This is a genomic window from Prescottella equi (assembly GCF_020171745.1).
Taxonomy (GTDB): Bacteria; Actinomycetota; Actinomycetes; order Mycobacteriales; family Mycobacteriaceae; genus Prescottella; species Prescottella equi_A.
In genome coordinates this window covers 1-57107 of record NZ_JAIVAH010000025.1, presented here as the reverse complement: position 1 = coordinate 57107, position 57107 = coordinate 1, and the positions used below count along the sequence as shown (strand labels likewise).

The following is a 57107-nucleotide window of genomic DNA, read 5'->3' as shown; positions in this document are numbered from 1 at the left end:
TTCGTGCTCAAGCCGTCCGAGCGGGATCCGTCGGTGCCGCTGCGCCTGGCCGAGCTGTTCCTCGAGGCCGGTCTGCCGCCGGGTGTGTTCAACGTGGTCAACGGCGACAAGGACGCCGTCGACGTGCTGCTCACCGATCCGCGGATCCAGGCCGTCGGGTTCGTCGGCTCCACCCCGATCGCGCAGTACATCTACGAGACCGCCGCGGCGCACGGCAAGCGCGCGCAGTGCTTCGGTGGCGCGAAGAACCATGCCATCGTCATGCCGGATGCCGACCTCGACCAGGTCGCAGACGCGCTGATCGGTGCGGGCTACGGCTCGGCCGGTGAGCGGTGCATGGCCATTTCGGTCGCGGTGCCGGTCGGTGAGGAGACTGCGGACGCGCTGGTCGAGAAGCTCACCGAGCGCGTCCGCGAACTCCGGATCGGACGTTCCGACGACGAGACCGCGGATTTCGGTCCCGTGGTGAGCAAGGACGCGCTCGATCGCGTCAACGGTTACGTGCAGATCGGTGTCGACGAGGGCGCCGAACTGGTCGTCGACGGCCGCGGCTTCACCCTCGACGGCCACGAGGACGGATTCTTCGCCGGCGCAACGCTGTTCGACCGGGTGACCCCGGACATGCGGATCTACCGGGAGGAGATCTTCGGACCCGTCCTGCAGGTGGTCCGCGCGCACGACTACGAGGAGGCGTTGCGGCTGCCTTCCGAGCACGAGTACGGCAACGGCGTCGCGATCTTCACCCGCGACGGCGACACCGCCCGCGACTTCTGCTCCCGCGTCGAGGTCGGCATGGTCGGCGTCAACGTCCCGATCCCGGTGCCGATCGCCTACCACACGTTCGGTGGCTGGAAGCGGTCCGGATTCGGCGACCTCAACCAGCACGGGCCGGACTCGATCCGCTTCTACACCAAGACCAAGACGGTGACGCAGCGCTGGCCCTCCGGGTTCAAGGAGCACGCCGACCACTTCGTCATCCCGACGATGGACTGACGCGGTGAAGAAGTACGTGCCGGGCTGGCACGACGACGAGGTCCGGGCGCTCTCCGAGCTCGCGGCCGGATTCTTCGAACGCGAGGTGGTCGCCAACAACGACAAGTGGGAGGCGCAGCGCCGCATCGATCGCGACGTCTGGCTCACGGCCGGGAAGCTGGGGCTGCTCTGCTGCTCGATCCCCGAGGAATACGGCGGCGGCGGAGGCACGTTCGCGCACGATCTCGCGGTGTTCGAGGCGCAGGGCCACGCGGGTGACCTCGCGTTCGGCGTCTCGGTGCACAGCGGCATCGTCGCGCACTACGTGAACGAGTACGGCACCGAGGAGCAGAAGCGGACCTGGCTGCCCGGCATGGCATCCGGGGAGATCCTCGGCGCCATCGGGATGACCGAACCGGGCGCCGGATCGGACCTCAAGGCCATCCGGACGACGGCGATCCGGGACGGCGATCACTACATCGTCAACGGCTCGAAGACATTCATCACCAACGGGTCCTCCGCCGACATGATCGTGCTGGCGGTCAAGACCGATCCCAAGGCCGGTGCCAGGGGAGTCTCGCTGCTGATCGTCGACCTGCGGGACTGCCCCGGATTCACGGTCGGGCGGGTGCTCGACAAGGTGGGGCAGCACGCCGCCGACACCTCCGAGCTGTCGTTCGTCGATGTGAAGGTTCCCGTGTCCAACCTGCTGGGCGAGGAGGGCCAGGGTTTCAGCCAGCTCATCGCCCAGCTCGTGCAGGAACGGCTGATCATCGCGGCGCAGGCATCGGGCGCGATGAACCGGGCCGTGGAGGAGACAGTCGCCTACGTCAAGTCCCGGCAGGCGTTCGGGCACAGCCTGTTCGAGTTCCAGAACACCGCTTTCGAGCTCGCCGAGTGCCAGACCATCGCGCGCACGTGCGAGGTGTTCCTCGACCACTGCATCCAGGAGCACCTGCGCGGCGACCTCGACGCGGCTGAGGCGGCCATGGCGAAGTACTGGCTCACCGACAAGCAGTGCGAGGTCGTGGACCGCTGCGTGCAGCTCTACGGCGGCTACGGGTACATGCGTGAGTACCTCGTTGCCCGCATGTACGAGGACGCCCGGGTGCAGAAGATCTACGCCGGTGCGAACGAGGTCATGAAGGGGATCATCGCGAAATCCCTGTGACGACCGCGGCCACCACGTCATCGACGATGACGACGAACTAGGAGCGAAGGCAATGTTCAGACTTTCCGACGACGAGCGCGCGATCAGCGACACCGCGCGCGACTTCGCCGCGGAATACCTGGCGCCCAATGCGATCGAGTGGGACCAGAACAAACACTTCCCGGTCGACGTGCTGCGCAAGGCCGGCACGCTCGGTATGGGCGGCATCTACATCCGCGAGGACGTCGGCGGCTCCGGTCTCACCCGGCTCGACGGCGTCCGGATCTTCGAGCAGCTCGCCACGGGCTGCCCGTCGATCGCCGCCTACATCTCGATCCACAACATGGTCACGTGGATGATCGACGAGTTCGGTGACGACGAGCAGCGGCGTCGCTGGGTGCCCGGACTGGCATCGATGGAGCAGCTCGGCAGCTACTGTCTCACCGAGCCAGGCGCCGGCTCCGACGCGGCGGCCCTGTCCACCAAGGCCGTTCGCGACGGCGACGACTACGTGCTCACCGGCGTCAAGCAGTTCATCTCCGGTGCCGGCAGCTCCGACGTGTACGTCGTCATGGCCCGCACCGGCGATGCGGGCGCCCGCGGGATCTCGGCGTTCGTCGTGCCGAAGGACGCGCCCGGGCTGTCGTTCGGTGCCAACGAGAAGAAGATGGGCTGGAACGCCCAGCCCACCCGGCAGGTGATCCTCGACGCGGTCCGGGTGCCGGCGGCGAATCTGCTCGGCGGCGAGGGTGAGGGCTTCCGCATCGCGATGAAGGGGCTCAACGGCGGACGGCTCAACATCGCCGCCTGCTCGGTGGGTGGCGCGCAGGCCGCGCTCGGCAAGGCCGTCGCGTATCTCGGCGAGCGGAAGGCGTTCGGGGCGGCGCTCGTCGAATCGCAGGCACTGCAGTTCCGGCTTGCCGACATGCGGATCGAACTCGAGGCCGCGCGCACCCTGCTGTGGCGGGCCGCGGACGCACTCGACGCGGACACCGCGGACAAGGTGGAGCTGTGCGCGATGGCGAAACGCTTCGCCACCGACACCGGGTTCACGGTCGCCAACGAGGCCCTGCAGTTGCACGGCGGCTACGGCTATCTGGCGGAATACGGATTGGAGAAGATCGTGCGAGACCTGCGGGTGCACCAGATCCTGGAGGGCACCAACGAGATCATGCGGGTCGTCGTGGCCCGCGCGGTGGTCGGATCGGCGGGCGCGGCATGAGCGACATCGGTGAACCCGAGGTTCTGGTCGAACGGGTCGGCGCTCTCGGCCGGATCACCCTCAATCGGCCGAAGGCGATCAACGCGCTGAATCATGCGATGGTGCAGACGATGGCGTCGGCGCTGCTGGAATGGGCCGACGACGAGTCCGTCCGGGCCGTGCTGCTCAGCGGGTCCGGCGAGCGTGGCCTGTGCGCGGGCGGCGACATCGTCTCGATCTACCACGACGCGAGGGACGGCGGCAGCGGGTCGAAGGACTTCTGGCGTGACGAGTACGTCCTCAACGCCGCGATCGCCCGCTACGGCAAGCCCTACGTCGCGATCATGGACGGCATCGTCATGGGCGGCGGCGTCGGTGTCTCCGCGCACGGCAACGTCCGTGTGGTCACCGAACGTTCGACGATCGGCATGCCCGAGGTGGGCATCGGTTTCGTGCCCGACGTCGGCGGCACTTACCTGCTGTCGCGGGCGCCCGGCGAACTCGGCACCCACGTCGCGCTCACGACGGCGCGCATGACGGCCGGCGACGCGATCGCGTGCGGCTTCGCCGACCACTCGGTGCCGTCGGATCGGCTCGACGAGTTCGAGCAGGCGCTGGCCGAGGGTTCGGTCGAGGACGCTCTCGCGCAGTTCGCGCAGCCCGCCGCGGCGTCGGAGCTGGCGGCGCAGCGGGACTGGATCGACACCGCGTATGCCGCGGACACCGTCGAGGAGATCGTCGCGAACCTGCGGGCAAGTGACGTTCCCGAGGCGCAGGCCGCGGCCGAACAGATCCTCGCGAAGTCCCCGACCGCCGCGAAGGTGACGTTGCGGGCACTGCGCCGCGCCCGCACCCTCGACAGCCTCGAGGCCGTCCTCGACGAGGAGTACCGGGTGTCGTTGGCGTGCCTGGAATCCCACGATCTCGTGGAAGGCATCCGTGCGCAGGTGGTAGAGAAGGACCGTAACCCCGCATGGTCGCCGTCGACCCTCGAGGCGGTCACCGACGAACTAGTGGATCGATTCTTCGAGCCGCTCGGCGAGGCCGAACTCGGTTTGGCCGCAGCGCTCGTGAGTGGGGAGGAAGTGCGATGAGCACGAGCGACATCACCGTCGGATTCGTCGGCCTGGGCCACATGGGTGGGCCGATGGCGGCGAACCTCGCGAAGGCCGGATACGTCGTCAAGGGCTTCGATCTGGTGCCGGCGGCGCTCGAGCAGGCCCGGCGGGACGGGATCACCGTCGTCGAGTCCGCCGCGCAGGCAGCCACCGAGTCCGACGTCGTCATCACGATGCTGCCCAGCGGCAGGCACGTCCTCGACCTGTACGAGGGCGGTCTGCTCACCGCGGCACGGCAGGGCACGCTGTTCGTGGACAGCTCGACGATCGACGTCGCCGATGCCCGTGCGGCGCACGAACTGGCCGAGCAGGCCGGGCACCGCAGCGTCGACGCGCCAGTGTCCGGCGGGGTGATGGGCGCCGCCGCCGGGACGCTGGCGTTCATGGTCGGCGGCGCCGACGAGGACTTCGAGGCCGCCCGCCCGCTGCTCGAGGTGATGGGCCGCAAGGTCGTGCACTGCGGCGGCCCCGGCGTGGGCCAGGCCGCGAAGATCTGCAACAACATGATCCTCGGCGTCTCGATGATCGCGATCAGCGAGGCCTTCGTGCTGGGGGAGAAGCTGGGCCTGAGCAACCACGCGCTGTTCGACGTCGCGTCCAACGCGTCGGGTCAGTGCTGGGCGCTCACCACCAACTGCCCGGTGCCGGGGCCCGTCCCGGCGAGCCCCGCGAACAACGACTACCAGCCGGGGTTCGCGGCCGCCCTCATGGACAAGGATCTCGGGCTCGCCGCGAACGCGCTGCGCACCAACGGCGTCGACGCCGAACTCGGGCTGCGGGCCGCGGAGCTGTACCGGCGCTTCCACGAGACCGGGCACGGCGGCGAGGACTTCTCGGCAATCATCAGGGACATCAGGGACAGATCGAACGGAGAGACTCGATGACGGACTACCAGACGATCCAGGTCGGGCGCACCGGCCGCGTCGGCATGATCACGCTCAACCGGCCGGAGGCGCTCAACGCCCTCAACGCGCAGCTGATGTCGGAGATGGTCGCGGCCGTCGACGACTTCGAGAAGGACCGGAGCATCGGCTCGATCCTGATCACCGGTTCGGAGCGGGCATTCGCGGCCGGCGCCGACATCAAGGAGATGCAGTCCAAGTCGTTCATGGACATGTACCTCGACGACTGGTTCTCGGCGTGGGACCGCATCGCCGCGGCCCGCAAGCCGATCGTCGCAGCGGTCGCCGGGTACGCGCTCGGCGGCGGATGCGAGTTGGCGATGATGTGCGACGTCCTGATCGCGGCGGATTCGGCGAAGTTCGGTCAGCCCGAGATCAAGCTCGGCGTGCTGCCCGGCATCGGTGGCTCGCAGCGGCTCACCCGCGCGATCGGCAAGGCCAAGGCGATGGACCTGTGCCTCACCGGTCGCACCATCGACGCCGACGAGGCCGAGCGTGCCGGCCTCGTCTCGCGGATCGTCCCGGCGATCGACCTGCTCGACGAGGCCATCGCGACAGCGTCGAAGATTGCGGACATGTCGCTGCCGATCGCGATGATGGTCAAGGAGTCGGTCAACCGGGCCTTCGAGTCGACGCTGTCCGAGGGCGTCCGGTTCGAGCGGCGCGTGTTCCACTCCGCGTTCGCGACGCAGGACCAGAAGGAAGGCATGGCCGCGTTCGCCGAGAAGCGCGACCCGAGCTTCGGCCACCACTAGTTCTTTTCGTCCGGCACCGTCTTCGGCCCCTACCGTGTACGCGGCAGGGGCCGAAGGTGGTTGCGAGGCTATTCGCGCCAGACCTTGTCGAGCAGCATGATGTTCGTGGCGGTCGGGACCATGCCGTGGACGTTCTTCTGCCACGCCACGTAGATCATCAGTGCGCTCGTCGGGACACTGGGAACGGTGTCGTTCCAGAGTTGCTGAATACGTCCGAGCACGTCCCGGTAGGTGGCATCGTCCGCGTTCTGCAACTGTCCGAGCAGCGCGTCCATGTCGGGATTCGCGTAGCCGGAGAAGTTTGCCTTCGACGTGCTTCCGAGGCTGGACTGCAGACCCAGGTACGGGATCGACTCGTACAGGCCGATTCCCGCGTGTGCCATGTCGTAGTCGTGCTCCGCGTACACCTTCTTCACGATGTCGCCCGCGTTGTTGACCGGGACGATGGTCACGGTGAAGCCGACGGTCTGGAGCAGCGACTGCACGGCGAGACCGATCGCGTTGGAGCGCGGTTCCTGGAGGACGAGGAAGTTCAGGTGGCCGTCGTAGCCGTCGGCCTTGGCCTGGTCGAGCAGTTGACGGGCCGCGTCGGGGTCGTACGGGAGCGCCGGCACATCGGTGAACCACTGCGAACGCTCGTCGAACATCGCCTTCGTCGGAAGCCCCAGCCCCTTCTCGCCGCGCTCGTCGATCAGGTCAGGGTCGAGGGCCAGTGAGATCGCCTTACGCACCCGGACGTCGGCCCCCGGCCTACCGGCGCGGTTGTTGATCAGTTCGGCGCTGCCGCTGTTCAGGATGTTGAAATAGCCGGGATAGTCGTGGTCGATGGTGTCGTACACCGCCGACGCGTCGCCGCGGAGGAATCCGATGTCGATGCCGTCGGTCTGCAGCGTCTCGAAGTTCTGCCGCGAGTTGGTGAGCGCGATGAACCGGAGCTTGGCGGTGGCGGGCTTGCCGTTCCAGTAGTCGTCGCGGGCCGTGAACACCCGTTCCTCGTTGGGGGAGTAGTGGTCCAGGACGAACGGGCCGGCGCCGACCGGCTCGAAGGATTCACCCTCGCCGGCGCTGGGAGCGACGATCATTCCGTGGCCGAGTGCGAGCATCGACGGGAACGTCGGCCACTGGTCGTGGAGGCGGAACGTGACGGTGCGCGGATCGACCGCCGTCGTCGACTCGACCGCGGCGGTCCACACGGCCGATCCGTCGCCGCGTCCGGCGTTGTAGCGATCGATGCTGTGGACCACCGCGCTCGCGTCGAGCGGCGTGCCGTCGCTGAACCTGACATCCGGGCGGAGCTTCAGCGTCCAGGTCAGGCCGCCGGGTTCCTCGGTGAGCGACTCGGCGAGCCGCGGTTCGAACCGATTGGCCGCGCTGTCGTACCGCATCAGGACGTCGTACACCGCGGCGAGTTCGGACCCGCCGCTCTCGCCGCGCGCCGCGGTCCTCACCGGATTGAGGTACGCGGCCAGCGACTGGGTACTGAACGTCAACTGTGCTGTGGGCGTGGGGTTTCCTCCCACCGCCTGTTCCCCGACGAATCCCGCGGCCGGCGGTGTGCGACGACCGTCCTCGGTGTCTCCGTTCGCGGTGTCGGCGCAGCCGGCAACGGCCAGTGTGCTCGCCACCAGCACGGTTGCCCACGTCCTGCCCAGTTTCGATCTCACACGCATGAATCCCCCAATCCGGCAGTGACGGGCGTCACTGACGATTGCTTACGTTAGCTATGCAAAAGTTCGTGGCCGAATGCCGCTTCCCGTTCAATGGAAGACGGCCGCCGCTCAGCGGAGCAGGAATTCGAGTGTGACGCGCTCGAACGCCTCCTTGGCTTCGAGCATCACCCAGTGGCCGCAGTTGGGGAAGATGTGAAGCTCGGCATTCGGGACCAGTCGGAGCGGGACGAGCGGCATGTCGGGCGGGCACTGTCGGTCGTCGAGTCCCCACGTGAACAGTGTGGGGCACTGCACCTTTCGCATATCCATCCAGTACGGAGCGCGTTCCGGGTCGGCCATCGCCCGTTCCCGGGCGGCGGTTGCCTCCGATCCGTACATTGCCACCAGCGTCTTGTGTGATTGCGGGCTGTTGGCGCTCTCCCAGTACTCGTCGATCCTCTCCTCGGTGAGGAGCGCCGGATCGTGCACCATGCAGTCGAGCCAGCGAACGAGCTTGCTCCGGCTGGGATCGTCCGCGAATTCGCGGAGCAGACGTGACCCTTCGCTCGGGCTCTGGCTGAAGATGTTCGGGCCCACCCCGCCGATGGTGACGAGTCTGTCCACACGGTCGGGGTGCGTCATTGCGACATTCACGCCGACGACGCCGCCCATCGAATTACCTACGATCGAAGCAGATTCGATGCCGAGCGCGTCCATGAACCTGATGACCGCCGCGCCCGAGGTGCGCAGGGGGTGGCCGTCGACGGGATCGCTGATGCCGAAGCCGGGGAGTTCCAGGACGTGGCAACGGAAGTGCCGGGCGAAGGTCGCCAGGTTTCCGCGAAAGTTGCGCCAGCCGCTGACGCCGATCCCCGACCCGTGCAGCAGAAGCAGGGGAGGGCCGTCCCCCGCCTCGTGGTAGCGCAGCACGCCCTCGTCGGTGGGGATTTCTCTCTTGCTGCCCTCGTAGGTGGTGTCGGGTTCCGGGGTTCGTGTCCTCTGTCCGCTCATGTCGTTGCTCCTCCCGTGGCGGTTCCGGCGCGATGCCGGCTTTCCGAAAGGTAACAACATTCTGTCATCTATGAGAATACTTTCACATATAAAGGTCCTGTGTTGGCCGATGCTGGGCGTGGCTCGGTTGTTCCGGTTCAGGGTTTTCGCAATACTCTGGCAACGCTGAGGGTTCGTAGACGGAGGAGTGGAGTCGTTGACAGAGGATGCTGACATCGATCGCCTGTCCCAGGTGCTCGACGACCGGATCGGCACGCGCATTCGGCACATCGCGCGGATGATCATCGACGCCAAGGCGGCCGCCCTGCGTCCGCTCGGCATCACGGTGCCGCAGTACTCGACGCTCCTGGCGCTCAAGCACCTCGAGCCGAGCTCCGCTGCGCAGCTCGCGCGAACCGGATTGGGGACGCCGCAGTCGATCGCAACCATGTTGTCGAGTCTCGAGGGCAAGGGACTCGTCAGCCGTCGGCCCTCGCCCATGCATCAGAAGCTCGTCGAGGTGAGGCTGACCGCACTCGGCACGAAGACGATAGACGAGGCGGACGAACTGGCGGCCGGCATCGAGACCGAGCTGCGAGAGGCTGTCGGCGAGGACCTGTTTCAGGGTGTCGTCAGGATCGAGCAGATTGCCGGAGAGCTCCTGCAATAGCGCGGCGGTCGACGGGACTGCGCACCGGCGGCCGTTCGGTCGTCGGCGTCAGTGCCACTTGCCCGGCCGGTCGCCGGTGTCGAAATCGCCTGCCTGAACTCGCAGTTCGGTGAGGATGCGCACGAGCGAATCCAGCTTGTCGGGGGACAGTCCGGGCTCGGCGAACACCTTCTCGTTGAGCGCCTCGGTGGCCCGCCGGGAGATGTCCCGGCCGTCGTCGGTGATCTCGATCAGCGTTGCCCGGCGGTCGGTGGGGTGGGGGACGCGGCGGACCAGGCCGGCGCTCTCGAGGCGGTCGACCGCGTTGGTGACGCTGGTCGGGTGCACCTGGAGGCGGGCGCTCGCCTTCGCCATCGGCAGCGCGCCGCTGCGGGTGAAGGTGAGCAGTGTCAGCAACTCGTATCGCGAGAAGGTGAGCCCGAAGGGCTTGAGGGTCTCGTCGACCCGCGCCATCATGATCTGTTGCGCGCGTACCACCGATGTCACTGCGGCCATCCCGTCGGCGACGGCGCCCCAGCCGTGCTCGGTCCACTGACGGTGCGCTTCCTCGATCGGATCCAGGGGCAGCGGTGACGGTGACGGCATGCCCCGATCATCCCATGCAGGCCTGCCCTGCTCGCGAACCCGGCACGGCACTTCCGGTGACCGGTTCCCGATACGCGGCGCGGTCATGACCGCCGCTAACGTTTGACGTCATGGCGCATACGAGCGAGTCCGGCTCGCCCCGAACCGAGCCGGTGGTGCCCGCCCGAACCCCGTGGGCGCAGCACGCGTTGCTGCACGCGGTGTTCTTCCTCATGGGTGGCGAACTGTTCCTCATCTCGCCGCTGTTGCCGACCATCGCCGACGATCTCGGCACGAGCATTCCGGCGACCGCGCTGGTGGTGACCGCCTACGGGCTGACGTACGCGGTGGCGAGTCCCCTGCTCGGGGCGCTCACCGAGCACGTGGCGCGCCGACGGGTGATTCTCGCCGGCCTCTCGGTGATGGTGCTCGGCGAGATTCTCTGCGTGCTGGCGCCGAGCCTTCCCTTCCTGGTGGGTGCCCGCATGGTCGGCGGGTTCGGTGGTGCGCTGATGGGCCCGGCGATCTGGGCTTTCCTCGCCGAGACGGCGGTACCACGGGAGCGTGGCCGGGCCATTTCGCGCGGTGCCGCCGCATATGCGGGTGGTCAGATCATCGGTGTGCCGCTGGGCACGCTGGTTGCCGCGAGCTTCGACTGGCGCTGGGCCTTCGCGGGGGTTGCCCTCGTGCTCGTCGGTGTCGGGGTATCCATCGCCGTGCGGCTCCGGGAGCCCGCCCGCGCGGTGGTGCGGCCGGATGGCGCCCTCACCGCGCTTGCGACGTCGTTCCGGCTCTGGAGGAACCGGACCTTCCGCCTGATCATGCTCGGCAATCTCTTCGCGCAGGCGGCCCGCCTGGGCACGTACGCGTTCGCGGGTGCGCTGTTCGCGACCCGGTTCGGGCTCAGCACCGAGACGCTCGGGCTAGTCGGTGCGCTGGTCGGCATCGGCTCGTTCTCGGGCTCCCTGGTCGCGGGCCCGCTGGTCGACCGGTGGCGTGCCGCCGGCAGGCACGAGTCGGTGCTGTGCATCGGCTGGGGAAGTCTGCTCGCCACGGCGCTGGCGCTCGCGGTGTTCGCGCCGACGAGTTGGGCGAGCATCGTGGGCTTCATGATCGCGTTCGCGGCCGGCTCGGCGTTCTTCAGTACCGGTCAGGTGTTGCTGACGACGGAACTGGCGGAACGCCGAGCCGGCGCGGTGTCGTGGAACAACTCCGCGATGTACGTCGGTACTGCCGTCGGCACCGTGGTCCTCGGCGCACTCGGCTTCGGCAGCACGGGATTCGCGATCGGCGCCGTCGTGTTCGCGCTCGCCGCGACGACGTGCAGCGCGCTGCTCGCGTGGCGTCGCCGCTGACCGCTACGACGTCCGCGCCGCCGCGAACATGGTGACCAGCGCGGCGGCGAGGCAGGCCGTCATGCTCGCCACGAGCGCCGTGTTGGTGTTGCCCAGCAGTCCGACCAGCGGCGCGACGACGGCGCCGACGGCGTACTGCATCGAACCGAGGAGTGCCGCAGCGGTTCCGGCGGCCTCGCCGTGCCGGGTCAGCGCGAGAGCGGGTGCGTTGGGGAGCACGAAGCACACCGCGCCCAACATGATCCACAGTGCGGCGACGAAACCGGGCAGCCCGCCGATCTGGAAGTGGGCCACCGCGATGGCGACGACGCCGAACGTGACGGCGGCCGCGAGCGACGCCTGCACGATCTGCTGGGGCGACCAACGGCGCAGCAGACGCACATTGAGCTGAGTCGCACCGATCATCGAGAACGCGCCTGCGCTGAAGACGATCGCGAACTGCTGCTGATCGAGACCGAACTGGTCCTGGTACACGAACGGAGCACCGGACACGTAGGCGAAGAGTGCGGCCATCACGATGCTCGACGCGAAGGTGAGCGCGACGAACGTGCGATCGCGCAGCAGCATCCGGTACGTGCGCAGCACCGGCAGCAGCCCGCTCGGCCGACGCCGCTCGGGCAGAAGGGTTTCCGGTAGTGCGAAGACGGCGACCGACGCGATGGCGATCCCGATGAGCGCGAGGACCACGAAGATGCCGCGCCAGTCCATCGCGACCAGCAGCGCCCCGCCCACGCTGGGCGCGATCACCGGCGCGACGCCGAGGACCAGCATCAGCCGTGAGATGACGACAGCGACGGCCTTGTCGGAGAACAGGTCCCGCACCATCGCCATCGTCACGACGGCGGCCGCGGCGGCGCCGATGCCCTGGAAGACACGCACCGCACCGAGCATCACGATGCTCGTGGCGAATACGGCGACCAGCGAACTGACGATGTGCAGCGCGATGCCGGCGACCAGTGGACGCTTGCGGCCCAGGCTGTCCGAGAGCGGACCGATGATCAGTTGCCCGAGCGCCAGTCCGATGAGCGTCCCGGTGATCGTGAGCTGGGCACCCGAAGCGGTCGAGTCGAGTGCGGTCGCGATGTCGGGCAGCGCGGGCAGGTACATGTCGATCGTGAACGGGCCCAGCGCCGTCATGGTGCCGAGCGCCACGATCGTGCCGAGTCGCGCCTTCTCCTCGCTGGTGGAGGTGGCTGCTGTGTCGCCGTGCGCCGGCGGTGAGGGTGTCTCGTCGACAGTTATTCACCGACGATGTCGGATCGAGTCAGTGTGATGCGAGTCGCTTCCCGGCGTGCGGAAGCCTTGTCGATGCACGACGGGCCGGATTCCAGGAATCCGGCCCGTCGAAGTGCGTCGAAATCAGCTCATCGAGCTCAGCTGCTCGATGATCGGGAGGATCGTCTTGACGATGTCGATGACGGCGCTGATGGTGCTGAACGAACCCATGTTTCAGTCCTCTGGGGTGTGGTGGATGTGGCCCGACGCCACTGGCCGTAAAGCTAGCAGGAGAGTGGTCGGTTTGTGCACTTTACCGAGAAGACGTTGGACGTTCGTCCAGATCGACGTCGTTGACGGGGCTCGGGAGCAGCAATAGCGTGGCTGAGACACGTGCCGGGGGGATCTGGGGGCTCACATGGTGGAACGGATTTCTTCCTTCACTCGGGTGGGGCTGACCTTCGACGTCCGGGATGCCGGACCCGGCAACGGCACTCCGGTCGTGCTCCTTCACGGATTCCCACAGGACTCGCGCTCGTGGGAGCGGCTGGCGTCCCTGTTGCACGCGCGGGGGTTCCGCACGCTCGCCGTCGATCAGCGCGGCTACTCACCGGGCGCCCGCCCGCGTTCCCGGTGGGCGTACCGGCTCTCGGAACTGACGGCAGACGTGACCGCCCTAGTCGAGCAGCACCGCCTGGGTCCGGTGCACGTCGTGGGGCACGACTGGGGCGCGGCGGTCGCCTGGACGCTCGCCGCACACCGACCGGATCTGGTCCGGACCCTCACCGCGTTGTCGGTGCCGCATCCTGCCGCGTTCGTCCGGGCACTACTGACGAGCAGTCAGATCCGCAAGTCGTGGTACATGGCGGCCTTCCAGCTACCCGTGCTGCCCGAACGTGCCTTCGCGACCACGGGATTCGCTCGCCGAGCCCTGCTCTCGAGTGGCATGACGGCGGCTCAGGCCGACCGCGACCTCGCCGCGATGCGGGAGCGGAGCCGTATTCGGGGCGCGCTGAACTGGTATCGCGCGATGCCGTTCACCAATCCCGAGTCCGCCGCCGCGAAGGTGACGGTGCCGACCCTGTACGTGTGGAGCGACAACGACATCGCGCTCGGTCCCGTTGCCGCCCGGCTCACCGAGCGATTCGTAACCGGCCCGTACACGTTCGAGACACTGCACGGTGTCAGCCACTGGATTCCGGAGGAGGCACCCGAGCAGGTCGACGCGCTGCTGGGTGCCCACCTCCGGTAGCGACTCAGTTCCCGAGGCGCGTGCCACGCGCGGCGGCGACGAGCGCCCGGCCGTCCTCGAAGCGGAGGAACCCGGTCGCGACGGCGCGATCGGTGGCCTCCGCGACTCGCGTCACGTACGCGTCCTGGTCGGGATACAGCGACGCCAGGGCGTCCGCGTCGAGAGCGACCGTCGCGCCGTTGTTCGGGACGTGGACGGTCTCTCCGGTCAGCGACGCGACCGGGACGTCGACCTGCGGTGTGCGCACGCCACCGCGGGCATTGCCGAACTCGTCGCGGACGATGGCCGAATCCGTGGTCTCGATCGGATCGGCAACCGGGGGAGCGGTGCCGTCCGCGACCCACGTATTCAGCGAACGCAGCGCCGCGGCCACCACCGGGGCCTGCGGACCGTCGTTGACCACGGGAATCACCGCGCCGAGATCCCTGATGGCGCCGAACTGGGCGGTATACTGCGGGTACAGGATTCGCAGGGCGTGGGCGTCGGAGTGCGCCGTGCCCGCAATCTCCCAGGTCCGGATCCGGTCGCTGTCGGGCTGACGGGCGGCGACGAACGACCCTGGACCGGGGCCGCCGCCGAGTTCGAACAGTTCGGTCTCCGTGACAACCTGGAACACCGGGACGTCGAGATCCGTACGGACCCGTGCCGGGGACACCACCCGTGGCCCGTCCGGACCGTCGAGTTTCGGCAGGCCCGTGCCGGCCCCGATCGGTGCGCCGAAGCCGGCGCGGCTGTGGACGAACAAGCCGTCGAACACCCGGGCGAGCGGGTGGATCGCGTTGGCGTAGGTCAGCATCCGCATCGCCGACTGGGACTGGCCGACCGCGAGCAAACGTTCGACGACGAGCCCGGCGAGCGGGTCCGCGCCACGCGGTGCGCGGAGCGCGGCACCCGCCTGCGAGAAGATGTCGTACGAGTAGGCGTCGCCCGGGTGGTGCAGCGGTCCGTACCGCTGCGGATCCCATGCCTTGAGCCCCACCACGTTCGGGCCCAGTGGGCTGCCGCCGGTGCTGTTGACACCGGCGGCCTGCGCGGACACCCCCACCCAGGCGTAGCCCTGCAGCAGTTCGGAGTGCATGTAGCCGAAGTCGACGTCCACGTCGACGTTGCCGCTCACGTTGAGCCACTCGACGACGACGGTGCCGTTGAACCGGCTGCGATCCGCGGGCGCCCGGACCAGCAGACGCGTCCGGTACGGGGCCTGCCCCGCTTCCGCGACGGTCCAGCGGCCGTCCGAATCCCACGTACCGTCCTCGCGGTACGCCGTCGCGGTGCCGCTCAGGAAGAACTCCTGCTCGGTGTATCCCGCGGCGGCGAGGTCGACGGCGGTCGCTGTTCCGGGCGAGCTGTGCATGCCGTCCGGAAGCCGGTCCTGTTCGGTATCGAATCGTCTTGCGTGCAGGAACATTCGGATCGAGCCTCTCTGACAGGGGTCTGCGCCGTTGCAGTCCCCATGCCAGGAAAGCTAACCCGGAATGTGGCGGCCGTCACAGCAGGGTCTCGGTGGGTGAGATTCTTTCTCGGTTCAGCCGCCGGAGTAGTCGCCGAACCGCTCGTCGACCTCCTCAGCCGTCAGCCCGTACTCCTCGAGCGTGTACTTGTGCGCCGGCTTGCGGCTGCCCGAGCGGCTCTCGGCGTGCATGTCCTCCATCGCCCGGTGCGCCTGCTCGGTCATCGGGATCGAGAAGTGTGAATAGATCTTCTCGACGGTGCCGAGCGGGTCGCCGACGAAGTCGCCGTAGTCGACGTCGATGAACTGCGACGGGTCGTACTTCGCCCGCGCCGCGGTGAAGTCCTCGAGCCCGCGCGCCCACAGGTCCAACTGGCTGCGGCCGATGACCTCGCCGCGAAACTTGTTGGACCAGCCCTCGGTGGCCTGCTCGGCCAGGCTGCACACCGACGGCACGATGGTCCGCGGCGGCCGGTGCGTCTGGATGACCAGGGCGTCCGGATACGCCGCCATCAACTCGTCGAGCGCGAACAGGTGGCTCGGATTCTTGAGCACCCACCGCCGATCCTGATCCGGCAGGCCGATCAGCTGCAGGTTCTTCTTGTGCCGCGCGTACGCGTTGGTCCAGTCCTGGCCCTCGAGCCACGTCGAGTACGTCGGCAGGTTCGCCAGGCACTCGTACGACACCGACTTGAAGGTCTGCCGCAACAACTGCCAGCACTCCTCGACCTCTGCCGCGGACATGAAGTGCACGCCCATGAACTCGGGATGGTCGATGTGATGCTGACCGAACTGCTGCTCGATCGCCTGGAACACCGGGTTGGACTCCCACGTGTCCCGCGGGGGCCGCGGCTGCGGCATCTCCGTCAGCCACATCTCCAGTCCCTGATGTCCCGGGTCCACGGTGAGCAGGCGGTGCAGTGCCGTGGTGCCGGTCCGCGGCAGGCCGGTGACGAAGATGGGTCGTTCGATCGGCACATCGGTGTGCTCCGGGAACTGCTTCCAGGCGGCCTCGCTGAGCAGGCGGGCGACCAGCGCGCCGCGCAGGAAGACGCGAGAGATCTTGCTGCCGAACGGCGTCAGATCCTCGTCCCGGGCATACGAGTCGAGCAGGACCCCGAGTGCCTCGGTGTAGTCGTCGGTGCCGAAGTCGTCGAGTCCGGTCATCCTGGTCGCGGACGCGTGCAGGTCCTCGACGGTGCCGACGGTGGTGCGTTCAGTCATTGTCGTCCGAATTCTCTAGTGGTGGAACTCGCCGCAGTTGACGTCGAGGCACTGGCCGGTGATCGCGCTCGCCATCGGCGAGGCCAGGAAGATCACGGCGTTCGCGACCTCGTCGGTGGTCGGCAGGCGCTTGAGGTCGCTGTTCGCGGCGGTGTGCTCGTAGATCTGGTCGACAGTGATGCCGAACTTCTCGGCCTGGTGCTCGAAGTACTTCTTCAGCGTGTCGCCCCAGATGTAGCCGGGGGCGACGGAATTGACGCGGATTCCCTGGGGGCCGAGCTCGGTGGCGAGCGACTGCGACATCGCGAGCAGTGCCGACTTGGCCAGCTTGTAGCTGCCGTAGCGCTCCTGCGAGTGCCGCAGCACCATCGAGTTCACGTTCACGACCGCGCCCTTGGATTCGGCCAGGGCCGGCGTGAACAGCTGGGTCAGGCGCAGCGCGCCGAGCACGGTCAGCTCGATCGCATCCCGGATGTGTTGGAAGTCGGTGCGGCCGAACGGCTTCATCGACGGCACCGTGAACGCGTTGTTGATCAGGCCGTCGACCCTGCCGAACGCGTCGGTGGTGGCGGCCAGCAGGTGGGCGGCCGAGGCGTCGTCGGTGATGTCGGTCGACACCGTCACCGCGCGGCGGCCGAGGTCGGTGACTTCCTTGGCCACTTCGTCGAGGCGCTCCTGGGTGCGCGCGGCCAGCACCAGGTCGGCGCCGGCCTCGGCGCATCGCAGTGCCAGCGTCCGGCCGAGCGCCGGTCCGACGCCCGAGATGACGATCACCTTGTTTTCGAGAAGCGCGGACTGCAGCGTCTTTGTCATTGTCTACCCCAGCATCCGGTCGGCGACGGCGGCCCGGCGTCCCGCGATGCGGGTGGCGAAGTCCTCCGGCGTGATCTTGTTGTGTTCGTGGAACGGCAGTTTCGCGGCGACCTCGTCGAGCTTCACGACCTCGACGGTGGGGCCGTCCTCGGCTGTGAACTCCCGCGACGTCCGCTGCCACCGGAACTGCAGGTAGCCGCGCGGATGGCCGAGGGCCTCGAGCCAGTTGGTCACACCCGGGTTCTGCTCGCTGAGGACCATCCGGATCATCCCGTCCGGATCGACCTGCGCCTGGGTGTTGTTCAGCGAGGTCTGGTGATCGATGTAGTCCAGCGAGATGTACCAGAGGCTGCCGAGCTGGAAACCCTGGTAGGGCGCATCCGATTTCGGGACGGTGATGATCATCGCCTCGTCGTCGGCGAGTTCGTAGTGGCCCACCGAGGAGTACTGCGTGGCCAGCCCGCCCGGGGTCAGCCGTGGTGCGGTCATCGTGTTGACCGGCAGGTTGTCGTAGAACCACTGGGGGAACTGCAGCCACGTCTTGACGCGCCCGACCAGGGCCTTACCGGCGCGGGCGAAGCGCTTCTCGGTCTCTTCCCTCGTGAGCGGCGGCGCCGGGACGCCGATGCGGTCGGCGCGCTCGATCCGGATGCTGCCCCGCTTCTGGCTCCAGTCGCTGTAGACCTCGCGGACCACCAGCTGTGACGAGCCCGGAGCGAGGGTGAAGTGGTTGCGGCGTCCGTCCGCCGGCCCCGGACCGAACGTGGCGACGAACGTGCCGTCGTCCTCGATGTGGAGTTCCCGGTCGTCGAACGCGATCTCGCTGCCGGGCACGTTCGCGTTGGTGTAGTTGCCACTGAGTACCTGGAAGCTCAAGTCGGCGGTGGTGCCGCGGGTGCCGGTCACGATGTACTCGGCGTCGTCGTTGATCCGCGCGCCGAAGTAGAGCGTGTCCGGGTTGTCCAGCCCCATCTTCATGTACGGCCCGGTGCCCTGGATGAAGTTCGGATGGGTCTTCTCGGTGGCCCACGCGGCATGCACGGTCGCGAGGATGCCGCCCGCGAGGTACTGCATTCCCTCGAGCAGGTCCTGCTCCGACCGGATGTGGGGGGCACTCTCGACCAGTTTCTCGGCCTCGGCCATGGCCTCGGCGAGTGGATCCGTCAGCACACCTTGCTCCTTCGATCCGGTGGTACAAATATGTACCTGGGTGGTAGAACTTGCGATGAGTCAGACGATAGAACGTGTTTCAAGGAGTGGTCAATGACCTCAGGGATTGCCGAGTCCGGCGAGTCGAGTGGACGCCGTTCTCCGCCGACCGAGCGGGTGGTCCAGATCCTCGACTTCCTCGTTGCTCGTGAGGAGCAGCGCTTCGGACTGTCGGAACTGGCGCGGGCGCTGTCGATCAGCAAGCCCACGTGCCTCGGGATCCTCTCCGAACTAGTGTCGGCGGGATACCTCACCCGCGATCCGCACTCCAAGACGTACGGACTCGGTCCGGCCCTGATCGCCGCCGGTCGTGCGGCGCAGCGCGGCTTCGCCGTCGGGTCGATCGCACGGGCCCAGCTCGACGCGGTTGCCGCCGAGTTCGGCGCGGTGTGCACGGCGTCCGCGGTGGTCGGCGACCAGGTGATGATCCTCGAGACCGTCGCCCCTCCCGGAATGGCGCTGGGGCGCACCGCTGCCCGGGTCGGTCAGGCATACCCGTTCGCACCGCCGGTCGGCCTCATGTACGTGATCTGGGACAGCGACGACGACCTCGAGGCGTGGCTACGGCGCGATCCCGCGCTGCCGGTCGTCCTCGATCGGGAACTGCTCGGGCGGGTCGTCGACGACTGCCGCAACGTCGGGTACCTCGTCGAACGGTTGACTCCGGTCGGGCGCAAGCTGTTCTCGCTCATGGCCGGCGTCGCGGGTCGGGACCTGCCGACGGAACTGCGCGAGCTGATCGGCGAGATGGTGTCGAGTCTCGGCGAGCGCGTCTACCTGCACAGCGAGACCGAGTCCGACGTCGACTACCCGGTGAGCCTGATCGCGGCACCGGTCTACGACGCGGACGGGCATCAGGCGCTGGTGCTCACGCTCGACGTGGGTGGGCCGATCAGCGGTGCGGAGATCGCCCGTCGCGGCGAGGCGCTCGTGGCCGCGGCGGACGCGGTGACCGCGGAGGTCGGCGGTCGGCGCCCGGTGCGCACCTCCTGACCTGGCCGAATGTCACACGCGTCCAGTTGGAGTGAACCGGTGTGACATTCGGTCACCTCGGGCAAGCCATTGACCGAAAGGTGGAACCGGTTCTATTCTCGGCTCGAAGTCAGTTTTCGAACCGACCCGGTACAAATATGTACCAGCGAATCGTCGAGGAGTCGCGCGTGACACCCCTGGCATCCCCGTCCACCTACGAGCTGTCGCACCTGCAGGCGCTCGAGGCCGAGGCGGTCCACATCTTCCGAGAGGTCGCCGCGACCTTCGAACGTCCGGTCCTGCTGTTCTCCGGCGGCAAGGACTCGGTGGTGATGCTCCACGTCGCTGCCAAGGCGTTCTGGCCGGCGCCGCTGCCGTTCCCCGTGATGCACGTCGACACCGGCCACAACTTCGACGAGGTCATCGAGTTCCGGGACGCCACCGTCGAACGGCTCGGCCTGCGGCTCGTGGTGGCGAGCGTCGAGGACGACATCGCGGCGGGACGGGTCGTCGACGAGACCGGACCGCGCGCGAGCCGCAACCGGCTGCAGACCCACTCGCTGCTGCGCGGCATCCGGGAGAACAGGTTCGACGCGGTGTTCGGCGGTGCCCGACGCGACGAGGAGAAGGCCCGCGCCAAGGAGCGCGTGTTCAGCTTCCGCGACGAGTTCGGGCAGTGGGATCCCAAGGCACAGCGGCCCGAACTGTGGAACCTCTACAACGGTCGGCATCGCCGCGGCGAGCACATTCGGGTGTTCCCGCTGTCGAACTGGACCGAACTCGACATCTGGCAGTACATCCTCGAGGAGGAGATCGAGCTGCCGTCGATCTACTACGCGCACCGCCGCCCGGTCGTCGAACGGGACGGAATGCTGTTGGCGGACACGCGGTTCCTGACGCTGCTTCCCGGGGAGGAGTCGCGTGACGAGCTCGTGCGGTTCCGCACCGTCGGTGACGCGACGTGCACGGGCTGCGTCGAGTCGTCGGCCTCCACCGCCGCCGAGGTCGTCACCGAGGTCGCGGCCAGCCGCATCACCGAGCGCGGCGCCACCCGCGCCGACGACCGGATCTCCGAGGCCGGCATGGAAGATCGCAAGAAGGAGGGGTACTTCTGATGGCCCACACCCAGCAACTCCTCCGCGTCGCGACCGCGGGCAGCGTCGACGACGGCAAGTCCACCCTGATCGGACGCCTCCTGTACGACTCGAAGTCGATCTTCGAGGACCAGCTCGAGGCTGTCGAACGCAGCAGCCGCGAGCGCGGCACCGAGTACACCGATCTGGCGCTGCTCACCGACGGGCTCCGCGCCGAACGGGAACAGGGCATCACGATCGACGTCGCGCATCGTTACTTCGCTACGCCGCAGCGCAAATTCATCATCGCGGACACCCCCGGGCACGAGCAGTACACCCGCAACATGGTCACCGGGGCCTCCACCGCGGACCTCGCGCTGATCCTCGTCGACGCCCGCAAGGGCGTGCTCGAGCAGACCCGGCGGCACGCGTTCCTGTCGACGCTGCTGGGGATCCCGCACCTGGTGCTGTGCGTCAACAAGATGGATCTCGTCGACTGGTCGCAGGAGCGGTTCGAGGAGATCAAGGACGAGTTCGGTCAGTTCGCGACCAAACTCGACGTGCACGACCTCACCTTCATTCCGGTGTCGGCGCTCAAGGGCGACAACATCGTCACCCGCACCGAGAACATGCCGTGGTACGAGGGTTCGTCGCTGCTGCACCATCTCGAGGACGTGCACATCGCGTCCGACAGGAACCTCATCGACGCGCGGCTGCCGGTCCAGTACGTGATCCGGCCGCAGCGGCAGACCGACGCCGACCTGCACGACTTCCGCGGCTACGCGGGCACCGTGGCCAGCGGCGTCTTCAAACCCGGCGACGAGGTGGTCGCGCTGCCGTCGGGCTTCACGTCCACGATCTCCGCGATCTGGGGGCCGGGCGGCGAGGAGGTGAAGGAGGCGTTCGCGCCGTCCGCGGTGTGCGTGCAGCTCGCCGACGACCTCGACGTCAGCCGCGGCGACACCCTGTGTCGACCGAACAATCGACCACTCCTCGGTCAGGAACTCGACGCGATGATCTGCTGGTTCACCGAGCAGTCGTCGCTGAGCCCCGACGCGCGGTACACCGTCCTGCACACCACCCGCGCGACGAAGGCTCAGGTGGTGCGGCTCGACTACCGTCTCGACGTCAACACGCTGCACCGCGACGAGACGGCACAGTCGTTGACGCTCAACGAGATCGGACGCGTCCAGCTGCGCACCCAGCAGCCGCTGCTGTTCGACCCGTACCGACGCAACCGGGTCACCGGTAGCTTCATCCTCGTCGACGACACGACCGGCAACACCGTCGCCGCCGGCATGATCACCGGGCCCACCCTCAAGGAATCGAAGGTGGTGTGGCACTCGGCCGCGGTGTCCCGCGACGAGCGGGCGACCCGAGGATCGACGGTGTGGCTCACGGGCCTGTCGGCGTCCGGCAAGTCCACGGTCGCGGTCGAGCTCGAACGACGCCTCGTCGCCGCGGGTGTCCCCGCGTACCGGCTCGACGGCGACAACCTGCGGCACGGACTCAACGCCGACCTCGGGTTCAGCGCCGACGACCGGGCCGAGAACGTCCGACGGGTCGGGGCCGTCGCGCAGTTGCTCGCCGACGCCGGCATGGTCGCGGTGGCCTCGCTCATCAGTCCCTACCGCGAGGACCGCGATCGGGTACGCCGGTTGCACGAGGAGGCCGGACTGCCCTTCGTCGAGGTGTTCGTCGACACCCCGATCGAACAGTGCGAGGCGCGCGACCCGAAGGGGATGTACGCCAAGGCGCGGGCGGGGGAGATCACCGGGTTCACCGGCGTCGACGACCCGTACGAGGCTCCGGAGCGCGCCGAGATGGTGCTGCGGCCCGAGGACGGCGACCCGGTCGCGCAGGCCGCGAAGATCATGGAGTATCTGCACCTGTGAGCACCGACGCCGAACTTGCCGCCGACCTCGCCACGCGCGCGGGCGACCTGCTGCTGGAGATCCGTGCCCGGGAGTTGGGGGAGGCCCCGCTCGACAAGGCCGCCGCGAAGGAGTTGGGCCGACGCGGCGACAAGGCCGCCAACGCGCTCCTGCTGGAACGGCTGGCCGCCGCCCGCCCCCACGACGCCGTGCTGTCCGAGGAATCCGCCGACGACGCGGCCCGCCTCGACAACGAGCGGGTCTGGATCATCGACCCGCTCGACGGCTCCCGCGAGTACGGCCTGGCCGGACGATCCGACTGGGCCGTGCACGTCGCGTTGTGGGAGCGCGGGGTGGGCATCGCCGCGGCTGCGGTCGCACAGCCCGCGCGCGGCGAGGTGTACGTCAGCGGAACCGCACAGGCAGTGGCGTCGGAGCGGGACCGCCCGCGGATCCTGGTGAGCGACAGCAGGCCTCCCGCGTTCGTCGACGCACTCGCGCGACGCGTCGGCGGCACCGTCGAGCCGATGGGCTCGGCGGGTGCGAAGGCGATGGCGGTTCTGCGGGGCGACGCCGACGCCTACGTGCACGCCGGTGGGCAGTGGGAGTGGGACTCGGCGGCGCCGGTCGGCGTGGCCCTCGCGGCGGGACTGCACTGCTCCCGGATCGACGGAACACCGTTGCGGTACAACGAGGCCCACCCGTACCTGCCGGACCTGCTGATCTGCCGCCGCGACCTCGCGGTGCCACTGCTCGCGGGCATCGCCGAGGAGACCGGTGGGCCCACCGACAGCCCGCGGGTGGCGATGGCCCGCGAGTACATCAGCTCGCTCGTCACCCACGACGCGAGCAAGGTGCGTCTCGCCCGGCACTGTCACCGCTACGAGAACGGCCAGCGGACAGGCGATTCCGGCGACGAGATCCGGTCGATGCTCGAAACCGGCGCACAGTACCGGCCGATCAGCGCGGTCCGCGACCTCGAGTTCCGGGAGTGGGGCACCGACGTGGTCGCCCGATTCCTGCTCGACATGACCACAGGCCGGGACACCCTGACCGTCGCGATCACCGAACACTTCGTCATCCCGAGCGCCGAGATCGAGGCGATCACGGCGATCATCGAGCCCCACCCGTAGTGGTTCAGGCTTCGGTGGACTCCGCCGCGAGGGCGGCGCCGAGCGCGTCGAGCAGCAGGATGGTGCCCTCCTCGCGGGAGCCGGCGTCGTCGTAGCCGTCGAGGAAGGCGCCCTGCTCGGTCATCACCAGTCGGGTGCCCTCGCCCGAGGGGGAGAGTTCGATCGTGGCCAGCGACACCGACGTCCGGACGTCGTCCATGTGCATGTCGTAGGTGTAGACGATCCGTTCGTCCGGGACGATGTCCTGGTAGATCGACGAGAACGAGTGCACCGGTCCGCCTTTCGGGCCGCCGCTGACGGTCTCGCGACCGCCGACGCGGAAGTCCATCGTGCCCGCCTCCGAGACCCACTCGTCGGGGTGGGTGAACCAGCGGGCCTTGGCCTCGGGGTCGGCGAACGCATGGAACACGCGGGCGGGATCGGCGTCGTAGATGCGCTCGACGACGAAGGTGGAATGGGTGACCGATCGGGTACTCACGGCAACTCCTCGGCTGGCGGTGCTTCGTCGGCCTCGGCGAGAAACTCGCCGAGTCGGTCGAGGCGGCGCTCGATACTCGTGCGCCGCTGAGCAATCCACTGCCCGGCCCCGTCCAGGGCGTCCGGCACCAGATGGCAGGTCCGGGTGCGGCCGACCTTCTCCGACCGCACCAGTCCGCTGGCCTCGAGCACCTGGAGATGCTGCACGACGGCGGGCAGTGACATGTCGAGCGGAGCCGCGAGCTCGCTGACCGAGGCGGGGCCGCGACCGAGTCGCTCGACCATCCCGCGCCGACTCGGATCCGACAGTGCGTGGAACACGCCGTCGAGCGGTGCGGAATACTTAAGCACGTACTTAAGTATTCTCGCTCGCCGCTCGAAGTCAAGAGGTCGGCGCGAATTCGACTCGCGTCAGAACCTCAGCACCATCGGGCCCGGGTTCCACAGCCCGGAGCGCCGCTCGCTCACAGTGGTGAGTTCGGCCGGCACCGCGGACTTGTCGCGCGGCGTGAACTGCTCGACCTGGCCCCAGTCGCGTCGCCAGTCGTGGTTCAGGTACGACGGGATGGTCTCCGCGGAAAGGAGTTGGTCGGTCCAGCCGAGCGGGCCGCCGCCGTAGTGGTCCTGCCACCGGTTTGTCGACACCGCGCCGGGTCGATCGGGGAGGATCCGGTACCCGGGCACCTCCGCAACGCCGTTCGCGTGCGAGAACGGCTGCTGGCACGGGAACTGGAGTCCCACCGCCCAGTCCGCGAGCACGGGAGTGTCGGAGCCGACGACGTCCTGGAGGGTGCGGGTCTGCGGCACACGCGGCGGGGTCACCGCCAGCCACTGGTCCGGGTCGCGGTCCTCGTCGGAGGCGACGAGGCGAACCGCGTCGGCCTCGGCGGGCAACTGGTCCAGGGGAACCCGCACGTTCCGCCACGACGGCGCGGGACCGATGTCGTAGGGCAACGCCCGGCCCAGGACGTCCACCGAACCGTCGGGTCGGCGGACACCGTACTCGAGCTCGAGGTCCTGGCCGTACGTGACGATGCCGTCGCGGTCCACCGAGCGGATCCGCCCGGCCACGGCGACCGAGACGATGTCGCCGCGGGTCCCGTCGGCGCCGACGTCGGGCAGGCCGTACCACCCACTGACCAGCGATGCCTGCATCTGGTCGCTGGCGCGGTAGCTGCCGAGCACGGGCGTTGCCGCGGGGTCGAGTCCGAACGGTAGCGCGACGGTGCTGCCGTTGATGCCCACTGCCCCCTCGCCGCCACCGGTTCCGGCCGTGTTGTCGGTGGAGGTGGGCGCCGCGTCCGGGTCGACCAGGTTCGCGGTGCCCGCGGCGGCCGCGGTCTCCCCGTCGGCGCTGAGGTCCGACGCGACGCCGTTGGGGCGGAAGCCGGTGGATTCGGTGCCGGCGAGCGCTGTGGCCACGTCACCCGAGAGTGGCTGCAGCATGGACGCATTCGGGTCCGTCTCGAGCAGCACGTCGTTCGCGAGGCCACAGTTCTGGCCGCGCAGCGCATCGAAGTTCGCTCGCCCGACGGAGTACGCGGGATACTGGCTCACCGCGCCCTTTGCGAGTGAGAGCACCTCGAACGCCACCATCACGGCGGCCGCGATGGTCAGCGGCGGCAGCGCCCACACCCATCGGGTCCGGGAACCCGGTGCGGGAACCCGAGACTCGCGCAGGTGGCACCAGGTCGCGACACCGACCATCAGGATCGCGCCACCGAACAGTCCGGTCGCCGCCCCGGTGCCGGCAAGTGACGGCGGCTTGTCCCACCACGGCACACCCCACGCCGAGACGTACCAGTAGTTGTTCGTCCCGATGAACGTGAACGCCAGGAGGAACAGGACCGCTGCCGCGAACAGTGCACGGTTGCGGGGCGAACGCAGCACCGCGGTACCGACGGCGACGGCGGTGAGGACCGCGAGCGCGCCGGCCAGTCCGGCGAACACACCGAGATGGTGCGTCCACTTGGTGGGCGTGAACATCATCAGCGCGAGGGCGCCGAGCACGACGCCGATGATCCGGCGGGACGGCCCCACCGAGGTACCGGGGATACGTCCGTTCTTGCGAAGTATCGCCAGGATGGTGACCGCCAGGCCCAGGAACATCACGAAGATGCCGAACCGGCGGGAGAGCGACCCGTCGGCGGTGTCGTTGAGCAACCACTGGTACCGCAGGTTCTCGCTGAACCACTTCTCGCTGGGACCGCCGGCGACGTGCGCGTCCTGCATGGCCGGGACGACCGCGAGCGCCTGGTCGGCGAAGATCGCGACGAGAATAGCGGTGCCTGCGGCCAGGAGTGGCAGCAGCAACGCCGCGAATCCGACGGTCCTGGCCCTGGCGATCACGATCCGCAGCAGGGGACGCAATCCGGCGAGTAGTGCGGCGAAGCAGATGATTCCGGAGGGCCCGACCGAGAGCGTCGCCGCGGCGACGAGGATCGCGACTGCCGCCGGCAGCAGGCGCCGGGTCGCGATCGCCCGCTCCACCGAGCACCACGTGAGCAGCACACCGGCCGCGACGATCGGCTCGGGACGCAGTCCGTTGTTGTACGGCAACCACACCGCGAGGAAGCCCAGCGCGCCCGTCCACAGAGCGATCCGGCTGGTGCGCGCCGCGACGCCGAGACGGGGCACGACCTCCCGGCTGAGCACCAGCCAGGTGACGATGCCGGCGAGCAGTGCGGGCAGGCGCACCCACGGGCTGGCGCTCCAGATGTCGTCGAGCAGACCGAAGATGTAGTAGTAGGGCGTGCCGAACGGGGTCTCGGGCACGCCGAAGTAGCGGAAGTAGTTGGACATGTAGCCGGACGACTGCGCCGACCGGGCCATCGTGTACTGGTAGCCGTCATCGGCGGTGGTCGCCCCGATGAAGTGCCACAGCACGAGCGTTCCGATCACGACGACGTCGAGCGATCCGATGCGCCACCACCGCGAGGGCAGGAATCGGCGGGCCCGGCGGCCGTCGGTGAGATCGAGTCGGTGCAGCGCGACCAGCGCCAGCAACGTGGCGAGCACCGCCACGACCATCGCGAGGATCTTGATCGGCGTCGGCGTGGTCGAGAAGCGGGTGTCGAGTTCGGCGGTCACCTGCAGGCCCGCCGGTGCGCTGCCGTCGAGATCGCTGAAGACGCCGACCATCTGGGGGCGAACGTCGCCGTCGACGGTCTTCGTCGTCTCCGCCGCAACGGATCCGGCGATCGACGCCGTCGTCCGCTCGGAGGTCGACGACACGGCGATCGCACACTCGCCGCCGCGGAGTTCCGAGAGCGGGGTCGAGATCAGCGACCGGTCCCGCAGGATCACCTCGAGGCGGGCGGGCGCGGACTCGGTGGCCGCGACCGTCTTCGCGACGAGACCGTAGCGTTCCGCTCCCGGTGCGCCCGCGGGCATGGTCGCGACGAGCACGCCGCCGGAGTCCAGGTCCGCGGCCGTCGCGCACGGGATCCGCGCGTCGAAGGTGAACGGCGCGTACGACACGAGGGGCGCTTCGACGCTGCCCGTCGATCCGTTCTGCGGCCACGCGATCGTCGACTGGTCCTGGTTCACCGGCAGCAGCGGAATCGCGACCGCGCTCAGGACGCCGAGGACGCCCGCGATGATCGCGATCAGGCGCGCCCGCCGGACGTCCCACCGCCCCGGACGTGCCGGTCCCGGCTCTCTCGTTGCCACCTTTGCGGATGCATGTTCCGCCCCCACCATGCTGTCGACCACGAGAAGCGATGGTAACGGCAATCACACTTGTCACCGAGCGCCCTCACCGTGCCACCGCGAATTCCGGCAATTCGCCGGGTAGAACGGACGGATGAAGGTCTACACCGGAACCGATCCCGCCCTGAATCCGATGGCGGTGGCCGACTTCGCGCGGCGCGCCGAGGCGGCCGGCTACGACGGGCTGCACGTCTCGGAGACGGTGCACGACCCGTTCCTGCTTGCCTTGCTGGCGCTGCAGGCCACCGAGCAGATCGTCGTCCGGACGTCGGTCGCGCTCGCGTTCGTGCGGAGCCCGCTGCTCACCGCGTACACCGCGTGGGACCTGTCGAAGATGTCGGGAGGCCGATTCCACCTCGGACTCGGCAGCCAGATCCGGCAGAACATCGAGGAGCGGTACGCGATGCCGTGGACCGCGCCCGCCGCGGCGATGCGCGAGTACGTCGGCGTCGTGCGGGCGGCCTTCGAGACGTTCCGCACCGGCGAACTCGTTGCGTACGAGGGCGATCGATACCGGTTCACCCGGATACAGCCGTACTTCAACCCGGGTCCCGACACGGAGACGTCGGTGCCACCGATCTACCTCGGAGGTGTCGGGCAGCGCATGCTGCGGGTCGCGGGGGAGTGCGCGGACGGTCTGGTCACGCACCCGACCAACTCGGATCCGCGGTACCTCGTCGACGAGTGCCTGCCGGCGCTGGCCGAGGGCGCGGCGACCGCGGGACGTTCGCTCGACGACTTCGACATCGTCGCGGGACTGCAGGTGATCACCGGAGCCACCGACGCCGACGTCGCCGAGGAACGCGAACGACGCCGCCGGCTGTTCGCCTTCCTGTACTCGACGCCCGCCTACCGCGGGGCGCTCGAACGGCACGGCTTCCCCGACCTGCAGGGGCGGCTGGCCGACCTGGTCCGGCGCGACGACTGGGATCGTCTGCGCGACATCGTGACCGACGACGTCCTCACCGCGGTCGTCCCGACGGCCCGCTACGACGCGCTCGCCGACGTGGTCCGCGAGCGTCTCGACGGCGTCGCACCGAGTGTCACGCTGGCGCTGCCCGACAACCCCGACCAGGATCGCCGCATGGCCGACGTGATCGCCGAACTACACGCCGGATAACTCCGCGAAAGGTGCAGGGAACAGGAATGAGTCGTCTCGCTCGGATCGTGCCCGTGCTCGCTGCCCTGGTGTGCGGCGCGCTCGCTGGTCGGGTGCTGTGGTTCCCGATGCCCGACGACTACGTCAGCGTCGAGAGCGCCCTGCCCGCTGCCCTCGTCGGGAAGGGCGCCGGCGTCGCGGCCGCGGCCGTCGTGGCCGTGCTGGTCACCGTCGCCCTGGCCCGGCGGCGGTCGCTGGCTCTGGTGACGGCCGCGGCCGTGGCCGGGCTGCTGCTGCTCGCGTTGCCGGAGTTGCTGTCGTACCCCGAGGATCCGGCGGTGCTCCTGTACTCGAATGCCGTTGCCGCAGGAATGGTTCTCGGTGCGGTCTCGCCTCTCGCCGCGCGCGAACGGAACGCTCAGGCGGCGCTCGCGGTGGGTGCCGTCGGCGCCTTCCTGCTGTCGGGGGCGGTCGTCGACCTGATCGGAGTCGGCACGGCGGACTTCGGTTGGACCGCCTACACCCCGTTGACATCGTTCGCGGAGGTCGAGCGCGGGGGCGTGGTCGGGCTGTGGCCCGCCGTCGCGGCAGCAGCGCTCGTCGTCCTGGCGGCCGTGGTCGACCGGCGAACGTCGTGGGGTACGCGGGTCGAGCCCCGTTGGCTCGCGGCCGCCGTCGCGCTGCCCGTCGCGGCCTTCGTCGTCAACCGGATCCTGATGGAATCGGCGGCACGTCCCGAGTGGTGGTACCCATACGTCGGTCTGGCAACGGCGTTCGTCGCGTGGATCGCGTGGCGGTTGCCCGGGCGCGACGGGCAGCTGGTGTTCGCCGGTGCGGCGGTGCTCGCCGCAGCGGCCGTGGGAACGCCCTGGACGAGCGCCGGCTGGTGGGCCCTCGCGATCCCCGCTGCGCTGATCGTCGCCGGTGCCGCGGTGGGGCTCCGGTGGCCGGTCCCGCCGGTCGGGTTCGGGCTGTTGGCGGTGGTGGCCGCGGTCTCCCTGGTGAACCTCGATCAGTCGGACGTCCCTGTTTTCGTCTACGCGATCGCGCTACCCGTCGGCGTGGGGTACACGGTCGGGTCCTGCCTCCCGACGTCCGCGCCCGCATCGACGGTCGGCCTCTCGCTGCCGTTCGGTGTCGCGATCCCCGGTGTCGTGGCGGCGGCCGGCATGCCCCACCGGTACGCGGACTACCTGCCGGGCTTCGGGCAGGAGTTGTCGGGCTCGACGCCGGTCGTCCTGGCCGCGGTCGCGGTGATCGTCGTGTGCGGTGTCGGCGCGTGGGGACTCGATCTGCGCTCGGGATCCCGCTGAGGCCGGAGCGACGCGCGTACAACCCCGAAAACGGCCGAAGGCCCCACTCTCGTAAGAGTGGGGCCTTCCGTGTGCCCCCGGCAGGATTCGAACCTGCGGCCTTTCGCTCCGGAGGCGAACGCTCTATCCCCTGAGCTACGGGGGCGCACCGGAAATCCGGTGTGCCAGTGGGCGAAGTTAGCGTAGCGCATTGTCGCCGATCGTCCACATCGGCTGGTAGATCGGTGTTTTTCTCGTGGTGCCGACGTTGCACCGGCGGCAGAACCGGACCGGGCGGCGCACCCGCTGGGGGAGCGCCGCCCGGTGACGGTCGATGAAACGATCTGTCAGTTCATCGGAAGCGGAGACGCGTTGCGCTCCGTCAGCATGTTCGTGATGAGCGTCGCCTCACCCTGCTGGGTCGAGACCATCTTCTTCGCCAAATTGCGAACGGCCGGGACGTCGGCGTACTGCTCGGCGTACTCCATCATCGGCAGCCCGCCCTGATGATGCCGCAGCATCAACTGCAGGAACATCACATCGAGTTCGGGACCCGACGCCTGGCCGAGGGCGGCCATCTCCTCGGGGCTCGCCATGCCCGGCATCTTGCTGCTGTCGTGCTCCTCTGCAGCGCCAGTCGCGGCGGTCCCGTGGCCCGAATGTGTTCCGTGCCCGTCGCTTTCGGTCATCCACGTCATGTAGCCGTCGGTGGGCAGTGGAGCCTTGTCCCACAGCGCCAGCCACCCCTGCATCTGACCGACCTGGTTCTGCTGGCTGGTCAGGATGTCGAAGGCGAGGCTCTTGACCTTGGGGTCGGTCGACTTCGTCAGCGCGATCGACGACATGTCGATCGCCTGATTGTGGTGAACGGTCATGTCCTGGGAGAACCCGACGTCCACCGACGTCGCCGCCGGAGTCGGCGTGCCGTTGTCGTCGATCGGCAGCCGCACGAAGAAACCGAGGGCGAAACCGATCGCGAGAACGCCGATCAGGCCCACGACCGCTAGCGCGGTCCGCTGACTGCGGCTGCTCGGTTCGGTTGCGGTCTCCATCGGGGTGTCGATGTCGGTCATCGCGTCGATCAGCCGTTCCCGCCGGCGGCAGGAGCGGGGGCCTGCTCGAGGCCGGTCGGCATCGGGAGACCCGAGGGCACACCGGCCGCGCCGCCGGTCTCGTTGGCGTCCGGCGTGATGCCGCCGCCGTCCATCGGCACCGCGTCGGGGCCCGGGGCGCTCGCGTCGAACGGCGGCGGGTTGGCCGGGTCGAACGAGCCGGGGATCGTCGAGCAGCTCGCGCCGACCTCGGGGTACGCGTAGCGGTTGAGGCGCAGCGCCTTGATGAACTGGTCGATGCGCTCGTCGTCGGCGTTGTCGACCTTGAGCTGGTGGCCCCACGACTGCAGCGAGATCGGGGAGTCCAGGCCCGGGTAGGGCGACATCAGCATGTAGCCGTCACGCGAGCTGGCGCGCTCCTCGAGCTGCTTGCGCTGCGCGTCGTCGAGCTTGTCGGGGTTGTAGGCGATCCAGACGGCGCCGTGCTCGAGCGAGTGCACGGCGTTCTCGGTGCGGATCGGATCGGCGTAGACGGTGCCGGTGCACGTCGCCCACACGGAATCGTGCGGTCCGCCGAACGGCGGGGTCTGGTCGTACGCGACCCGCTGGGTCGACTCGACGTGCACGCCGGCCGGGTAATCGACCTTGACGACGCCGTCGATCGACGACGACGGATCCTGGTTGGACTCCGACGGCGTGAACTTCGCCACGGCCTGTTGGTCCTGGTACTTGGGGAAGATGTTGACGGCGAGAACGCCGATCAGCGCGACGACGGCGATGACGGCGCCGATGGTCAGCCAGGGAATCTGGCGTGATGCGCCGCCTCCACGCTTGGACGCGGGCACACCACCCTGCTTCTTCTTGGCTGCCTTGATCGCCTTGGCTGACTTGGCCCCCGTTTTGCTACTGCCGGGACCGCGATTTTCCGAACCGCTGGGCATCGATGAGTGCTCTTTCGGTGATGGGATACAGGGCGTCCTCGAGGGGCAGGGAGCCTCCCCGGTCCCCATCAGGCTTCACCACTGTACGTTCCGACCCTGAGGGAAACCTTGGAGACAGGGTGATACTGGGTAAACGGCCCGCTGGTCCAGGCAATAAGATGGACTCCTGTGACTCCAGCCGACCTTGCCGAACTGCTCCGAGGGACCGCCGCGAAGGTGCTCGCCGAGCACGGACTCGACGTTTCCGTACTGCCCGCGACACTGACGGTCGAGCGTCCTCGTAACCCTGAGCACGGTGATTACGCCACGAACGTGGCGATGCAGGTGGCCAAGAAGGCCGGTGCGAATCCGCGTGATCTCGCCACCTGGCTCGCCGCGGCTCTGACCGCGTCCGACGGCATCGATTCCGCCGAGGTCGCGGGCCCCGGGTTCCTCAACATCCGCCTGGCCGCCGACGCGCAGGGCGCAATCGTCGCCAAGGCCCTCGAGGCGGGCGCGGCGTACGGCGAGGGCGATGCGCTCGCGGGCAAGCGGATCAACCTCGAGTTCGTCTCCGCGAACCCCACGGGCCCCATCCACCTCGGTGGCACCCGCTGGGCCGCGGTCGGCGACGCGCTGGGCCGCATCCTGGCCACGCAGGGCGGCGACGTCACGCGCGAGTACTACTTCAACGACCACGGCGCGCAGATCGACCGTTTCACGCGGTCGCTCATCGCCGCGGCGAAGGGAGAACCGGCCCCCGAGGACGGCTACGCGGGTGCGTACATCGTCGACATCGCGGCCGACGTGCAGAAGCAGGCGCCTGGCGTGCTCGACCTGCCCGAGGCCGAGCAGCACGAGACCTTCCGGTCGATCGGTGTCGAGCTGATGTTCACCCACATCAAGCGCACGCTGCACGAGTTCGGTGTCGACTTCGACGTCTACTTCCACGAGAACTCGCTGTTCGAGTCCGGTGCGGTGGAGCGGGCCGTCGAGACCCTCAAGGGCTCCGGCAACCTCTACCACGAGGACGGCGCCTGGTGGCTCAAGAGCACCGACTTCGGTGACGACAAGGACCGCGTCGTCATCAAGTCCGACGGCAACGCCGCCTACATCGCCGGCGACATCGCCTACTTCCAGGACAAGCGCGCCCGCGGCTTCGACCTGTGCATCTACATGCTCGGCGCCGACCACCACGGCTACATCGGCCGCCTCAAGGCCGCCGCGGCCGCGTTCGGCGACGACCCGGACACCGTCGAGGTCATGATCGGCCAGATGGTCAACCTCGTCCGTGGCGGCGTCGCTGTGAAGATGAGCAAGCGCGCCGGCACGGTCATCACGCTCGACGACCTGGTCGAGGCGATCGGCGTCGACGCCGCCCGCTACTCGCTCGTCCGCTCGTCGGTGGACCAGAGCATCGACATCGATCTCGAGCTGTGGGCGAGCACCACCAACGAGAACCCGGTCTACTACGTGCAGTACGCGCACGCGCGGCTGTGCTCGATCGCGCGCAACGCCGCCGACCTGGGCCTGAGCGCGGAGAACCCGAACCTGGGTCTGCTCACGCACGACCGCGAGGGCGACCTCATCCGCACGATCGCCGAGTACCCGCGCGTCGTCGCGAAGGCCGCCGAGCTGCGTGAGCCGCACCGCATCGCCCGCTACCTCGAGGAGCTCGCGGGCACCTACCACCGCTTCTACGACGCCTGCCGGATCCTGCCGCAGGGCGACGAGGAGGCCGGTGAGCTGCACACCGCGCGGCTGGCACTGTGCGCCGCGTCGCGTCAGGTCCTCGCGAACGGCCTCGAGCTGCTCGGCGTCAGCGCACCGGAGCGCATGTGAACGCGCATCCCGCCGGTCCCCGGCACGCCGAGATCCAGCACGCCCCCGGGTTGCCGCCCCGCCCGGCGACGCCGTCCGAGATGACGACGCTCCCCGAGCAGGTGTGGCCCCGCAGCGCCGAGCGCGGCACCGACGGCGTCGTCCGCATCGCCGGTGTCCCGGTCACCGAGCTGGCCGAGAAGTACGGCACGCCGCTGTTCGTCGTCGACGAGGACGACTTCCGCTCCCGTTGTCGCGAGATGGCGCGCGCCTTCGGCGGTGCCGAGCGCGTCCACTACGCGTCCAAGGCGTTCCTGTCCGCGGAGATCGCCCGCTGGGTGCGCGACGAGGGCCTGTCGATGGACGTCGCGTCCGGTGGTGAACTGGCCGTCGCACTGCACGCCGGCTTCCCCGCCGAGCGGATCACGATGCACGGCAACAACAAGTCCGTCGCCGAACTCGACACCGCCGTCGCGGCGGGCGTCGGGCACATCGTGCTCGACTCGATGGTCGAGATCGACCGGCTGGACGAGGTCGCGGCCCGGCACGGCGTCGTGCAGGACGTCCTGATCCGCATCACCGTCGGTGTCGAGGCGCACACGCACGAGTTCATCGCGACCGCGCACGAGGATCAGAAGTTCGGGTTCTCGCTGTCCGGCGGCAAGGCGATGGAGGCCGTCGCACGGGTCCTCGCCGCCGGCAATCTGCGTCTGGTCGGCCTGCACAGCCACATCGGCTCGCAGATCTTCGAGGTCGACGGCTTCGAACTGGCCGCGCACCGCGTCATCGGGCTCATCCGCGAGATCGTCGACCGCTTCGGCGCCGAGAAGACGGCGCAGCTGTCGATCGTCGACCTCGGTGGCGGTCTCGGCATCTCGTACCTGGACAGCGACAACCCGCCGCCGGTCGCCGAACTCGCGGCCAAGCTCGCGCACATCGTCGCCACCGAGTCGGCGGCCGCGGGACTGCCGGTGCCGACCCTCATGGTCGAGCCGGGCCGCGCCATCGCCGGCCCCGGCACCGTCACGCTGTACGAGGTGGGCACCATCAAGGACGTCACCCTCGACGGTGGCGCGACGCGGCGGTACATCAGCGTCGACGGCGGCATGAGCGACAACATCCGCACGTCGCTCTACCAGGCCGAGTACGACGCGCGCCTCGTCTCGCGGGACAGCGACGGCGCCCCCGTCGTGGCCCGTGTCGTCGGCAAACACTGTGAGAGTGGCGACATCGTCATCCGTGATGCCTGGATGCCTGATGATCTAGGTCCCGGAGATTTGCTCGCCGTCGCGGCCACGGGCGCATACTGCTATTCGATGTCCAGCCGGTACAACCTGCTCACCCGCCCTGCGGTGGTGGCAGTGCGGGACGGCGCCTCACGCCTAATCTTGCGTAGGGAAACTGTGGAAGATCTGCTCAGCTTGGAGGTTTCGGAGTGACCAGCGAATCGGCGCAGCGCGCCATCGGGGTGGCTGTTCTCGGCCTCGGGACCGTGGGCAGCGAGGTGGCTCGGATCATCCGCGAGCACTCGACCGACCTCGAGGCCCGAGTCGGCGCACGACTGGAGCTGCGCGGTGTCGCGGTCCGGCGCATCGACGGTGACCGCGGCCTGCCGCAGGAACTGCTGACCACCGACGCCGAGTCGCTGGTGACCCGCGACGACGTCGACGTCGTCGTCGAGGTCATCGGTGGCATCGAGTTGCCGCGCAAGCTGGTGCTTGCCGCGCTCAACGCGGGCAAGTCCGTGGTGACCGCGAACAAGGCGCTGCTCGCCGAGTACACCGGTGAACTCGCCGAGGCGGCCGAGCGCGAGAGCGTCGACCTGTACTTCGAGGCCGCGGTGGCCGGTGCGATCCCGGTGATCCGCCCGCTCACGCAGTCGCTCGCGGGTGACCGCGTGGACCGTGTCCTCGGCATCGTCAACGGCACCACCAACTTCATCCTGTCCGCGATGGACGAGACCGGCGCCGACTACGCCGACACCCTCGCCGAGGCCGGCCGCCTGGGCTACGCCGAGGCCGATCCGACGGCCGACGTCGAGGGCTTCGACGCCGCGTCGAAGGCCGCGATCCTCGCGTCGATCGCGTTCCACACGCGCGTCACCGCGGGCGACGTGTACCGCGAGGGCATCTCGAAGATCACCTCCGACGATCTCGACGCCGCCAAGTCGCTGGACTGCACGATCAAGCTGCTGTCGATCTGCGAGCGGATCGTCGCCGCGGACGGCAGCGAGCGCGTCTCCGCCCGCGTGTACCCCGCACTCGTCCCGCGTGAGCACCCGCTCGCGGGCGTCAACGGCGCCTACAACGCCGTCGTCGTCGAATCGGCGAACGCCGGCCGTCTGATGTTCTACGGCCAGGGCGCCGGCGGCGCCCCCACCGCGTCCGCCGTGATGGGCGACCTCGTGATGGCCGCGCGCAACAAGGTGCACGGCGGCCGCGGTCCGCGCGAGTCCAAGTACGCGCAGCTGCCGATCGCACCGATGGGCGACATCCCGACCCGCTACTACGTGAACATGCAGGTGGCCGATCGTGCCGGCGTGCTGTCGGCGGTCTCCGCCGAGTTCGCCAATCGCGGCGTCAGCATCTCCACCGTCCGGCAGGAGGGCGCCGGTGACGGCGCACGTCTCGTGGTCGTCACCCACCTCGCAAACGACGCGGCACTCTCGGAAACTGTTGCCGCCCTTGCCGAACTCGAATCTGTAACCGCTGTGACCAGCGTGCTCCGACTGGAAGGTACCTCCGAATGACCGGCGCCAACCCCAAGGCCGATACCAAGACCACCCCCGTCCACACCCCGTGGCCGGGACTGATCGAGGCCTACCGCGACCGGCTCGCGATCGGACCGAACTGGAAGACCGTCACCCTGCGTGAGGGCGGCACGCCGCTGCTCCCTGCCGGGCACCTGTCGGAGCTCACCGGTTGCGACGTCTACCTCAAGGTCGAGGGACTCAACCCCACCGGTTCGTTCAAGGACCGTGGCATGACGATGGCCGTCACCGACGCCCTCGCCCGCGGCCAGCAGGCCGTGCTGTGCGCGTCCACCGGTAACACCTCCGCCTCCGCGGCCGCCTACGCAGCCAAGGCGAAGATGGGCTGCGCCGTGCTGGTTCCGCAGGGCAAGATTGCGATGGGCAAGCTCGCCCAGGCCGTCATGCACGGCGCGCGGATCATCCAGGTGCAGGGCAACTTCGACGACTGCCTCGAGCTGGCCCGCAAGACCACGGCCGAGTTCCCGACGATCGGTCTGGTCAACTCGGTCAACCCGGTGCGCATCGAGGGCCAGAAGACCGCCGCGTTCGAGATCTGCGACGCTCTCGGCAAGGCCCCCGACATTCACGCGCTGCCCGTCGGCAACGCCGGCAACATCACCGCCTACTGGCGCGGCTACTCCGAGTACTTCGCCGACGGCATCACCTCGGTGCGCCCGCGCATGCTCGGCGTCCAGGCCGCCGGTGCCGCGCCGCTGGTGCACGGTGCCCCGGTCAAGGATCCGGAGACCATCGCTACCGCCATCCGCATCGGTGCGCCCGCGTCGTGGGACGGCGCCGTCGCCGCCAAGGAGGAGTCGAACGGTGCGTTCCGCGCCGCCACCGACGAGGAGATCCTCGAGGCGTACCGCCTGATCGCCGCGACCGAGGGCGTCTTCGTCGAGCCCGCGTCGGCCGCGAGCGTCGCGGGCCTGCTGGCCGCCCACAAGGAGGGTTGGCTGGACTCCGGCCAGACCGTCGTGTGCACCGTCACCGGCAACGGCCTCAAGGATCCCGACACCGCCCTCGCGGGCATGCCGGCCGTCCAGCCGATCCCGGTCGACCCGGTCGCCGTGGCTGCGGCGCTCGAGCTGGCATAGTGACCGCGGCTCCGGACACGGCAGTGGACCAGACGATGACACAGACCCTTCCCGCCGGGCTCACCGTGACCGCGCGCGTCCCGGCGTCGAGTGCCAACCTCGGTCCGGGCTTCGACACGCTGGGTCTGGCCCTCGGTCTGTACGACGAGATCACGGTCACCACCACCGATTCGGGTCTGACGATCCGGGTCGAGGGGGAGGGCGCCGACGACGTCCCGTGGGGACCCTCGCACCTCGTGGTCCGCGCGATCGAACGGGGCCTCGAAGCCGCGGGCCTGTGGGCCGACGGGCTGGATGTGGTGTGCCGTAACGCCATTCCGCATTCCCGTGGACTCGGCTCGTCCGCGTCCGCTGCCGTCGGTGGCCTGGCCGCGGCCAACGGTCTCGCGCTCAAGGCGGCGCCGGAGCTGGCGCTGACCGACGCGCAGCTGGTCCAGCTGTCGTCCGAGTTCGAGGGTCATCCCGACAATGCGGCCGCGAGCGTCCTCGGCGGCGCGGTCGTCTCGTGGAGCGAGCCGGGCGTCGACGACGCGGCGCAGCGTCGGTACAGCGCCGTCCGGTTGCCGGTGCATCCCCATGTGCGGGTCGTCGTGCTGGTGCCGTCGGAGCGCTCGTCGACCGCTCTCACCCGGGGTCTGCTCCCCGAGACGGTTCCGCACCGGGACGCCGCCTTCAACGTGAGCCGGGGCGCACTCGCGGTGGTCGCGCTCACGCAGCGACCCGACCTGCTGATGACGGCGACCGAGGACAAGCTGCACCAGACGCAGCGTGCTCCGGCCCTGCCGCTCACCACCAGCTGGATCGCCAAACTGCGTGACGCCGGTATCGCCGCGACGGTGTCGGGTGCAGGGCCGACGGTGCTCGCGCTGTCGGACCAGCCGTTCCCCGATACGCTGCGCCGCGAGGCCGAGGACAGCGGTCTGCGGGTGCTCGAACTCGAGGTTGCCGACGGCGTCCAGGTGAACTGACGGAACGCGCCCAGGATAGTTACTGCTCGGTTCTTGCCGAGTAAGGCATTCGCCGCTATCCTGGGCGTGTCCGTACATCGTGCGCTTCAGACGCCGGTGCTTCACCAGGGCAGTCACTCCATTTCTTCGGGGTATTCCTGGCATGATCCTCACGCGATTTCCTCTGCGCTGACAGATCGACAGCACCCGCCTCCTCCGGTGATGTGATGGGGACAAGGCCGGAATTCCATCCAGCGGATACGGCACATCCGAGTTCAGTCAGTCAACTGAATTGCGGGACGAACCCTCGGCTTTGCGCAGCGCGAGCGAGGGAAGGAAAGGACCTCCGTGACCGATACGGACCTGATTGCCACGCCTGTTCAAGATTCCCCGGCAGAGGCCGCGGGTGCCCGGGCGGGCAATTCTGCACAGACTTCCGACGCGGGGTCGCGCGAGGGCGCGGTCGCTGCGTCCACCAAGCGCGCCGATGCCCGGCGCGGTGCCGGGCTGTCCGGAATGGTGCTCGCCGAGCTTCGTACGCTCGCGGGCGAACTCGGCATCAAGGGCACCTCGGGCATGCGCAAGGGCGATCTGATCGCCGCGATCAAGGAGCGTCAGGGTGGCGGTGCGGCCAAGGCTGCAGCATCCGCTCCGGCCGAGGCGCCCGCACGCAAGGAGCGCGCCGTGGCCCCTACGGAAACCGAGGCTCCCGCACGCAAGGAGCGCGCTGTGGCCCCTACGGAAACCGAGGCTCCCGCAGCCGGTGAGACGCCGGACGCCGGTGAGTCCGAGCAGGGTGGCCGTCGTAGCCGACAGCGTCGGGGCTCGTCCCGGCGTGCCGGTGCTCCCGAGTCGGCCGACGCCGGAGCATCCACCGCGACCGACACCGCACCCGCCGAGTCCAAGCCCGCCAAGCAGGCCGAGGGTAAGGACGAGGGCCGGGAACAGGGCCGCGAACAGGGCCGCGAACAGGGCAAGGACCAGTCCGCCGAGGAGCGTGGCGGTCGTCGTGAGCGTGGCGAGCGTGGTGAGCGTTCGCAGGGCGGCGAGCGCGGCGAGCGCGGGGATCGTTCGCAGGGTGGCAACGGCCCCCGTGGCGAAGGCCGTGGCGAGCGCCGGGATGCCGACGAGGAAGATGGCCGCGGCCGTCGTGGGCGTCGGTTCCGTGAGCGTCGTCGTGGACGTGACCGCGGTGAGGGTGGCGAGGGCCGTGAGGGCCGCGAGCCCGAGATCCGCGAGGACGACGTCCTGCAGCCGGTCGCCGGCATCCTCGACGTTCTCGACAACTACGCGTTCGTGCGCACGTCCGGTTACCTGGCCGGGCCGAACGACGTGTACGTCTCGATGAACCTCGTTCGCAAGAACGGACTGCGTCGCGGTGACGCGATCACCGGTGCGGTCCGTGTCCCGCGCGAGGGCGAGCAGAGCAGCCAGCGCCAGAAGTTCAACCCGATGGTGCGTCTCGACACCGTCAACGGGAACGATCCCGAGTTGGCGCGCAAGCGTCCCGAGTTCAACAAGCTCACGCCGCTGTACCCGAATCAGCGCCTGCGCCTCGAGACCACGCCGAACATCCTGACGACCCGCGTGATCGACCTGGTCATGCCGATCGGCAAGGGCCAGCGTGCGCTGATCGTGTCGCCGCCGAAGGCCGGTAAGACCACCGTCCTGCAGGACATCGCGAACGCGATCACCGTCAACAACCCCGAGTGCTACCTCATGGTCGTCCTGGTCGACGAGCGTCCCGAAGAGGTCACCGACATGCAGCGCTCGGTGAACGGCGAGGTCATCGCCTCGACGTTCGACCGTCCGCCGGCCGATCACACCTCAGTCGCCGAGCTGGCGATCGAGCGTGCGAAGCGTCTCGTGGAGGCCGGTCGCGACGTGGTGGTGCTGCTCGACTCGATCACCCGACTGGGCCGCGCGTACAACAACTCGTCGCCGGCGTCCGGACGCATCCTGTCCGGTGGTGTCGACTCGACGGCGCTGTACCCGCCCAAGCGATTCCTGGGTGCCGCGCGCAACATCGAGAACGGCGGCTCGCTGACGATCATCGCCTCCGCGCTGGTCGAGACCGGCTCCACCGGTGACACCGTGATCTTCGAGGAGTTCAAGGGCACCGGCAACGCCGAGCTCAAGCTCGACCGCAAGATCGCCGAGCGCCGGGTGTTCCCGGCCGTCGACGTCAACCTGTCGAGCACCCGTAAGGACGAGCTCCTCATGAGCCCGGACGAGTTCGCGGTGGTGCACAAGCTGCGCCGCGTGCTGTCCGGCCTGGACACGCACCAGGCGATCGACCTGCTGGTCGACCGGCTCAAGAAGAGCAAGAGCAATGTCGAGTTCCTCATGGAGGTCTCGAAGACGGCTCCGGGTCGGATGGACGACTGATCGTCCCGATCTCGACCTGATCGACTCGTCCCCGTACGCCTGGCGTCACGGGGACGAGTCGTATCCGGTGGGAATCATTCCGTGCGGGGGCGCGTTTATGAGGATGCGTCCGCCTCTGGCAGAATGGGCGATCGCGTGACAATCATGTCCGGTTCCGGTTCACGGCCTCGAACGGCGAGGACGACCCGGCGGCCATCGAAAGGGACACCATGAAGGCAGGAATCCATCCCGAGTACGTTGCAACCACCGTCGTGTGCGGTTGTGGCAACACGTTCGAGACCCACAGCACCGCGACCAGCGGACGTATCAACGTCGAGGTCTGCTCGCAGTGCCACCCGTTCTACACCGGCAAGCAGAAGATCCTCGACACCGGCGGCCGCGTCGCCCGCTTCGAGGCTCGCTACGGAAAGCGTGCCGGCTCGAAGGCCGCTGCCGACCAGTAGCTGTCCCGCCGACGCCCGTCCTGTGATTCTGCAGGCCGGGCGTCGGCTTTTTTGTGCCGACCCGTACCGCGTTTTGCGCACTTGCCGCGGTACGGAGGTCTCGACGACAACGACAAGTGCGCAAAACGCGAAACAGGAGCCAAGAATGGCAGGGACGACGCAGCCGTCGGCGATCGACGACATCCTGGCCGAGCACGCAGGCCTCGAGCAGCAGCTCGCCGACCCGGCGCTGCACAACGATCCGTCGGCCGCGCGCAAGGCGGGCAAGCGCTTCGCCGAGCTCGCCCCGGTCATGGCTACCTACGCCAAGCTCACGTCGGCGCAGGAGGACCTCGACGCCGCCCGCGAGCTGGCCGCGGACGACTCGGCGTTCGCCGCCGAGATCCCGGCGCTCGAAGAGACGGTCACCGAACTCGAGAAGACCCTCACCGACCTGCTGGCGCCGCGCGACCCGCACGACGGTGACGACGTCGTCCTCGAGCTCAAGTCCGGTGAGGGCGGCGAGGAGTCGGCACTGTTCGCGTCCGACCTGGCCCGCATGTACGTCCGCCACGCCGAGCGTGCCGGGTGGCGCGTGGAGATCCTCGACGCCACGGTCTCCGACCTCGGCGGATACAAGGACGCCACGATCTCGATCAAGTCGAAGGGCGACGCCCGCGACGGCGTCTGGTCCCGCCTGAAGTTCGAGGGCGGTGTCCACCGGGTGCAGCGTGTGCCTGTCACCGAGTCGCAGGGCCGCGTGCACACCTCCGCTGCCGGCGTTCTCATCTACCCGGAGCCCGAGGAGGTCGAGGAGGTGCAGATCGACGAGACCGATCTGCGCATCGACGTGTACCGGTCGTCCGGCAAGGGCGGTCAGGGCGTCAACACCACCGACTCCGCGGTCCGGATCACCCACCTGCCCACCGGCATCGTGGTGACCTGCCAGAACGAGCGCTCCCAGCTGCAGAACAAGGCGCGCGCGATGCAGGTCCTCGCCGCCCGGCTGCAGGCTGCGGCGGAGGAGGCGGCGGACGCCGAGGCATCGGCCGGTCGTCAGAGCCAGGTCCGCACCGTCGACCGCTCCGAGCGCATCCGCACGTACAACTTCCCCGAGAACCGCATCACCGATCACCGCATCGGATTCAAGGCGCACAACCTCGACGCGGTGCTCGACGGCGACATGGAAGCGCTGCTCGACGCCCTCGGCAAGGCGGACCGCGAGGCCCGACTCGCCGCCGAGTAGTCAGCCGGCGTCTCAGCTCACGACGGTGGTGGCGACGCCGCCCTGCGCGAGCACGCACGGCTGACCGGCACGGTTGGTGTAGACCCCGTCGAGCACGGTGGTGACGACGCCGGGACCGGTGTCCGCGACGAACTCGGCGCGGGTGCCGTTGTTGGTGAGCGTCGCGATCCCGTTGGCGCCGGTGGAATTGTTGACCCACACGACCCTGCCGCCGCCGGCGGGTGGGGGCTCGTCGACACTGATCGCGAGCCGTCCGCCGGGTAGGGGAGTGGCGTCGGCGACGCCCATCCCGCCCGGACAGATCGCGGGCGCCGGCTGGACATCGAACGGGGCGGCGTCGCCGAGCGCGGGACCGACGGCGACGCTGACTGTGGTGAAGGCTGCGGCGGTGAGAATTCGCGCCGCTGTGGCGGAGAACATGGAACGTTCCTTCGTCCGACCTCGGCCTGACGGTGACCAGACCGGTCGTATTCTATCGCCGGGGTGCCCGGACGAGGCTGGATGCAAGCGGTCCGGCACCTATCCGTGCTGTGTCCGTGACCGACGTGGCAGGCTGTAGCCCGTGAGTCGACAACCCATCCGTCTGGCCATCATCGAGGCAGCCGCCGAGCTGGAGCGTGCCGGCGTGCCGTCGGCGCGGGTGGACGCCGAACTCCTGGCCGCGCACCTGCTCGGGGTCGAGCGGACCCGCCTGGGGCTGGTGCCGCTGGTCGACCCGTCCGTCATCGAGGAGTACCGGAAGCTCGTCGCCCGCCGGGCGGAGCGGATTCCGCTGCAATACATCACGGGATCGACTGCGATGGGCAGCATTTCACTCGAGGTCGGCCCCGGTGTGTTCGTTCCGCGACCGGAGACCGAACTCCTCCTTGCCTGGGCGCTCGCGCATCTCGAGGCGAGCGGGCTGCGGGCCCCCGTCGTCCTGGATCTGTGCACCGGTACCGGGGCCCTCGCGCTCGCGATCGCCCACGCGCGCCCCGACGCGGTCGTGCACGCGGTCGAGCTCCAGCCACAGGCCCTCGCGTGGGCGCGCCGCAACGCGGACCGGCGGGGCGAAGCCGGTGACACGCCGATCAACCTCGTCCAGGGCGACGTCACCGATCGGACGCTGCTCACCGAGCTGGAGGGCGGCGTCGACCTCGTCGTGTCGAATCCGCCGTACATACCCGAGGGTGCGGTCCTCGACCCCGAGGTCGCCGATCACGATCCGCACACCGCGCTCTTCGGCGGCGCCGACGGCCTCTCGGTGATCAAGCCCATGGTCAACAACATCGCGCGCTGGTTGCGCATCGGTGGCGCCGTGGGGGTCGAGCACGACGACACCAACGGCAGCCAGGTGGCGGAGTTGTTCCGGGCACGCCGCGTCTTCGACCGAGTCGTCGAGCACCCCGACCTCGCGGGGCGGCCCCGTTTCGTCGTCGCGCACCGTGTCGCGACCGACGTCGAGGCGGCACGGTGAGGGCGCCGGCGGCGTGAGTGAAAGGATGGGTGCGTGAGCACTGTCTACGACTGCAAGCAACCCGACAATCGTGAAGCCGGACTGACCGCCGCGAAGAACTCGCTCAAGGCCGGTCGTCTCGTGGTCCTTCCGACGGACACCGTCTACGGCCTCGGCGCCGACGCCTTCGACGGCGACGCCGTCGCGAGCCTGCTGCGGGCCAAGGGGCGCGGTCGGGACATGCCGGTTCCCGTGCTGGTCGGTTCCTGGAACACCATCGACGGGCTGGTCTACTCGGTCCGTCCGCAGGCGCGCGATCTGATCAAGGCATTCTGGCCCGGCGGGCTGAGTGTCGTTGTGCAGCAAGCGCCTTCGCTCGCGTGGGACCTCGGCGACAGCCGTGGCACGGTGATGCTCCGGATGCCGCTGCATCCGGTCGCGCTCGAGTTGCTGCGTGACGTCGGACCGATGGCGGTGTCGAGTGCGAACATCTCGGGGCGTCCGCCGGCCACGACGGTCGACGAGGCCCGAGACCAGTTGGGTGGCGCGGCGAGTGTCTACCTCGACGGCGGTCCGGCGACCCATGCGGTGGCGTCCACGATCGTCGACCTCACCGGTGACGAGGTCCGGATCCTCCGCGAGGGCGCGGTGCCGACCGCCGACGTCGCCGAAGTTCTCGGTGTGACTCCGGAAAGCCTGTTGGGGGGAGCCTGACGGTGAGGGGACTCGTTCTGGTCAATCCCGGCTCCCGGCCGGTCGGCCGGTAGCGTCGTCGAAGTGAGTTCTGCAGATACTGCGGTGCTGGCGCTCGCCCAGGCCGGTAACGGCGCGGGCGTGCCGCTGCGCGAGTTGCTGCTCGTGATGCTGACGGCTGCCGTTGTCACCTTCCTCGGGACCGGCATCGTCCGTAGGCTCGCGATCCGCTTCGGCGCAGTCGCGATCCCGCGTGACCGTGACGTCCACGTCGAACCGACGCCGCGGCTCGGTGGCATCGGCATGTACGCCGGAATGCTCGTCGCGCTGCTCTTCGCGGGCCAACTCCCGGCGTTGACACGCGGATTCGAGTTCTCGCGGGACATCGCCGCGGTTCTGGTGGCGGGATTCGTGATCGTGCTGGTCGGCGTGATCGACGACCGGTGGGGGCTCGACGCGCTCACCAAGTTCGTCGGGCAGGTCACCGCGGCGGGGATCCTCGTCGTCATGGGGGTCAGCTGGTACCTGATCCCGTTGCCGTTCGGTGAGAGCAGCACGGTGATCCTCGACCAGCTGCAAGCCGGGCTGGTCACGGTCGCGGTCGCCGTCGTGATGATCAACGCGATGAACTTCGTCGACGGACTCGACGGGCTCGCGGCCGGACTCGGACTGATCGCCTCGCTCGCGATCTGTGCGTTCTCGGTGGGAATCCTGCACGATCAGGGCGGTGACGTCGGCGTCTACCCGCCGGCGATGATCGCGGCGGCGCTCGCCGGCGCGTGCCTCGGTTTCCTGCCCCACAACTTCCAGCCGGCCCGGATCTTCATGGGCGATTCCGGGTCGATGCTCATCGGGCTCACCCTCGCTGCGGTGTCGACCAGCGCGTCCGGCCGGATCAGCTTCACCGCCTACGGTTCTCGGGATCTTCTCGGCCTCCTGTCGCCGCTGCTGCTGGTCGGCGCGGTGATGTTCATCCCGATCCTCGACCTGCTCCTCGCGATCATCCGGCGGACCCGTGCCGGGGTGAGCCCGTTCAGCCCCGACAAGATGCATCTGCACCACCGACTCCTCCAGATCGGTCATTCGCACCGCCGTGTCGTGCTGCTCATCTACTTGTGGGTTGCCGTCCTCGCGTTCGGCGCCGTCGGATCGTCGCTGATCGACCGGCGGATCGTGGTGCTCCTTGTCGCCGGCGGTCTGGTCTTCGCGCTGGTGGTGACCGCGGTGCCGTCCTGGCGCGGGCTGCGGCAGGACAGTCGCCGGTAGTCAGGCAGGGGAGAGGGCCCCTGCCGACGTTCCTCTAACCTGGGTTCCGTGACTTCGACCCCAGAGCCCTATTCGACCGATCCCACGGCAGCACTCCGCCGTGGCCTTCGCTACGGCGTGCTCGGCCTGCTCGCGCTCGCCGTCCTCGGCGCGATCATCGCGAGCCTGTTCGCGGGCGTCGCCGGACTGTGGGGCGCGCTGATCGGTGCTGCCGTCGGTGGCGGCTTCATCCTGTGCACGATGCTGGCCGTGCTGCTCACCGCCAAACTGCCGGCCGTCACGGCCGGTGCCGTCCTGCTCGGCAGTTGGCTGCTCAAGATGATCCTGGCCATCACCGTGCTCGCGATCCTCGATGGGCTGGACTTCTACAATCGCCAGGCACTGGTGATCGTCATCGTGCTTTCGCTCGTCATCGTGCTGGGCGCGGAGACCTACGGGGTCCTCAAGACGAAGGTTCCGTACGTGACGCCGCACGAAACCGAGGACGGTTCCGGCGCGGCCTGACACATCCTGGCGCCCCCGTTCCTGGAACACGTTCCAGACTTCTGGGGTACCCCGTCTACACAACGTCGTAGATGTCTTGATAGTCTCTGGGCCAAGCAAGTGTGTAGACGCCGGGAAAGTCCAGATGACCTGGTGTCCCGGTAACGCTTGCAGGCGACAGAGGTTGTCGGAGTTGTCTGAATTTCGGATTCGGACGGAACCGCCCTCTTGTTGCCGAGTCGACGACAGTCGCCGACACCGACAGACGCCAGGACGGGTTCGCCCGAGTCCCCAGCTGCTGACGAATACGCGAGCCGACCTGGTCGACTTGTTAGTTCGTCAATGTCCGATCGAACCGCAGACAGCGATGCCTGCGGCCGACTACGGGAGAGACCGCTGAGCGTCACCTTCATGGCCGCGGAATACCATCCGCCGTCACTCGATGATTTCTACCCGCCCGCAGTGCTGTTCGAGGGCACCATCTTCGAACTCGACCGTCTGATGCTCATCCGTCTGTTGATGTCGGCGCTGGTGGCAGTGTTCTTCATCATCGCGATGCGTAGCCCGAAGATCGTTCCGCGCGGTGTCCAGAATGTCGGCGAGTACGCGCTCGATTTCGTGCGGATCAACATCGCGGAAGAAATCCTGGGCAAGGAACAGGGCAAGCGCTTCCTGCCGGTCATCACGACCATCTTCTTCATCGTGCTGGCCAGCAACATCGCGAGTATCACGCCTTTCCTGAACATCTCGCCGAACGCGCGAATCGGCATGCCGCTCGTGCTCGCGGCACTGGCCTACATCACGTTCAACTACGTGGGCATCAAGAAGTACGGCTTCTTCAAGTACGTGAAGTCGAGCGTCGTGGTTCCGGGCGTGCCGCTGCCGCTGCACTTCCTGCTGATCCCGATCGAGTTCCTCTCGACGTTCGTGCTCCGGCCGTTCACCCTGATGGTCCGACTCATGGCCAACATGCTGGCCGGACACATCCTGCTGGTGCTGTTCTTCAGCGCCACGCAGTACTTCTTCTTCCAGTCCGGAGGGTTCCAGGCGATCTTCGGCGTCCCGTCGATCATCGCCGGCGTCGCCATGACGTTCTTCGAACTCCTGGTGATCGGCCTGCAGGCGTACGTCTTCGCGCTGCTCACCGCCGTGTACATCGATTTGGCGCTCCACGCCGACTCGCACTGACCACTCAAATAGTTAGACCTGCCCCATTCGCCGACCGGCGGTGGGCAACAGAAAGGGAACGGAACACCAAATGAGCGTTGCGCTTCAGGCAGTTGAGGTCCTCGCGCAGGATGCGACCACTACTTTCAAGGGTCTCGGCGCAGTCGGCTACGGCCTCGCGGCCATCGGCCCCGGCATCGGCGTGGGTATCGTTGTCGGCAAGGCGATCGAGGGCATGGTCCGCCAGCCTGAGATGGCCGGCCAGGTCCGTACCACGATGTTCCTCGGTATCGCGTTCACCGAGGCCCTGGCGCTGATCGGCCTCGTCGCCGGCTTCATCTTCTAAGAACACACCATGTCAACCACCATCGCATTGCTCGCGGCCGAGGGGGAAACACACAACCCCCTCCTGCCCGCGACGTATGACATCACTTGGTCGATCGTTGCCCTGGTGGTCGTCGGGTTCGTCTTCTGGAAGTTCGTCCTTCCGATGTTCCAGAAGGTTCTCGCCGAGCGCACCGAGCAGATCGACGGCGGCATCAAGCGTGCCGAAGAGGCTCAGGCCGAGGCCAAGGCCGCGCTGGAGCAGTACCATGCCCAGCTCGCCGAGGCTCGGACCGAAGCCGCCCAGATCCGCGAGGAAGCACGTACTCAGGGCCAGCAGATCATCTCCGAGATGAAGGCACAGGCCCAGGAGGAGAGCGACCGCATCGTCGCCGCCGGTCACAGCCAGCTCGTCGCTCAGCGGCAGCAGATCGTGACCGAGCTGCGGGCCGACCTCGGCAAGACCGCGGTCGACCTGGCCGAGAAGGTCATCGGAGAGTCGCTCGCCGACGACGTCAAGCGCGCCGGAACGGTCGATCGCTTCCTCAACGAGCTGGACGCAGTCAGCGCCGATTCCGCAGCAGGAAAGTGAGCACCATGTACGCAGCGAGCCGTGAAGCCCTGACGCAGTCCCGTGCTGCGCTCACCGCGGCGTTGGATTCCGTTTCTCCCGGCGCGGCCACTGCGGCCGCGGCGCAGGCTGGATCCGAGCTGTTTTCGGTGGTCGAGGTTCTCGACGGCCAGCGCACTCTCCGGAGTGCGCTCGCTGACGCGTCCACGCCTGCCGCTGGTCGACAGGGCCTGGCCCGCCAGGTGTTCTCGGGGAAGGTCGGCGCCGAGGCGCTGGCAGTCCTCGAGACCGCCGCGGGCCAGGACTGGTCGAGCAAGGCGGATCTGCTGAACTCGCTGGTCACGGTCGGACGCGAGTCCCTGCTCCGTGCCGCGGCGGATCAGAACCAGAGCGACACGGTCGAGGACGAGCTTTTCCGCCTCGGCCGCATCGTTGCCGGTAATCCGCAGCTGGAGCAGGTCCTTTCGGATCGTTCGACGCCCGTCGCCGGCAAGCGAGAGCTGCTGTCGAAGCTGCTGTACGGCAAGGTCACCGCGATCACCGAGGCCCTCGCCATTCAGGCTGTGGGTCGCCTGCGCACCGCCCCGGCGGACGCGTTCGACGAGCTGTCGGCCCTCGCCGCGGCCTTGCGAGACAAGGCTGTTGCGCATGTGCGCAGCGCCTCGACGTTGTCGAGCGAGCAGGTCGAGCGGCTTACGGCGACGTTGACCCGCACCTACGGCAAGCCCGTCACCGTGCACGTGGAGGTCGAACCGGCTCTCCTCAGCGGCATGGTCGTCCGGGTGGGCCACGAGGTCATCGACGGGAGCGCGGCCGGTCGCCTCGCTGCCCTGCGCAAGACCTTCAAGTAGCCGACGACCGAACACATACTCCCGATCTTTTCGAAGACCAGATACCGAGAGCAGGAAAAACATGGCGGAGCTGACGATCTCCTCCGACGAGATCCGTAGCGCGATCGAGAACTACACCGCGAGCTACTCACCGGAGGCCTCCCGCGAGGAGGTCGGCCTGGTGTCCGACACCAGCGACGGCATCGCTCACATCACCGGCCTGCCGTCGGCGATGGCCAACGAGCTGCTGGAGTTCCCGGGCGGCGTGCTCGGCGTGGCCCTGAACCTGGACGCCACCGAGATCGGTGCCGTCGTCCTGGGTGACTACGAGCACATCGAAGAGGGCCAGGAAGTCAAGCGGACCGGCGACGTTCTGTCGGTGCCGGTCGGCGACGGCTACCTGGGTCGCGTCGTGGACCCGCTGGGCCGCCCGATCGACGGCCTCGGCGACATCGAGACCACCGAGACCCGCGCGCTCGAGCTGCAGGCCGCCACGGTGCTGGAGCGTCAGCCCGTCGAGGAGCCGCTGCAGACCGGTATCAAGGCCATCGATGCCATGACCCCGATCGGTCGCGGTCAGCGTCAGCTCGTCATCGGCGACCGCAAGACCGGCAAGACCGCGGTCTGCGTCGACGCCATCCTGAACCAGAAGGCAAACTGGGCGACCGGTGACCCGAAGCAGCAGGTCCGCTGCATCTACGTCGCCATCGGTCAGAAGGGCTCCACCATCGCCGGCGTCAAGCAGGCGCTCGAGGAGCAGGGCGCGATGGAGTACACCACCATCGTCGCCGCCCCGGCCTCCGACTCGGCCGGCTTCAAGTGGCTCGCCCCGTACACCGGTTCGGCCATCGGCCAGCACTGGATGTACCAGGGCAAGCACGTCCTCATCGTGTTCGACGATCTGACCAAGCAGGCCGAGGCGTACCGCGCCATCTCGCTGCTGCTGCGTCGTCCGCCGGGACGTGAGGCCTACCCGGGTGACGTCTTCTACCTGCACTCTCGTCTGCTGGAGCGTTCGGCCAAGCTGTCCGACGAGCTCGGTGGCGGTTCGCTGACGGCTCTGCCGATCGTCGAGACCAAGGCCAACGACGTCTCGGCGTACATCCCGACCAACGTCATTTCGATCACCGACGGCCAGGTCTTCCTCGAGTCCGACCTGTTCAACAAGGGCATCCGTCCGGCGATCAACGTCGGTATCTCGGTTTCCCGAGTCGGTGGCGCCGCGCAGACCAAGGGCATGAAGAAGGTCTCCGGTTCGCTCCGTCTGGAGCTGGCACAGTTCCGTGAGCTCGAGGCCTTCTCGGCCTTCGCCTCGGACCTGGATGCCGCTTCGAAGGCTCAGCTCGAGCGCGGCCAGCGCCTGGTCGAGCTGCTCAAGCAGGACCAGTACTCGCCGATTGCTGTCGAGGACCAGATCGTCTCGATCTACCTCGCCGGTGAGGGCGTGTTCGACTCGGTGCCCGTCGGCGACGTGCGTCGCTTCGAGTCCGAGCTGCTCGAGGACCTGCACCGCAACGCGGCCGGCGTCTACGAGTCGATCAAGGGCGGCAAGGCCCTCGACGACGCGTCGATCGCCGCGCTCAAGGCTGCGACCGACAAGTTCAAGCAGGGCTTCCTCGCCTCCGATGGCAGCCGTGTCGTGAACGAGGCAGAGGCCCAGGCTCTCGACGCTTCCGAGGTCGGCCAGGAGAAGGTCACCGTCAAGCGCACCACTGTCAGCAAGTGAGCGTGGTCCCCATGACACAGCGTCACCCGAAGGGAGAGTGATCGACCGATGGCAAGCATTCGCGAACTGCGTTCTCGTATCAAGGCGACCAACTCGACCAAGAAGATCACCAAGGCGCAGGAACTGATCGCCACGTCGCGCATCACGAAGGCGCAGGCCCGGGTTGCGGCTTCCAAGCCGTACGCGGAGGAGATCACCAAGGTGCTCTCCGAGCTGGCGAGTGCTTCGGCGTCGCTCGATCATCCGTTGCTGAACGAGCGCACCAACCCGAAGCGTGCTGCCGTCCTGGTCGTGACCAGTGACCGCGGTATGTGTGGCGGTTACAACTCCAACGCTCTCAAGGAGGCGGAGGAGCTGTTCCAGCTGCTGCGCTCCGAGGGCAAGGAGCCGGTGATCTACGTGCTCGGCGCCAAGGGTCTCGGCTACTACACCTTCCGCGGGCGTGACGTGGGGGGATCGTGGACCGGCTTCTCCCAGGAGCCCGGTTACGCGGACGCCGCCAAGGCGAGCCGTCACCTGGTCGAGCTGTTCATGGCCGGCTCCGGTGCGGAGGTCGAGGCCCCGAACGGTGAAGGCACGATCGAGGGCGTCGACGAGCTCCACATCGTCTACACGCGCTTCGTGTCGATGCTCACCCAGAAGCCGGAAGTTCGGCGGATGGCTCCGCTCGAGGTCGACTACACCGACGATCACATCGAGCTGGGCGAGGACATGCTGTCCAACGGCCAGCACGACGGCAAGTCGGGTCCGACCGCGGTCTACAACTTCGAGCCGGAGGCCGGCACGCTGTTGTCGGCCCTGCTGCCGAAGTACGTGAGCACGCGTATCTACTCGGCTCTGCTGGACTCCGCCGCCTCGGAGTCTGCCGCCCGTCGTACCGCCATGAAGGCCGCGACGGATAATGCGAACGAACTGGTGAACACCCTGAGCCGTCAGGCAAACCAGGCTCGCCAGGCCCAGATCACCCAGGAAATCAGCGAGATCGTCGGTGGCGCGAATGCGCTGGCCTCGAGCGCAGGAAGTGACTAGCACATGACCGCAGCAGTAACCCAAACCAACGCGAACGGCGCGGACACCACGTCCGGCCGGGTCGTGCGGGTCATCGGTCCCGTTGTGGACGTTGAGTTCCCGCGCGGCCATGTTCCCGACCTGTTCAACGCCCTGCACTCGGAGGTCACCCTCCCGTCCGTGGCGAAGACGCTGACCCTCGAGGTTGCGCAGCACCTGGGTGACAACCTGGTGCGCACCATCTCGATGCAGCCCACCGACGGCCTGGTCCGCGGCGCTGCTGTCGTGGACTCCGGCAAGCCGATCTCGGTTCCCGTCGGTGACGTCGTCAAGGGCCATGTGTTCAACGCCCTCGGTGACTGCCTCGACGCTCCGGGCACCGGTCGCGACGGCGAGCAGTGGGGCATCCACCGCAAGCCCCCGGCCTTCGATCAGCTCGAGGGCAAGACCGAGATCCTCGAGACCGGCATCAAGGTCATCGACCTGCTGACCCCGTACGTCAAGGGCGGCAAGATCGGTCTGTTCGGTGGCGCCGGCGTCGGCAAGACCGTTCTGATCCAGGAGATGATCACCCGTATCGCCCGCGAGTTCTCCGGAACCTCGGTGTTCGCAGGCGTCGGTGAGCGGACCCGTGAGGGCACCGACCTCCACCTCGAGATGGAAGAGATGGGCGTCCTCCAGGACACCGCCCTTGTCTTCGGCCAGATGGACGAGCCGCCGGGAACGCGTATGCGCGTCGCCCTGTCCGCGCTGACCATGGCGGAGTACTTCCGCGATGTCCAGGGCCAGGACGTCCTGCTGTTCATCGACAACATCTTCCGCTTCACGCAGGCCGGTTCCGAGGTCTCGACCCTGCTGGGTCGTATGCCTTCGGCCGTCGGTTACCAGCCCACGCTGGCGGACGAGATGGGTGAACTCCAGGAGCGCATCACCTCGACCCGTGGCCGCTCGATCACCTCGCTGCAGGCGATCTACGTCCCCGCCGACGACTACACCGACCCGGCGCCGGCCACCACGTTCGCGCACCTCGATGCGACCACCGAGCTCTCGCGTCCGATTTCGCAGATGGGTATCTACCCCGCTGTGGACCCGCTGACGTCGACCTCGCGCATCCTGGAGCCCGGCATCGTCGGTGCGGAGCACTTCCGCGTCGCGAACGAGGTCAAGCGGATCCTGCAGAAGTACAAGGAGCTGCAGGACATCATCGCCATCCTCGGTATGGACGAGCTGCAGGAAGAGGACAAGGTCCTCGTCGGCCGCGCGCGCCGTATCCAGAAGTTCCTCGGCCAGAACTTCATCGTTGCCGAGAAGTTCACCGGTGAGCCCGGTTCGGTCGTGCCGCTGCGCGACACCATCGAGGCGTTCGACCGCGTCTGCAAGGGCGAGTTCGACCACCTGCCCGAGCAGGCGTTCAACAGCTGCGGTGGACTCGACGACGTCGAGGCCGCTGCCAAGAAGATCGCCGGGAAGTAGACCGACATGGCTGAGATGACCGTTGAACTCGTTGCCGTCGAGCAGCGACTCTGGTCGGGATCGGCGAAGCTGGTCAGCGCCCAGACGACCGAGGGTGAGATCGGTGTCATGCCCGGGCACGAGCCGGTCCTCGGCCAGCTCGTCGAGGGCGGCGTGGTTGCGATCACGACCGTCGACGGCGAGCGCGTGGTCGCGGCCGTGCACGGTGGTTTCCTCTCGGTGACCGCCACCACGGTGACGATCCTGGCCGAGTCCGCGGACATGGCACAGGATGTCGACGTCGAGGCGGCCAAGGCCGTCCTGGCCGAGACCACCGAGGATCTCGAGGCGATCGCGATCGCCAAGGGTCAGCTGCGCGCGGTCGAGCGCGCGTAGTCAGTCCACGACGAGCCGCGACGGAGCCGACGAGTAGTGACGATCGGAATGGTAGTTCTCATCATTCTGGTTGTGCTGCTCGCGGCCTTCGTCGCGGCTTTCGTGTATAGGCTTGCCGTTTTGCGACGTGGGGGAACGGCGGCAATCCTGCGTGTCACGCCGGCTCCCGGCGGGAGCGGGTGGCGGCACGGTGTCGTCCGGTACGGCGAGGGCTCGCTGATCTTCTTCAAACTGTCGAGTCTGCGTCCGGGCCCGGATACCCGGTTGAGCCGACAGGGCATCGAGGTCGGTTCGCGACGCGGGCCCGTCGGCAACGAGTACGACATCATGACCGACGAGATCGTGATTCTCGAGATCTCCGATGGTGACGACACCTACGAGATCGCCCTCGATCGAGGAGCCTTGACGGCCTTCCTCTCGTGGGTCGAGTCCAGGCCCTCGGGGCGCTCGATGCGGGGTCGCCCCGCTTGACGGGTCGTGGTGAAAGAAAAGGGAGGCCTTTGGGCCTCCCTTTTGCGTTCCCGCCGGTGTCACTCCCGTCCGGCGCCGGGCTTCCACAGAACGTCGCCGCCGGGGTTCGCGAGGCGGCTGACGATGAACAGCAGATCCGACAGCCGGTTGAGGTACTTCGCCGGCAGTGCGCTCGTGTCTTCGGGGCTGGCCTCGACTGCCGCCCACGCGGAGCGTTCGGCGCGGCGGGCGATCGTGCGCGCCGAGTGCAGCAGGGCCCCCAGCGGGGTCCCGCCGGGCAGGATGAACGAGTGCAGCGGTTCGAGGCGCTCGTTGAACTCGTCGCACCATCCCTCGAGGCGTTCGACGTAGGCCTCGGTCACCCGCAGAGGGGGGTACTTGGGATCCGGAACGATGGGTGTCGAGAGGTCCGCGCCGGCGTCGAACAGGTCGTTCTGGATCTGGCGGAGGACGTCGACGATCTCCTCGGGAGGAGCGCCGAGCGCAAGCGCGACGCCGATGCTCGCATTCGTTTCGTCGCAGTCCGCGTACGCGATGAGCCGGGGATCGTTCTTGGACACGCGGGAGAAATCGCTGAGCCCGGTGGTGCCGTCGTCGCCGGTCCGGGTGTAAATCCGCGTCAAGTGAACAGCCATGTGGCAACGGTACCGCTCGGCAGGTCCGGTGTTCTCCTGGCTAGGCTGTTCGACTGTGAGTGAACGCTTTCTTGTCGCTGGTGGAAACCGACTCGTCGGTGAGGTGCCGGTGGGCGGCGCGAAGAACAGCGTCCTGAAACTGATGGCCGCGGCTCTTCTCGCGGAGGGTACGACCGTCATCGAGAACTGCCCCGACATCCTCGATGTGCCGCTGATGGCAGACGTACTGCGCGGTCTCGGCTGCGATGTGTCCCTGGAAGAGGACGTCGCAAGGATCACGACGCCCGCGCAGCCGAAGTACCACGCGGACTTCGCGGCGGTCAGGCAGTTCCGGGCCTCGGTGTGTGTGCTCGGTCCGCTGGTCGCCCGGTGCCGCAAGGCCGTCGTCGCGTTGCCCGGCGGCGACGCCATCGGGTCGCGCCCGCTGGACATGCACCAGTCGGGACTGCGCCTGCTGGGCGCGCACAGCGAGATCGAGCACGGCTGCGTGGTCGCGGAAGCGGACGACCTGCACGGTGCGAACATCCGGTTGGCGTTTCCCTCGGTGGGGGCGACCGAGAACATCCTCATGGCCGCGGTGCTGGCCAGGGGAGAGACGGTCATCGACAATGCGGCGCGCGAGCCGGAGATCGTGGATCTGTGCAACATGCTGACCCGGATGGGCGCGAAGATCGCCGGCGCCGGGTCGACGACCCTCACCATTCGCGGCGTGGACCGGCTGCAGCCGACGTCGCACCGGGTCATCGGTGACCGGATCGTCGCCGCGACCTGGGGGATCGCCGCCGCAATGACGCGTGGCGACGTGTTCGTGCGTGGCGTGAATCCGAAGCACCTGAGCCTGGTCCTCGACAAGCTGCGCGCCGCCGGCTCTCAGATCACTGCGGAAGCCGACGGCTTCCGGGTGGTTCAGAACGACCGTCCGCAGGCCGTCAACTTCGCGACGCTGCCGTACCCGGGGTTCCCGACGGACCTGCAGCCGATGGCGATCGGCCTTGCGGCGATCGCGGAGGGGACGTCGATGATCACCGAGAACGTGTTCGAGGCGCGGTTCCGTTTCGTCGAGGAGATGATCCGCCTGGGTGCGGATGCGCGCACGGACGGACATCACGCGGTGGTGCGGGGCGTGCCGGAACTGTCGAGTGCTCCCGTGTGGTCATCCGACATCCGCGCCGGCGCCGGCCTGGTGCTCGCGGGCCTCGTCGCGGACGGGGTGACCGAGGTGCACGACGTCTACCACATCGACCGGGGCTACCCCCGATTCGTCGAGGACCTGGCCGGATTGGGTGGCGACATTCGTCGGGTGACGACCGCCGAGGATCCCGCCTGAGGCCCCTGTGTGCGGCATCACAAACGGCGCATCGGCCGAATTTTCGGCAGATCCGACGGTGCGACCTGCGGAAATGATCGTCCGCAGGTCGCCGACCAGGAGGTTTGACGCTCCGGAAACGCTCGCGTAACTTATTCCAGGTCAGAGCGACACGGACACCGACCCGGCCGCGACCTCCACAGGTCAGCGAGGGTAAACGAGGTTGTACGGGGAGCGCCTGGTAATCCGAGTGTGAAACATCCTGTAGGGTTGTGGAGCGCCTTCGGGTGGCCGAGAAAGTGCCGGATTTGCTTCCGGAACTTGATCGGGTTAGGCTAGAACGGTTGCCCCAAAGCAAGAAACTGCAAGGTTTCGAGTGATGGTGTGCGCGTGTTCTTTGAGAACTCAACAGTGTGTCGATGAATGTCAGTGCCAATTTTGGTACTCCATCACTTTTTGTGGTGGGTATTTGCTGATTGTTCCATTCTTCCGTCTGGGATGGTCAGCGCAAACAGCTAGTTTGAGTTTATTTTGCTAGTGATTTGACTCGATGTCTATGACTGATTGCCGGCTTGCCGG

The 57107-nt window shown here is 68.2% G+C and carries 52 protein-coding genes and 1 tRNA gene (1 of these 53 running past the window's edge); 37 read left to right on the top strand and 16 right to left on the bottom strand.

Going from position 1 to position 57107, the window contains the following annotated elements:
* The 6 genes in view from LCL87_RS20755 to LCL87_RS20730 are tightly spaced (at most 52 nt apart) and all read left to right on the top strand, a layout consistent with a single transcriptional unit that may run on beyond the window.
* Positions 1-993 carry the 3' portion of a CoA-acylating methylmalonate-semialdehyde dehydrogenase gene (locus tag LCL87_RS20755; RefSeq protein WP_225023333.1) on the top strand. 513 nt of this gene lie to the left of the window's left edge, so only the last 993 of its 1506 coding nucleotides appear in the window; its start codon lies beyond the left edge, outside the window; its stop codon occupies positions 991-993.
* Positions 994-997: 4 nt separating this feature from the next.
* Positions 998-2143 (top strand): acyl-CoA dehydrogenase family protein, encoded by a 1146-nt coding sequence (locus LCL87_RS20750; protein WP_225023332.1) that lies wholly within the window; start codon positions 998-1000, stop codon positions 2141-2143.
* 52 nt (positions 2144-2195) lie between these two features.
* Entirely contained in the window at positions 2196-3344 is a 1149-nt protein-coding gene (locus tag LCL87_RS20745) for an acyl-CoA dehydrogenase family protein (protein ID WP_225023331.1), read from the top strand.
* Positions 3341-4417 (top strand): enoyl-CoA hydratase/isomerase family protein, encoded by a 1077-nt coding sequence (locus tag LCL87_RS20740; protein WP_225023330.1) that lies wholly within the window; start codon positions 3341-3343, stop codon positions 4415-4417. Before LCL87_RS20745 ends, LCL87_RS20740 begins: the two co-directional genes overlap by 4 nt.
* Entirely contained in the window at positions 4414-5325 is a 912-nt protein-coding gene (gene mmsB, locus LCL87_RS20735) for a 3-hydroxyisobutyrate dehydrogenase (RefSeq protein ID WP_225023329.1), read from the top strand. The genes LCL87_RS20740 and mmsB overlap by 4 nt, the downstream gene beginning before the upstream one ends.
* Complete coding sequence (locus tag LCL87_RS20730) at positions 5322-6098, top strand: enoyl-CoA hydratase (RefSeq protein ID WP_084846451.1); 777 nt, start codon at positions 5322-5324, stop codon at positions 6096-6098. Before mmsB ends, LCL87_RS20730 begins: the two co-directional genes overlap by 4 nt.
* 68 nt (positions 6099-6166) lie before the next feature.
* Here the strand turns inward: LCL87_RS20730 and LCL87_RS20725 are convergent, their stop codons facing one another.
* Both LCL87_RS20725 and LCL87_RS20720 read right to left on the bottom strand, forming a co-directional pair.
* Positions 6167-7768: an ABC transporter substrate-binding protein gene (locus LCL87_RS20725; protein WP_225023328.1), complete on the bottom strand. Its 1602-nt coding sequence runs from the start codon at positions 7766-7768 to the stop codon at positions 6167-6169.
* A gap of 108 nt (positions 7769-7876) precedes the next feature.
* Positions 7877-8758: an alpha/beta fold hydrolase gene (locus LCL87_RS20720; protein WP_225023327.1), complete on the bottom strand. Its 882-nt coding sequence runs from the start codon at positions 8756-8758 to the stop codon at positions 7877-7879.
* A gap of 196 nt (positions 8759-8954) precedes the next feature.
* On the opposite strand from LCL87_RS20720, the gene LCL87_RS20715 reads away from it, so the two are divergent.
* Positions 8955-9407: a MarR family transcriptional regulator gene (locus tag LCL87_RS20715; RefSeq protein WP_225023326.1), complete on the top strand. Its 453-nt coding sequence runs from the start codon at positions 8955-8957 to the stop codon at positions 9405-9407.
* A 48-nt stretch (positions 9408-9455) separates the two neighbouring features.
* On the opposite strand, the gene LCL87_RS20710 is transcribed toward LCL87_RS20715, so the two are convergent.
* The gene (locus LCL87_RS20710; protein ID WP_225023325.1) at positions 9456-9992 is read right to left on the bottom strand and encodes a MarR family transcriptional regulator; all 537 of its coding nucleotides are present in this window, start codon (positions 9990-9992) and stop codon (positions 9456-9458) included.
* Between the two features lie 110 nt (positions 9993-10102).
* Between LCL87_RS20710 and LCL87_RS20705 the strand changes: the two genes are divergently transcribed.
* On the top strand, positions 10103-11326 hold the full coding sequence (locus tag LCL87_RS20705; RefSeq protein WP_225023324.1) for an MFS transporter: 1224 nt from the start codon (positions 10103-10105) through the stop codon (positions 11324-11326).
* A gap of 3 nt (positions 11327-11329) precedes the next feature.
* Here the strand turns inward: LCL87_RS20705 and LCL87_RS20700 are convergent, their stop codons facing one another.
* Positions 11330-12568 carry a multidrug effflux MFS transporter gene (locus LCL87_RS20700; protein ID WP_510850828.1) on the bottom strand — a complete coding sequence of 413 codons (1239 nt, stop codon included), beginning with the start codon at positions 12566-12568 and terminating at the stop codon, positions 11330-11332.
* A gap of 391 nt (positions 12569-12959) precedes the next feature.
* Here LCL87_RS20700 and LCL87_RS20695 point away from each other — a divergent pair, with 391 nt between their 5' ends.
* Entirely contained in the window at positions 12960-13793 is an 834-nt protein-coding gene (locus LCL87_RS20695; RefSeq protein WP_225023323.1) for an alpha/beta fold hydrolase, read from the top strand.
* A 4-nt stretch (positions 13794-13797) separates the two neighbouring features.
* On the opposite strand, the gene LCL87_RS20690 is transcribed toward LCL87_RS20695, so the two are convergent.
* From LCL87_RS20690 to LCL87_RS20675, 4 genes are all read right to left on the bottom strand, one after another.
* Entirely contained in the window at positions 13798-15201 is a 1404-nt protein-coding gene (locus LCL87_RS20690; protein WP_225023322.1) for an alpha/beta hydrolase domain-containing protein, read from the bottom strand.
* Positions 15202-15318: 117 nt separating this feature from the next.
* Entirely contained in the window at positions 15319-16467 is a 1149-nt protein-coding gene (locus LCL87_RS20685; protein ID WP_225023321.1) for a sulfotransferase family protein, read from the bottom strand.
* 15 nt (positions 16468-16482) lie between these two features.
* On the bottom strand, positions 16483-17280 hold the full coding sequence (locus LCL87_RS20680; protein ID WP_225023320.1) for an SDR family oxidoreductase: 798 nt from the start codon (positions 17278-17280) through the stop codon (positions 16483-16485).
* A gap of 3 nt (positions 17281-17283) precedes the next feature.
* Complete coding sequence (locus LCL87_RS20675) at positions 17284-18450, bottom strand: hypothetical protein (protein ID WP_225023319.1); 1167 nt, start codon at positions 18448-18450, stop codon at positions 17284-17286.
* A 93-nt stretch (positions 18451-18543) separates the two neighbouring features.
* Here LCL87_RS20675 and LCL87_RS20670 point away from each other — a divergent pair, with 93 nt between their 5' ends.
* The 4 genes from LCL87_RS20670 to LCL87_RS20655 all read left to right on the top strand — a co-directional run bounded on the left by LCL87_RS20670 (position 18544) and on the right by LCL87_RS20655 (position 23541).
* The gene (locus tag LCL87_RS20670) at positions 18544-19482 is read left to right on the top strand and encodes a helix-turn-helix domain-containing protein (protein WP_225023318.1); all 939 of its coding nucleotides are present in this window, start codon (positions 18544-18546) and stop codon (positions 19480-19482) included.
* Positions 19483-19619: 137 nt separating this feature from the next.
* Positions 19620-20576, top strand: a complete 957-nt coding sequence (cysD, locus tag LCL87_RS20665) for a sulfate adenylyltransferase subunit CysD (RefSeq protein WP_225023317.1) — start codon at positions 19620-19622, stop codon at positions 20574-20576.
* Entirely contained in the window at positions 20576-22429 is a 1854-nt protein-coding gene (gene cysC / locus LCL87_RS20660) for an adenylyl-sulfate kinase (RefSeq protein WP_225023316.1), read from the top strand. The genes cysD and cysC overlap by 1 nt, the downstream gene beginning before the upstream one ends.
* On the top strand, positions 22426-23541 hold the full coding sequence (locus LCL87_RS20655; protein ID WP_225023315.1) for a 3'(2'),5'-bisphosphate nucleotidase CysQ: 1116 nt from the start codon (positions 22426-22428) through the stop codon (positions 23539-23541). Before cysC ends, LCL87_RS20655 begins: the two co-directional genes overlap by 4 nt.
* Before the next feature lie 4 nt (positions 23542-23545).
* Here LCL87_RS20655 and LCL87_RS20650 read toward each other — a convergent pair whose 3' ends face one another.
* Genes LCL87_RS20650 through LCL87_RS20640 form a run of 3 tightly spaced genes read right to left on the bottom strand, consistent with a single transcriptional unit; the run spans position 23546 to position 27720 of the window.
* A complete protein-coding gene (locus LCL87_RS20650; RefSeq protein WP_225023314.1) occupies positions 23546-24019 on the bottom strand; it encodes an SRPBCC family protein in 474 nt (157 codons plus the stop codon).
* A complete protein-coding gene (locus LCL87_RS20645; protein ID WP_225023313.1) occupies positions 24016-24369 on the bottom strand; it encodes an ArsR/SmtB family transcription factor in 354 nt (117 codons plus the stop codon). The genes LCL87_RS20650 and LCL87_RS20645 overlap by 4 nt, the downstream gene beginning before the upstream one ends.
* Before the next feature lie 60 nt (positions 24370-24429).
* Positions 24430-27720, bottom strand: coding sequence for an arabinosyltransferase domain-containing protein (locus tag LCL87_RS20640; protein ID WP_237692557.1), 3291 nt, complete (start codon positions 27718-27720; stop codon positions 24430-24432).
* Positions 27721-27823: 103 nt separating this feature from the next.
* Between LCL87_RS20640 and LCL87_RS20635 the strand changes: the two genes are divergently transcribed.
* Both LCL87_RS20635 and LCL87_RS20630 read left to right on the top strand, forming a co-directional pair.
* Positions 27824-28849 carry a TIGR03617 family F420-dependent LLM class oxidoreductase gene (locus tag LCL87_RS20635; protein WP_225023311.1) on the top strand — a complete coding sequence of 342 codons (1026 nt, stop codon included), beginning with the start codon at positions 27824-27826 and terminating at the stop codon, positions 28847-28849.
* A gap of 26 nt (positions 28850-28875) precedes the next feature.
* Positions 28876-30141, top strand: a complete 1266-nt coding sequence (locus LCL87_RS20630; protein ID WP_225023310.1) for a hypothetical protein — start codon at positions 28876-28878, stop codon at positions 30139-30141.
* A 72-nt stretch (positions 30142-30213) separates the two neighbouring features.
* Here LCL87_RS20630 and LCL87_RS20625 read toward each other — a convergent pair.
* The 3 genes from LCL87_RS20625 to LCL87_RS20615 form a co-directional block, all read right to left on the bottom strand.
* Positions 30214-30286: transfer RNA gene (locus LCL87_RS20625), tRNA-Arg, on the bottom strand.
* Positions 30287-30467: 181 nt separating this feature from the next.
* Positions 30468-31193, bottom strand: a complete 726-nt coding sequence (locus LCL87_RS20620; RefSeq protein WP_225023309.1) for a DUF305 domain-containing protein — start codon at positions 31191-31193, stop codon at positions 30468-30470.
* Between the two features lie 8 nt (positions 31194-31201).
* Positions 31202-32113, bottom strand: coding sequence for a thioredoxin-like domain-containing protein (locus tag LCL87_RS20615; RefSeq protein ID WP_225023308.1), 912 nt, complete (start codon positions 32111-32113; stop codon positions 31202-31204).
* 168 nt (positions 32114-32281) lie between these two features.
* On the opposite strand from LCL87_RS20615, the gene argS reads away from it, so the two are divergent.
* From argS to prfA, 8 genes are all read left to right on the top strand, one after another.
* The gene (gene argS / locus LCL87_RS20610; RefSeq protein ID WP_225023307.1) at positions 32282-33934 is read left to right on the top strand and encodes an arginine--tRNA ligase; all 1653 of its coding nucleotides are present in this window, start codon (positions 32282-32284) and stop codon (positions 33932-33934) included.
* Positions 33931-35352 carry a diaminopimelate decarboxylase gene (lysA, locus tag LCL87_RS20605; protein ID WP_225023306.1) on the top strand — a complete coding sequence of 474 codons (1422 nt, stop codon included), beginning with the start codon at positions 33931-33933 and terminating at the stop codon, positions 35350-35352. Before argS ends, lysA begins: the two co-directional genes overlap by 4 nt.
* A complete protein-coding gene (locus LCL87_RS20600; RefSeq protein WP_225023305.1) occupies positions 35349-36662 on the top strand; it encodes a homoserine dehydrogenase in 1314 nt (437 codons plus the stop codon). Before lysA ends, LCL87_RS20600 begins: the two co-directional genes overlap by 4 nt.
* Positions 36659-37762, top strand: a complete 1104-nt coding sequence (thrC, locus tag LCL87_RS20595) for a threonine synthase (protein WP_225023304.1) — start codon at positions 36659-36661, stop codon at positions 37760-37762. The genes LCL87_RS20600 and thrC overlap by 4 nt, the downstream gene beginning before the upstream one ends.
* 35 nt (positions 37763-37797) lie before the next feature.
* Positions 37798-38730: a homoserine kinase gene (gene thrB, locus LCL87_RS20590; protein ID WP_225023303.1), complete on the top strand. Its 933-nt coding sequence runs from the start codon at positions 37798-37800 to the stop codon at positions 38728-38730.
* A gap of 327 nt (positions 38731-39057) precedes the next feature.
* Positions 39058-41097: a transcription termination factor Rho gene (gene rho, locus LCL87_RS20585; RefSeq protein ID WP_225023302.1), complete on the top strand. Its 2040-nt coding sequence runs from the start codon at positions 39058-39060 to the stop codon at positions 41095-41097.
* A 209-nt stretch (positions 41098-41306) separates the two neighbouring features.
* Positions 41307-41540, top strand: a complete 234-nt coding sequence (gene rpmE, locus LCL87_RS20580; RefSeq protein WP_107987001.1) for a 50S ribosomal protein L31 — start codon at positions 41307-41309, stop codon at positions 41538-41540.
* A gap of 145 nt (positions 41541-41685) precedes the next feature.
* The gene (prfA, locus tag LCL87_RS20575; protein WP_225023301.1) at positions 41686-42765 is read left to right on the top strand and encodes a peptide chain release factor 1; all 1080 of its coding nucleotides are present in this window, start codon (positions 41686-41688) and stop codon (positions 42763-42765) included.
* A gap of 12 nt (positions 42766-42777) precedes the next feature.
* Here the strand turns inward: prfA and LCL87_RS20570 are convergent, their stop codons facing one another.
* Entirely contained in the window at positions 42778-43185 is a 408-nt protein-coding gene (locus tag LCL87_RS20570) for an amidohydrolase (RefSeq protein ID WP_225023300.1), read from the bottom strand.
* Positions 43186-43327: 142 nt separating this feature from the next.
* On the opposite strand from LCL87_RS20570, the gene prmC reads away from it, so the two are divergent.
* From prmC to LCL87_RS20505, 13 genes are all read left to right on the top strand, one after another.
* Positions 43328-44221 carry a peptide chain release factor N(5)-glutamine methyltransferase gene (prmC, locus tag LCL87_RS20565; RefSeq protein ID WP_225023299.1) on the top strand — a complete coding sequence of 298 codons (894 nt, stop codon included), beginning with the start codon at positions 43328-43330 and terminating at the stop codon, positions 44219-44221.
* Positions 44222-44254: 33 nt separating this feature from the next.
* Complete coding sequence (locus tag LCL87_RS20560) at positions 44255-44914, top strand: L-threonylcarbamoyladenylate synthase (RefSeq protein WP_225023298.1); 660 nt, start codon at positions 44255-44257, stop codon at positions 44912-44914.
* Positions 44915-44977: 63 nt separating this feature from the next.
* Positions 44978-46159 carry an MraY family glycosyltransferase gene (locus LCL87_RS20555; RefSeq protein WP_225023297.1) on the top strand — a complete coding sequence of 394 codons (1182 nt, stop codon included), beginning with the start codon at positions 44978-44980 and terminating at the stop codon, positions 46157-46159.
* Positions 46160-46198: 39 nt separating this feature from the next.
* On the top strand, positions 46199-46663 hold the full coding sequence (locus tag LCL87_RS20550) for a Cg1360 family ATP-synthase-associated protein (protein ID WP_225023391.1): 465 nt from the start codon (positions 46199-46201) through the stop codon (positions 46661-46663).
* Between the two features lie 390 nt (positions 46664-47053).
* On the top strand, positions 47054-47830 hold the full coding sequence (atpB, locus tag LCL87_RS20545; protein WP_225023296.1) for a F0F1 ATP synthase subunit A: 777 nt from the start codon (positions 47054-47056) through the stop codon (positions 47828-47830).
* A gap of 70 nt (positions 47831-47900) precedes the next feature.
* Positions 47901-48155, top strand: a complete 255-nt coding sequence (locus LCL87_RS20540; protein WP_174909507.1) for an ATP synthase F0 subunit C — start codon at positions 47901-47903, stop codon at positions 48153-48155.
* A gap of 9 nt (positions 48156-48164) precedes the next feature.
* Positions 48165-48725, top strand: coding sequence for a F0F1 ATP synthase subunit B (locus LCL87_RS20535; RefSeq protein WP_225023295.1), 561 nt, complete (start codon positions 48165-48167; stop codon positions 48723-48725).
* A gap of 5 nt (positions 48726-48730) precedes the next feature.
* Entirely contained in the window at positions 48731-49555 is an 825-nt protein-coding gene (locus tag LCL87_RS20530; protein ID WP_225023294.1) for a F0F1 ATP synthase subunit delta, read from the top strand.
* Between the two features lie 61 nt (positions 49556-49616).
* A complete protein-coding gene (gene atpA / locus LCL87_RS20525; RefSeq protein WP_225023293.1) occupies positions 49617-51260 on the top strand; it encodes a F0F1 ATP synthase subunit alpha in 1644 nt (547 codons plus the stop codon).
* A 48-nt stretch (positions 51261-51308) separates the two neighbouring features.
* Positions 51309-52289, top strand: a complete 981-nt coding sequence (locus LCL87_RS20520) for a F0F1 ATP synthase subunit gamma (RefSeq protein WP_225023292.1) — start codon at positions 51309-51311, stop codon at positions 52287-52289.
* 3 nt (positions 52290-52292) lie between these two features.
* Entirely contained in the window at positions 52293-53741 is a 1449-nt protein-coding gene (atpD, locus tag LCL87_RS20515; protein WP_225023291.1) for a F0F1 ATP synthase subunit beta, read from the top strand.
* Between the two features lie 6 nt (positions 53742-53747).
* The gene (locus LCL87_RS20510) at positions 53748-54116 is read left to right on the top strand and encodes a F0F1 ATP synthase subunit epsilon (RefSeq protein ID WP_225023290.1); all 369 of its coding nucleotides are present in this window, start codon (positions 53748-53750) and stop codon (positions 54114-54116) included.
* 48 nt (positions 54117-54164) lie between these two features.
* The gene (locus tag LCL87_RS20505) at positions 54165-54587 is read left to right on the top strand and encodes a DUF2550 domain-containing protein (protein ID WP_225023390.1); all 423 of its coding nucleotides are present in this window, start codon (positions 54165-54167) and stop codon (positions 54585-54587) included.
* A gap of 59 nt (positions 54588-54646) precedes the next feature.
* Here LCL87_RS20505 and LCL87_RS20500 read toward each other — a convergent pair whose 3' ends face one another.
* On the bottom strand, positions 54647-55222 hold the full coding sequence (locus LCL87_RS20500; RefSeq protein ID WP_225023289.1) for a cob(I)yrinic acid a,c-diamide adenosyltransferase: 576 nt from the start codon (positions 55220-55222) through the stop codon (positions 54647-54649).
* Positions 55223-55277: 55 nt separating this feature from the next.
* On the opposite strand from LCL87_RS20500, the gene murA reads away from it, so the two are divergent.
* Positions 55278-56549, top strand: a complete 1272-nt coding sequence (gene murA, locus LCL87_RS20495; RefSeq protein ID WP_225023288.1) for a UDP-N-acetylglucosamine 1-carboxyvinyltransferase — start codon at positions 55278-55280, stop codon at positions 56547-56549.
* Positions 56550-57107 lie beyond the last annotated feature (558 nt).

What these genes read in the sequence shown, in the direction of transcription:
- LCL87_RS20745 (WP_225023331.1), top strand. Translation starts at nt 2,196, where the DNA reads ATGTTCAGACTTTCCGACGACGAGCGCGCGATCAGCGACACCGCGCGC.
- LCL87_RS20740 (WP_225023330.1), top strand. Translation starts at nt 3,341, where the DNA reads ATGAGCGACATCGGTGAACCCGAGGTTCTGGTCGAACGGGTCGGCGCT.
- mmsB (WP_225023329.1), top strand. Translation starts at nt 4,414, where the DNA reads ATGAGCACGAGCGACATCACCGTCGGATTCGTCGGCCTGGGCCACATG.
- LCL87_RS20730 (WP_084846451.1), top strand. Translation starts at nt 5,322, where the DNA reads ATGACGGACTACCAGACGATCCAGGTCGGGCGCACCGGCCGCGTCGGC.
- LCL87_RS20725 (WP_225023328.1), bottom strand. Translation starts at nt 7,768, where the DNA reads ATGCGTGTGAGATCGAAACTGGGCAGGACGTGGGCAACCGTGCTGGTG.
- LCL87_RS20720 (WP_225023327.1), bottom strand. Translation starts at nt 8,758, where the DNA reads ATGAGCGGACAGAGGACACGAACCCCGGAACCCGACACCACCTACGAG.
- LCL87_RS20710 (WP_225023325.1), bottom strand. Translation starts at nt 9,992, where the DNA reads ATGCCGTCACCGTCACCGCTGCCCCTGGATCCGATCGAGGAAGCGCAC.
- LCL87_RS20705 (WP_225023324.1), top strand. Translation starts at nt 10,103, where the DNA reads ATGGCGCATACGAGCGAGTCCGGCTCGCCCCGAACCGAGCCGGTGGTG.
- LCL87_RS20695 (WP_225023323.1), top strand. Translation starts at nt 12,960, where the DNA reads ATGGTGGAACGGATTTCTTCCTTCACTCGGGTGGGGCTGACCTTCGAC.
- LCL87_RS20690 (WP_225023322.1), bottom strand. Translation starts at nt 15,201, where the DNA reads ATGTTCCTGCACGCAAGACGATTCGATACCGAACAGGACCGGCTTCCG.
- LCL87_RS20685 (WP_225023321.1), bottom strand. Translation starts at nt 16,467, where the DNA reads ATGACTGAACGCACCACCGTCGGCACCGTCGAGGACCTGCACGCGTCC.
- LCL87_RS20680 (WP_225023320.1), bottom strand. Translation starts at nt 17,280, where the DNA reads ATGACAAAGACGCTGCAGTCCGCGCTTCTCGAAAACAAGGTGATCGTC.
- LCL87_RS20670 (WP_225023318.1), top strand. Translation starts at nt 18,544, where the DNA reads ATGACCTCAGGGATTGCCGAGTCCGGCGAGTCGAGTGGACGCCGTTCT.
- cysD (WP_225023317.1), top strand. Translation starts at nt 19,620, where the DNA reads ATGTACCAGCGAATCGTCGAGGAGTCGCGCGTGACACCCCTGGCATCC.
- cysC (WP_225023316.1), top strand. Translation starts at nt 20,576, where the DNA reads ATGGCCCACACCCAGCAACTCCTCCGCGTCGCGACCGCGGGCAGCGTC.
- LCL87_RS20640 (WP_237692557.1), bottom strand. Translation starts at nt 27,720, where the DNA reads ATGGTGGGGGCGGAACATGCATCCGCAAAGGTGGCAACGAGAGAGCCG.
- LCL87_RS20635 (WP_225023311.1), top strand. Translation starts at nt 27,824, where the DNA reads ATGAAGGTCTACACCGGAACCGATCCCGCCCTGAATCCGATGGCGGTG.
- LCL87_RS20630 (WP_225023310.1), top strand. Translation starts at nt 28,876, where the DNA reads ATGAGTCGTCTCGCTCGGATCGTGCCCGTGCTCGCTGCCCTGGTGTGC.
- LCL87_RS20620 (WP_225023309.1), bottom strand. Translation starts at nt 31,193, where the DNA reads ATGACCGACATCGACACCCCGATGGAGACCGCAACCGAACCGAGCAGC.
- LCL87_RS20615 (WP_225023308.1), bottom strand. Translation starts at nt 32,113, where the DNA reads ATGCCCAGCGGTTCGGAAAATCGCGGTCCCGGCAGTAGCAAAACGGGG.
- thrC (WP_225023304.1), top strand. Translation starts at nt 36,659, where the DNA reads ATGACCGGCGCCAACCCCAAGGCCGATACCAAGACCACCCCCGTCCAC.
- thrB (WP_225023303.1), top strand. Translation starts at nt 37,798, where the DNA reads ATGACACAGACCCTTCCCGCCGGGCTCACCGTGACCGCGCGCGTCCCG.
- rpmE (WP_107987001.1), top strand. Translation starts at nt 41,307, where the DNA reads ATGAAGGCAGGAATCCATCCCGAGTACGTTGCAACCACCGTCGTGTGC.
- prfA (WP_225023301.1), top strand. Translation starts at nt 41,686, where the DNA reads ATGGCAGGGACGACGCAGCCGTCGGCGATCGACGACATCCTGGCCGAG.
- LCL87_RS20570 (WP_225023300.1), bottom strand. Translation starts at nt 43,185, where the DNA reads ATGTTCTCCGCCACAGCGGCGCGAATTCTCACCGCCGCAGCCTTCACC.
- atpB (WP_225023296.1), top strand. Translation starts at nt 47,054, where the DNA reads ATGGCCGCGGAATACCATCCGCCGTCACTCGATGATTTCTACCCGCCC.
- LCL87_RS20540 (WP_174909507.1), top strand. Translation starts at nt 47,901, where the DNA reads ATGAGCGTTGCGCTTCAGGCAGTTGAGGTCCTCGCGCAGGATGCGACC.
- LCL87_RS20535 (WP_225023295.1), top strand. Translation starts at nt 48,165, where the DNA reads ATGTCAACCACCATCGCATTGCTCGCGGCCGAGGGGGAAACACACAAC.
- LCL87_RS20530 (WP_225023294.1), top strand. Translation starts at nt 48,731, where the DNA reads ATGTACGCAGCGAGCCGTGAAGCCCTGACGCAGTCCCGTGCTGCGCTC.
- atpA (WP_225023293.1), top strand. Translation starts at nt 49,617, where the DNA reads ATGGCGGAGCTGACGATCTCCTCCGACGAGATCCGTAGCGCGATCGAG.
- LCL87_RS20520 (WP_225023292.1), top strand. Translation starts at nt 51,309, where the DNA reads ATGGCAAGCATTCGCGAACTGCGTTCTCGTATCAAGGCGACCAACTCG.
- atpD (WP_225023291.1), top strand. Translation starts at nt 52,293, where the DNA reads ATGACCGCAGCAGTAACCCAAACCAACGCGAACGGCGCGGACACCACG.
- LCL87_RS20510 (WP_225023290.1), top strand. Translation starts at nt 53,748, where the DNA reads ATGGCTGAGATGACCGTTGAACTCGTTGCCGTCGAGCAGCGACTCTGG.
- LCL87_RS20505 (WP_225023390.1), top strand. Translation starts at nt 54,165, where the DNA reads ATGGTAGTTCTCATCATTCTGGTTGTGCTGCTCGCGGCCTTCGTCGCG.
- LCL87_RS20500 (WP_225023289.1), bottom strand. Translation starts at nt 55,222, where the DNA reads ATGGCTGTTCACTTGACGCGGATTTACACCCGGACCGGCGACGACGGC.